This window comes from Rhodoferax sp. GW821-FHT07G04 (assembly GCF_059418585.1).
This window is the reverse complement of record NZ_JBWKQD010000005.1, coordinates 57,447-114,927: the sequence shown is the minus strand read 5'-3', so window position 1 is coordinate 114,927 and position 57,481 is coordinate 57,447. Positions and strand designations below refer to the sequence as shown.

Genomic DNA, 57,481 nt, shown 5'->3' with positions numbered 1-57,481 from the left:
CCCGTGCACCGCGACATCATCCAATGGAACGCCCGCTTCAGCGATGACCGCATTCCCGACCAGGCCCTGGGCGCCGACCGGCTCACTTTGCTGCTGATGCGCTGGGTGATGCGCAGCTGGCAGCGTGTGGTGTTCTTCAACCGCTTTCTGGCGGGAACCTGGGCACCGCGCATCCAGATGGATTTCGTGCCCAGCCTTGCATGCGCCGCCCACTGCGCACTGGTCGCCCGGCGCCCTGCCCAGACCCTGGACGACTACCTCGCCGCTGGGCGGGCGATGCAACGCTTCTGGCTAACCGCCACCCAGTTGGGTTTGCAGTTGCAGCCCGAGATGACGCCGCTGATATTTGCCCGCTATGCCCGCAACGGCGTGCAGTTTTCGGCCGACGCAGACCAGGTGGCGCGTGCACACGTGCTGGACGAAAAGCTTTGCACCCTGCTCGGCGAGGAAGCCAGCCGCGGGGCCGTCTTCATGGCGCGCATAGGCTCCGGACCAGCCGCCGTTGCGCGGTCTACGCGGCGGCCACTGCATTCCCTTCTGATCTCCTAACGGAAGTGCTCCGTTGAAGCGGATGCCCCCGCTTCACGCCAGTCCACTTTCGGCGGCAAAAGTTATCGCGAATTGATCGGGATCAAGCTGCGGTGGATAGTCGCTACCCATACTGCGGACTATTCATCATCCAAGGAACTCGATCATGCGAATGAATTTACCGGTGTACCAACAGGAATTTGCACTACCACCAGGCAAAACCCTGGTCTCCGTGACAGACCTGAAAGGTCGCATCACCTACTGCAACGATGCCTTCGTAGAGGTCAGTGGATACGATTCCGCTGAGCTCTTGGGCCAGCCCCACAACATCATTCGCCATCCGGATATGCCGGCCGAAGCGTTTCGCGACATGTGGGCCACCGTACAGGCCAAGCAGCCTTGGACCGGCCTGGTAAAGAACCGGCGCAAAACTGGAGAGTTCTATTGGGTGCGTGCCAATGCCACACCCATGATGGATGGCAATGAGCTGACCGGCTATTTGTCCGTGCGCACGGCCCCGGCGCGCAATGAGGTAGCCGCGGCGGAGCAGTTGTATACGCGCATGCGCGCCGAGGCGGAATCCAACCGCCTGACCCATGTGCTGCGTCAGGGCAAGCTACTGCGTAGCGACTGGATTGGCAGATTGCAACGGCTGCTGAAACCGGGGGCAGTGACACAGTTGATGCTACTGCTGTCTCTGATGCCATTGGTGCTGTGGGGAGGCCTGGCACTGGACTTGCCGTGGCCGTTGGTGCTTATGCTGACCGTCTGTGCTGGCGCAACGACGCTGGCGGCCATCCATAAACTGACCATACACCCGTTGTCTTCCGTGTTACTGGACGCCAACCAGTTGGCCGCTGGCGATCTGTCACACACGGTTCGAACCGGTGGCTCCGGCATAGCGGGGCAACTCCAGCAAGCAATGACGCAGATGTCCTTGAATCTGCGCACGGTAGTCAGCGATGTGCGCCAGCAGTTGGACCAGTTCAGCGTCGCGGTGCGGGAGATTGCCGAAGGTAACCAAGATCTGTCGGCCCGCACGGAGGCACAAGCCAGCAGCCTGGAACAGACCGCAGCGTCCATGGAGCAAATCCACGGCACCGTGCAGCAGAGTGCACATGCCGCCCAACGGGGTTCGCAAATGGCCTGCGAGACCAGCGAGATCGCGCTGCGCTCCAACGATTCGGTTCAGACGGTGGCTTTGACCATGGAAGCCATTGCCGCGTCATCGGGCCGTATCACCGAAATCATTCACCTGATCGAGGGCATTGCCTTCCAAACCAACATCCTGGCACTCAATGCTGCGGTGGAAGCAGCCAGGGCCGGTGATGCCGGGCGCGGCTTCGCCGTGGTGGCCGGCGAAGTGCGTTCACTGGCCCAGCGCACCACGGCGGCAGCTGGCGAGATCAAGACACTGATTGGCGAATCCACTGCCTGCGTGGCCAATGGCGGCCAGCAGGTGAAAGAGGCCCAGGCACGCATGCACTCTGCGCAAAAGGCGGTAGACAAGGTCACGGCAGTGCTGGACGAAATCAGCCATACCTCGCGCGAGCAGACATTGGGCATATCTCAGATCAACGAGGCCGTCACCCAGATGGACAGCATCACCCAACAGAATGCCGCAATGGTGGAACAGTTGGCCGCCACCGCCAGCGCCCTGAACGAACAGGTTCTGGGTGTAACCAATTCGATGCGTCTGTTCCGCCTGAAGTCAAGCGACCGCACGGTAGCACAGGTGGATGCAGTTGAGTTGCGTCGCACTGGCAAGGCTCTGAACCAGCAAGCGCCCAAGCCAGTAACCAATGCCCCCGCTCGCCTGCGCTTGGCCCACGCAAGATAAGAACAAATAGATGATGGGAGTGCAACATGAAAACCTTGAACAAACTGCTGCCAGACAGCCCTCGCGGGCGTTTCATTCTGTGCAGCACACTGGGATATTTTGTGGTGGCCTTAGCATGGATATTTCTGTCCGACAAACTGTTGTCGAACCTTATCGATGTGCAATCCATGGTGTGGCTGTCCACCGTCAAAGGGACTTTCTTTGTGCTGGCCACCACCGCAATGTTGCGTATTGCGCTACGTGTTGTATCCACACTGCCCAACGCCAACGGAGGGGCCACCCTCACCTCCATTGCGCACTACGATGGGCAGGCCCATCGTCCAGATGCATCAAGCTATCTGCTCGCAGTCGCATTGCCACTGAGCATGCTATTGATGCGCCGGTACATAGCTACCCCAGATCATCCGCTGATCATCTTGCTGGTTCTTCCTATCGTGCTCAGCGCGCTGCTGGGTGGACTGTTGCCCGGCTTGCTGGCCACGGCAACTGCGGCCATTGGCGCTGCTACCATGGAGCCGCTGCCACGTGGTGCATGGGTCATGGACGGGCGCGACACATTGGCCCTATCGTTGCTGGTCCTCAACGGCATTGTTGTCAGTGTCCTGAGTGAGCTGCGTCGCCAGTCCCAAGCGAGAGCGCACAACAATCAGGAACTCCTGGATGCCGTGGTGTCGGGCACTTCCGACGCGGTGTTCGTCAAAGATTTGGAGGGCCGCTACCTGCTAGTCAACGATGCCGGTGCCCATATGGTGCGCAAAGCACCGAGTGACATTGTGGGCAGGGATGACACCCAACTCCTCCCGCCGGCCGCCGCCCAGCAACTGATGGCAGGTGACAGCGCCATCATGCAGCGTGCGGTGACGCAGACCCTTGAAGAGTCTTTGCCGCTTCCGGATGGCAAAGAACATGTCTTCCTGACAACCAAAGGCCCCATCCTGGACAAGCAGGGGCAGGTCACGGGACTGTTCGGAATTTCGCGCGACATCACGGAGCGCAAGAAGGCCGAGGTGGCGCTTCTCGAGGCCGCAACCGTCTTTGATAGCAGCCAAGAGGGCATCCTGGTAACCAACCCACAAAAGCGCATTGTCAAAGTCAACCCCGCTTTTTGCCGAATCACCGGCTACTCAGCCGAGGAGGTGTTGGGCCAACAGCCGCGCATGCTGTCGTCCGGACAACACGATGCGGCCTTTTTCCGCAATATGTGGGCAGCGATCAACATACATGGCTCCTGGCGTGGGGAAATCTGCAACCGCCGCAAAAACGGGGAGCTGTTCTCTGAACTGTTGTCCATCTCCGTGGTCCGCGACTCCGCCGGGTCCGTGCAGCACTATGTGGGCTCTTTCACGGACATCAGCAAGTACAAGGAGCACGAAGAGGAGCTGAACCGCATCGCCCACTACGACCCGCTCACAGCCCTGCCCAATCGACGTCTTCTGGCTGATAGATTGGAACAAGCCCTGCGCAGCTGCGCGCACAGCAAGCGCATGCTGGCAGTGTGCTTTCTTGACTTGGATGGGTTCAAGGGTATCAACGACGAACATGGCCATGCCGCAGGAGACGCTTTGCTGGTAGGCGTAACACAGCATCTGCTGGATGAACTGGGTAGCGAAGATATCCTGGCCCGGCTAGGGGGCGATGAGTTCGTGCTGTTGCTGGCCGACATCGAGTCCCCGGAAGCCTGCAGTCAGGCGCTGGACCGCATTCTGCTGGCGGTGGCCCAGCCAGTGCAACTGGAGCAGGCGGGTGTCAGTGTCAGCGTCACAGCCAGCCTTGGCGTGACGCTGTATCCGCAAGATGATGCAGACGCCGACACTCTGCTGCGCCATGCGGACCAAGCCATGTACGTGGCCAAGGACTCGGGGCGCAACCGCTACCACCTGTTCGATTCCGACAGCGACCGCCGTGCCCAGCAACACAGCAAGATGCTGCAAGTTCTGCACAAAGCCCTCCAATTGCGCGAGTTCGCGCTGTACTACCAGCCGAAGGTTGACTTGCTGACTGGTCAAGTCTTGGGCGCCGAAGCACTCATCCGGTGGCTTCCCCCAGAACAGGGCGTGTTGTCGCCGGCAGCTTTCATGGACCATGTTGGCGGCAGCAGTCTGGAACAACCGCTTGGCCAGTGGGTCATTGAGACTGCAATGGCGCAGGCCGAGGCATGGTATGTCCAAGGTATGGACCTGCGGATCAGTGTCAATATCAGCGCACACCATCTGCTTCACCCGGAATTTTGCGAACAACTACAACTCGCGTTGCAGCGCCACCCGCATCTGCCCCCTGCCAACTTTGAGCTGGAGGTGCTGGAGACTGCTGCGTTGAGCGACATAGAGCAGGCAGTTGCCTTGGTGGCATGCTGCAAGCAGCTCGGTGTGCACTTTTCGTTAGACGATTTCGGCACAGGCTACTCCTCTTTGGCATACCTTCGCCGCTTGCCGGTGGACGAACTGAAGATAGACCAAAGCTTCGTGCGGGATATGCTGACCGATGAGGATGATCGCGGCATCGTACAGGCCGTGGTGCAACTGGCCCAAGCCTTCAAGCGCCAAGTGATTGCAGAGGGCGTGGAAACCAAGGCGCATGGCGCCGCCCTCCTGTCCATTGGCTGCCGCCATGCTCAGGGCTACGGCATCGCCAAGCCCATGCCCGCGACAGATTTCAAGGCTTGGATGACAAGCTGGCATGCTGAGGCGCCATGGCAAGAGGTCGCTGAAGCGGCGTGATCCCTTACTCGACCAATGTGTGCAGTGTGGGGCTAACGGTGGCAGCTTGCTGGCAAAGGCACTGGTGCTTCCCGAACGCCGCTAGCTTCACGCCAAGGTCCCTAGCAAAACGGCCTGCACCACGCGACGCAGCGCCTCTTCCTCCTTAACCCCAATGCTGAGTTGCACGGCCAACGATTCGGCCGCTCTCGCCGTACGGTGTCCCAGCGATGCAAGGCCGTGGAAAACCGGCACCCCCGCATACAGCGCAATCTGCTGCACCAGGCCCGCATCCATGCCTTGGCACTCCAACGCATCGTAGAGCCGGCCGAGCATGCGTGAGGTGGTTTGAACTTCCTGCACTGAACTTGTACTCGACAAACCTGGGCGCAAGCCTGCTACCTGAGCACCCATTTCGGTGGCGGCACGCATGAACAGCGGCCCATCTTCGAGCGCATCGGCATGATCCATATCGCCGAAGTTAGTGAGCAATGCGAGTTTGCGCCCTTTCAGCATATGCGCAATCGTTCCATTCTGCACAGCCTCGCCAACAATTCGCCCGTTGGCCAGGACGCCGTTCAGTTCCTCGGGCGACATGGACTCTCCAGCAGCAGGTGTGCAAAGCGTTGGCAGAAAAAACATGATGGCTCGGCTTCCAGGTCGTGCGAATTGGCGTAAGGGTGAGAGTAGCCAAACCACGGAGGACGCTATTGACCTAGGTCAAAGGCTTTGACGCAACTGCAGACTGATACCCGCCTGACACACATTGTTCACACAGTGTTACCTACCGATGCGCGGTGTTGTTTTTGTGTTTGCGCCTACCGTTCAACATCACGTCCATTGCCACCCCCCGTTTGCAGACCTGGAGATGATCACCATGCTGAACTGCTCGCCCGCCCCCATCGCAACCCGTTCGGCTACCGCCGTGGGCACCCCTCCCCCCAAGGCCACCATGGACTTTGACGGACACACCAGTCAGCACATCGCCGAGGTCCTGAACCTGCTGCGAGAACAATTGGCGCCACAACGGCGCATCGTGCGGGCCGGGGAAGCCCTTTACAAGGCAGGAGATGGTTTTAGCAATCTCTACATACTCAATTCCGGGTTTTGCAAGATCGTCAACCAGACAGCGGACGGGCGCGAGCAGGTGGTCGGGCTCAAGTTCCGCGGTGACTGGATGGGGTTTGATGGCATTGCCAATGGCCGCTTTATCTGCGATGCCATTGCGCTGGACACCGGCGAAGTCTGGGTGATTCGCTACGACGCGTTGCTGGCCGCATGCGCCCGACACAGCACATTGCTGCCCGTGCTGCATGAAGCAATGAGCCGCGAAATCGCCCGCGACCGCGACTCGCTGATGTCAGTCTGCACCCTACCGGCCGACGCCCGCGTCGCAGACTTTCTGCGCTACTGGGCTCACTGCCTAGGGCGTAGCGGCATGCGTACCGATCAATTCACCTTGCGCCTGACACGCGCAGACATCGGCAACTACCTGGGCATGACCATTGAGACGGTGAGCCGCTCGCTGACCCGACTGGCACGCGGCAAGTTGATCCATTTTGCGGAAAAAGGCCGACGCGACATCCATATACCCGAGATCGATGCGCTGACCGAGTTTGTACAAAACTGCGTGACGCCGCCCGCCGAGGCAGTGTTGCACTGAGGCAGCAGTGGCCTTCTATCGCTTAATCCGCCCGGCGATTGGCCAACACGCGGGTCATTGCGCCCGCCAACTCCTCGCGGCCATAGGGCTTGCGCAGCAGTTCCCACTCCTGGGGCGAGTCGCGGTCGGCATCCAGCAACTCGGATGAAAAACCCGACATCAGCAGCACAGCCAGATTCGGAAAGCGTTTTTGCGCCTGCAGCGCGAGCTCGGTTCCGCGCATGCCGGTTCCTAGCGCGATATCACTGAGCAGCAGATCATGACCCGCTTCAGAACCTAGCACCAGCAGGGCCTGCTCGCCGTTGGCCGCCTCGGTCACAGTACAGCCCAAGGCCACGAGAAATGCACGCACCACTTCGCGCACTTCGTGGTCGTCTTCCACCAAAAGCACACGCAGCCCTTTAGGAATATCCACCTCCATCTGATCGGCGACGCCGATCGGACTGGACAGGCCCTGGGGTGCAGGCAAATACAGGGTAACCGTGGTGCCGGCGCCAGTCGCACTATCCATTGTCACGGCGCCATGTGATTGCTTAGCGAAGCCATACACCGTACTCAGGCCCAGACCTGTACCGCGGCCCGCTTCCTTGGTCGTGAAGAAGGGCTCAAAGGCGCGATCACGCACTGCATCGGACATGCCGCAGCCGGTATCCGCAATGGCGATGACAACGAAGTTACGGCTCTCGCTACCTTCCAGTTCACCCCGTATCGCGATGGGAAGCGTCTCGCAGGCTTGTGCCGAGAAGCACAATACGCCCCCCTCGGGCATGGCATCGCGCGCGTTGATCGCAATATTGAGCAGAGCCGCTTCAAGCTGGCCGGGATCTGCCTGCACGGAAGGACAATTTGGCGCCACATCCACGTCGATGCGAATGCGCTGATCCAAGGTCCTACGCAGCATGCCAGCCAATGACCCCAGCAGCGTGCCGACATCAACGGCACTGGGCTGTAGGACCTGACGACGGGAGAATGCCAACAGCTTGGCTGTCAGCTCCGCGCCCCGCTTGCTGGCGCGGGTAGCCGCGGCCACCAGTTGGTGGCCATAGGTATCGCCGGCCAAGGCGGGCAGTTCCTCAAGCACCTGGAGATTACCCTGGATCACTGTGAGTAGGTTGTTGAAATCATGCGCAATGCCACCTGTCAATTGGCCGACACTTTCCAACCGCTGGGAATGATTGAGTGCCTCCTCGGATTCGGCGCGCTGCAAACTACTGGCTAGCAAGTTGGACAGTGACTCCAAAAAATGCATTTCATCACTGTCAAAGCGTTTGTGCTCACGCGAGCGCACCGCCAACACGCCGATGATGCGACCCCGGTCCGACATCGGCACCGCCAGTGCGCTGACTAAGCCTACATCCAGATAGGTGGGCGGCACCGTAAACCGTTGTTCGGTACGATAGTCCGGTACCACAATGGTCTGGCCCTGGGACAGCACGAAGCCGGGGGGCGTATCGGGCCGATTGGCAACATGGCTGCCGACGACTTCACCTGTCAGCATGCCAATGCCACTGGCTACGCGAAATTCCAATCCGTTGGCCTCCAGCAAGAAAACCATGGCAACTTCCATCTGCAAGGCAGCCGTAGCAATGGCAGGAACTTGCTCAAGCAATACCTGCGGGTCGCGCGTGTCCACTGCGAGGCGACCCAATTGGGCGAGGTGTTCGCTGTAGCGCGCCCGCTGCAAAGCCTGCTTGACGCGTGGATAGGCGCCGATATCGCGAATCGCCGCAACCACGAAAGGTAGTCCATGGCTTTGTAGCGGGCTCAGTGCTATCTCAACCATGACTTCGCTGCCATCTTTGCGCCGCGCCACCAAGTCCATCTGCGTGCCCATGGGCCTTTGCCGCGGCGCATTGCCATAAGCTTCCCTGTAAGCGGCGTGCCGCGGGCGAATGCTGTCCGGCACCAGGGCATCTACGGCCATGCCCTGCAACTCGTGCACTTCATAGCCCAGCAGATTGGCCGCTGAAGGATTGGCCAAGGCGATGGACCCGGAGCGGTCTACCAGCAGGAGCGCGTCGGGATAGGCTTGAAACAGAGAACGAAAGACGCTGCTTTCTTCTGCGCCAGAAATGAATGTGCCCGGTATTGCATTGCCGCCTCCTGAGGGTACACCTTCAGCCATGGCTAACCGGCGGAACGAAGATATAGCCAGCCCCACGCACCGATTTGAGGATTTGCGGGTCTTCCGGATCGGCCTCCAGCTTCTTGCGCAGCCGCCCGATCTGTACGTCAATGGTGCGGTCAAACGGGGCGGCTTCTCGGCCACGCGTTTGCTCTAACAGGAAGTCGCGCGACAGCACGCGCCCCGGACTCTTGGCAAAGGCACACAGCAAATCAAATTCACCGGTGGTCAACGACACTTCTTGTCGCTGCGGATTGAGCAGGCGGCGTGCCGCTGTTTCCAACTCCCATCCCGCGAAGCGCAGCGCAGAACTGGCGGCACCAGGGTGTTCCGATTGGTCGGCAGGCGCCATGCGTCGCAGCACGGCCTTGATACGCGCCAGCAGCTCGCGCAAATCAAAGGGCTTGGTCACGTAATCGTCAGCGCCGACCTCAAGGCCCACAACCTTGTCAACGGAATCACCGCGGCCGGTAACGATGACTAGTCCACAGCGCCAATGTTCGCGCAACTGGCGCGCGATGGAAAAACCGTCCTCGCCAGGCAGACCCAGGTCCAGCAGCACCAGCGCTGGGGGATCCGTTCGCATCAAGTCCATCAGCGCGCCTCCATTGTGCAACTGCGTAACGCGATACCCGTGGGATTTCAGATAGTTGGCCAGCAGCAGCGTGATGTCGGCCTCGTCGTCGAGTACCGCAATGTGGCCAGCAGAAGGTATAGGCGAAATAGCCATCAATGTGCTCAATCCTTTGACATGGTGTTGAGTGCAGATGGAGTCTAGCAGAGGCTCTGTTTTGATACAGTCCATTTACAGGCTGTTGCGGGCTGATGCAGGCGGTTGGGGTGCCGTTTTCTTGTCACACCTATCTTGAATGTATGTTCCTTTGCGTCATTCACTTCAGGAGAACGACATGAATGTTTTAACCGCAACAGCCCAACAAAACACCCAGTACGAGCTTTGCTTTCGGTCCATATTCCATACCGGGCATGGCTATGTCTTTCCATGTGATGCAAAGGGACAGGTTGATCTCAATGCATTGAGTGAAACAGCAAGAGTGAACTATCTCTTCGCACGGGGTGTAGTTGGGTGGGAGTTCTTTGTGCCGGCGGTGGAACCCACTCTCCATTGATGCCTACAGAAGACCATCAGACCGGTCTTCCATTTGACTCCGGTCAAATTCCGTTTCAGCATACGCAGGTATAACAACTCCATGAGCGACATGATTGAAGCGGTCCCCGACCCTCAGCACTTCACCAGAGCAGTAACCGAACTCGGCGAGGTGCGCCCAGTGCTGACCACTTGCGCAATCTTCAATGACAAGGGTGTGAAGATCGTCGAAAAAGGCGTGGCTATCAACACCGACATGTATGAGCGACTGATGCAGCACAAGCTGTCCGAGCCCATAGAAAACTCGGTGTCCAGCCTACCCACGGTGAACGGTGAATTTTTGCGGGACACGGCAGACAAGATGCTGCGGGAAGAACCATTTTTCGCACGGATGACAGAGGACCCCAAACTGCGTGCGCTATTGCTGGACGTAATACACAAAATACCTCTGCCTTATCCCATGGCGTTCCAACTGACGCTGGCCTGCGAAGTCCGCCATGAGGTATTCCTGCACTCGGTGCAGGTGGCGCTCATCGCCGCCTGGTTGGCCAAGTCTCCCACAGCGTTGCGCTTCGACGTCGATATGGCTGCCGCCGCCGGCCTGTTGCATGACATCGGCATGCTGCACCTTGACCCGGTGCTGCTGCAATCCAAACTGGGGCTGACGAGTGGCCAGCGCCGGCAGTTGTATTCGCACCCCTTGGTTTCCACGGTACTGCTCAAACGACACCCGGAATACACCAAAGAAATGGTGCGCGCGGTGGCCGAGCACCACGAAAGCTTGAACGGCTCGGGATATCCAAGCAACTTGGTGGGAGACGACATCAGTCCGTTGGGACGCATACTCGCGCTGGCCGAAGTGGTAGCCGCGATGTTCACGCAGGAGCGCCAAGCACCTGAAATGCGGCTATCCGTGTTGCTACGCATGAACAAACACCGATATGACCCGGCGCTGGTAGCAAAAGTGATGAAACTGCTGCGCCCGGAAGGGGATACCTCCAATGCACCGAGCGTGGTGCTGGAAGACCCCATCGCGCGCTTGTCCGATATTGAAGATGCCATTTCCAAATGGCCGATTGGATTGCTCAAATTGCCCGATCTGTCCAAAGCGCGACTCGACGGACTCAACGCTCTGGCGGCACAGGCGGAGCAACTGCAACGCACCATGGCAACCGTTGGCATTGCCCATGACCAGTTGGCGCAGCTCGGGCCGGCAAGCCAGGATGAAGCCTTGAAGATCGAACTCTCCTTGTTGGCGCAGGAAGCTGCCTGGCAGCTCCGCACCATGGCACGCCAAACCCGCAGGCGCTGGCGCGCCGGCCCGGCTGGCGTTTACCCCGAAGAATTGAAGACCTGGCTGGACCGGGTCGACGCCATGGTTGCCGAAGGAGCTCTCACTAATATCACCTCTCCAAATTGACCGATTCCTGCGCATCGCCTACAGTGCGCACAGGCGTTTCGCCACGACCTTATCAAAGCATACGAAACATGAGCAAACTGTCCCTACTCGACCTTGGTTTTTTCATCGCAGAGACCGAGGCCAGCCCCAAACACGTAGCCGGATTGCTGATCTTCAAACGCCCACCCAAGTCCACCCCAGCCTTTGCCAAGAACCTGTACAAGGAATACCTGGCCGCCAGCGATGTCAAGCCCCCGTTCAACCGGGTCATCCAGTTCGCAATGGGCTCGTGGCCCTACTGGCAGCCGGTAGACAAGCTGGACATGTCGCAGCACGTGTTCTTCCACACGCTGCCCAAGGGCGCCAACGACCGCACCGCCCTGTACGCCTTTGTGTCGCAGTTGCACACCCCCATGCTGGACCGCAGCCGCCCGCTGTGGGAGGTGCATGTCATCGACGGCCTGCCCGACGGCAAGTTTGCGCTGTACCAGAAGATGCACCATGCCTATGCCGATGGCGTGACCATGGCGCGCTGGACGGCCGAGTGCTATTCCACATCGCCCACCGACATGGACCAGGTCCCGGTGTGGACCCAGAAGCACGGTGGCCATGGTGGTGGCCGGGGTACCAAGGCCAAGCAAGAGCTGCTGCAGCTGACGTGGAAAGAGGTTACCGGCAACACCCGCCGCTTCCTGGGCATTGGGCGCCTGGCCGCCATGCTGCTGCTGGAAAGCGTCAACCTGACCAAGAACGCCATCGCCCTGCCCTTTGTCTCTAGCGCCAAGACGCCGCTGACCGGTCAGGTCACATCCGGCCGCCAGTTTGCAACTGCGGGCGTCTCCATGGAACGCGTCAACGCCATCCGCACCCGTACCCGCTCCACACTGAACCACATTGCTCTGACCTGCCTGGACGGCGCACTGCGCCGCTACCTGCAGGACCAGGGCGTGGAACTGCGCCGCCCCATCACCATCCAGATGCCGGTCAACCTGCGCAAAGAGGGCGAGAAGACGGCGGGCAACAAGATCGGCATCATCCAGGTGGAGCTGTCGCCGCCCACGGACGACCCCTATGTGCGCCTGCGCAACATCGGCTACAGCCTGCGCAATGTGCGCACCATGGTCGACAGCGTGGCGCCTGAGGCCATCGAGTCCTACACCATCATCACCGGCCTGGTGGCGCAGATTGCCGAAACCCTGAAGCTCAGCAACAAGATGCCCCCCATGGGCAACACGCTGGTGTCCAACGTGCCCGGCCCCAAGGAGCACCTGTACATCAAGGGCGCGCGCATGGAAGAGATGCACCCCATCAGCACGCTGCCGCCCAGCAATCTGCTGAATATCACGCTGTTCAGCTATGCCGGTGACCTGTTCTTCGGCCTGATTGCGACGGACGAGCTGCCCAACCTGGAGCGGCTGGGGGTGTATGTGGAAGAGGCCTTTGCCGAGCTGGAAGCCTCGGTGCGGGATGCGCATATTTGAGGCGAGCGTGGCGACTGGGGATGGAGCCTTGGCCGCCCGAGCGATTGAAACGCTATCTATTCAATAGCTACATAGCCATATTTTGCGAGGGCTAGCGCCCGATTCTCCAAAAGCCACCCAGCAGACTCCCCAAAAAACCAAATGGGGGGCTTTTGACAGCCTTTTTGAACCTTAACCGGTAGCCACGCACCACGGCGCCGCGTTATGCGCCAGCGCCATCCACAGCGCCCAGGCCGAACTGGCGGCCAACGCCAGGCCCGCCAGGCGCACGCCCCATTGGCCACTACCCGGCGCGGCCGGTGCGGCCGGTGCGCCGCGCAAACGCAGCCACAACCAGGGGCCTGCAACCAGCGCCACGCTGGTGCCCAGTGCAAACAAGGCCATGACGGCGGCGCCGGCCAGCACGCCGCCCGCCAGCGCGGCCACCATCAGCGCCGAATACAACAGGCCGCAGGGCATCAGCGCCCACAAGCCGCCCAGCACCAGCGGTGCGCCCTGCCCGCGCCCACCGGCGACGCTGCGGGCGCGGGCCCATACGCCGCGCGCCGCCTGCTCCAGCCACACCGGCTGGCGTGCCCGCACCACCAGCACCATGCCCAGCACCAGGGCCGCCACATGGAACAGCGACCACACCGGGCGCAGTGCGGCGGACTGCACCGTCAACCACCCCAGCCCCTGCAGGGATGCCGCGGCCAAACCGCCCAGAGCCGAGTAACCCGCCACCCGCCCGGCCTGAAACAGCAACAGCGCAGACCGCTTACGGGCGCCGGCCACCTGGCCTATGCCGGCGCAGGCCGCACCGCACATGGCCACGCAATGGGGCCCGCCCACCACGCCCATCAACAATGCCGTCAGTGCCAGAGAAGTCTGCATGCGATGGTGCCTGCCTCGTCTCAGATGATCTTGGAAAAGCGGGCCCGTGTGCGGTCGGCCTGCAGATAGCGGTCAAACACCATGGCCACGGCCCGCACAAAGAACCAGCCCTGAGAGGTGACGGTGATGCCCGTGGCACTGATCTCCACCATGCCCTGCTCCACCAAAAGCTGCAAGTCCTGCAGCTCCTTGGCAAAGTAGCTGCCGAAGTCCAGCAGGTGGGCGGCCTCCACGGCTTCAAAGTCCAGCTCGCCCTGGCACATCAGGGCCATGATGACGGCGCGGCGCACCAGGTCGTCGCGCGTCAGGGCAAGGCCCCGCACCACCGGAAAGCGGCCTTGGTCCAGGAAGTCGCAATACTCCTCCATGGTCTTGGCGTTCTGGCTGTAGGTCGCGCCGATGCGGCCGATGGCCGACACGCCCAGGCCAATCAGGTCGCAATCGGGCTGGGTGCTGTAGCCCTGGAAATTGCGGTGCAGCCGCCCCTGGCGCTTGGCCACGGCCAGCGCGTCGTCGGGCAGCGCAAAGTGGTCCATGCCCACATAGACATAGCCCGCTTGCCGAAAGGCATCCAGCGAGCGCGACAACATGGACAGCTTGGCCCCGCCGCTGGGCAGCTCTACCACGGCAATACGCCGTTGTGGCTTGAAGCGCTCCGGCAGATGGGCATAGGCATACAGGGCGATGCGGTCCGGGCGCAGCGCGTTGACCTGGGCCAGCGTGCGGTCAAACGATTCCGGGCTTTGGCGCGGCAGGCCATAGATCAGGTCCACATTGATGGACTCAAAGCCCCGCGCACGCGCGGCCTCCACCAGCGCAAACACCTGGTCCGCCGGTTGCACGCGGTGCACGGCCTGTTGCACGGCGGGGTCAAAGTCCTGCACGCCAAAACTCAGCCGGTTGAAGCCCAGCTTGGCCAGGGTATCCAGCCGCGCCGCATCCACGGTGCGTGGGTCCACCTCGATCGAATATTCGCCGCCCGGCGCCAACGTGAAGTTGCGCCGCAGCATGGCCATCAGCTCACGCAGTTCGGCATCGTTCAGAAAGGTAGGGCTACCGCCGCCCAGGTGCAGCTGGCTGATGACCTGGCCCACGCCCAGGCGCTGGGTGTGCAGGTCCACCTCGCGGCTCAGGTAGCGCAGGTAGGGGCCTGCACGGTCGTGGTGTTTGGTGATGATCTTGTTGCAAGCGCAGTAGTAGCACAGCGATTCGCAAAACGGAATGTGCACATAGACCGACAGTGGCAGGGGCCGCGCCGCCAAGCCATCGCGCCGCTGGTCCAGCGCGCGGGCATAGTCGTCAGCCGTGAAGGCCTCCACAAAACGGTCGGCGGTGGGGAATGACGTGTAGCGCGGGCCGGGCACGTCATACCTTTTGAGCATCTCGGTGGATACGGTCCCAGCGGATGCGGTCTCGGGGGCAAACGTCGTCATACAAGCAAACTCCTGAACGGTTACACAGGACTGTGCGGCAAATTACGCCAGGGCGGCTTGATGTGCATCAAGGCTTGTGAAAGTCGGGGGTAAGAAAGTCGGGGGTAAACTGGGCACCAACTTGTCCCCTTTGCTGCCCCCTTGCCAGCCATGCTAGAAAGCCGCCCCCCTACCCCACCCACCAGCATCGCCGCCCAGTCCATCAAAGTGGCCTGCTCCAATTGCAACCTGCGCGAGCTGTGCATGCCCATGGGGCTGACAGCGTCTGAGCTGGACCGCATCGACGAAGTGGTGGCCAGCCGGCGCAAGGTCAAGCGCGGCGGCTACCTGTTTCGCAATGGCGAGAAATTTGGCAGCCTCTACGCCATCCGCACCGGCTTTTTCAAGACCTGCGTCGCCACCGAGGACGGCCGAGACCAGGTGACGGGGTTCCAGATGGCCGGTGAGGTCATGGGCCTGGACGGAATCGTCCACGACGTGCACACCTGCGACGCGATTGCGCTGGAAGACGCCGAGGTCTGCGTCATGCCCTTTGACCGCATAGAAGAGCTCTCGCGCGAGGTCAATGCGCTGCAGCACCATGTGCACAAGATCATGAGCCGTGAGATCGTGCGCGAAAACGGCGTCATGCTGCTCTTGGGCAGCATGCGGGCCGAAGAGCGGCTCGCCGCCTTTTTGCTGAACCTGATGCAGCGCCTGCATGCGCGGGGTTTTTCGCAATCCGAACTGGTGCTGCGCATGACCCGCGAAGAGATCGGCAGCTATATGGGCCTGAAGCTGGAGACCGTGAGCCGCACTTTTTCCAAGTTTGTCGAAGACGGCCTGATCGAAGTCAAGCAGCGCCACATCCGCGTGCTCAACAGCGAGGCCCTCCGCGCCCTGGTCAACTCCAGGGACTGCTGAGCCAAACGCGCGCAGTCAGCAGCGGCCCTGCTTGGGGCAGCCGTCGGGCCGGCCGTGTGGTGGCAAGGGGCAACGGTTCACCTCAAACGGTGACATGGCCAGCAGCGTGGTCAAACCGCCCGACAGCGTGGTGATGCCCCAGAACACAAAGAAGGCGGCGGTGTAGATGGCCTGGCGCGACCATTCCACTGGCGCGCCGAACCAATGCACATCTTGCGGGTCCACCATCGCGAAGACCAGCACCTCCAGCACGCCAGCCATCAAAAAGGCCGGCCACACAATCCACATCAGGCGTTGGCGCAGCATGTCGGCCTACCGCGCTGTCTGCACGCCGGTGGCTGCGTGATTACGGGCCTGGGTGGCGGGCGCCAGGCTGGCGGCGCTAGGGCCTCGCAGCCTCTTATTGATCTCCACGCCCTTGCGGTAGTAGTCTTCCTCCACCACCGGGTCTTGGCCCGCGACCGCGATGTAAAAGGTCACAAACGAAGCCACCACCACCAGGGCCGGTCCGGAAATGACCATCCACACGTGGGGGTACCGCCACCAGGCGCGCAGGCGTTCATCGTCAGGTGTCGCTGTCAGATCAATGTGTTGCATAAAGCCTCCTCTACGGCGTAGTTGTGGGCGGGTAAACATCAACGGGGAACGATGAAAACGGACTTCTCGACCACCCGGCCCACCGATGCCGGAGCGGTCACCACAAAACGGATGGCATGCGAACCTGGGCTGGCTGCATCGGGCGGGGCCTGCACCCGCACGGCAACCCAGCGGGCCTGGGTGGACGCCACGTTCACCTGCGCATCCGACACCACGGCCAGCCCCGGCAGGCCTTCCACCGCGATGGCAAATGGCTGCGCGGCCTCGGTCGCGTTCATGATCTGCAGGCGGTAGACGTTCTCGATACGGCCACCCTCCACCATGCGGGCCAACACGCCGCGGTCGCGCACCACATCCACTTTGAACGGCGTGCGCAATGCCAGGCTGACCACCATGGCCACCACCACGGCGCCCAGGATGGCGGTGTACACCATGACCCGCGGGCGCAGCACGCGGCGCACAATCTGACCCTTGGTCCAGTGCTGCTGGATGGCATTTTGCGTGGAGTATTTGATCAGCCCACGGGGATAGCCCATCTTGTCCATGACACCATCGCACACATCGGCGCAGGCGCCGCAACCAATGCATTCGTACTGCAGGCCTTCGCGGATGTCGATGCCCGTGGGGCAGACCTGCACGCACAGGCTGCAGTTCACGCAAGCGCCCAGGTCCAGCGTCAGCAGGTCTGCCTTGCGCGAGCGCGCGCCACGGGGCTCGCCGCGCTCCTGGTCGTAGGTGACAACCAGGGTGTCAGCATCGAACATGGCGCTTTGGAAGCGCGCATAGGGGCACATGTGCAGGCAGACCTGCTCGCGCATGAAGCCGGCATTGCCATAGGTGGCAAAGCCGTAGAACAGCGCCCAGAAGACCTCCCACGAGCCCATGTTGAGTTGCACGAATTCGGCCGCCAGTTCGTGTATGGGCGTGAAGTAGCCCACAAAGGTCAGGCCAGTCCAGCCTGCCAAGGCCAGCCACAGCAAGTGCTTGACGGATTTGCGCAGCAGCCAGTCTGCATTGCGCGGGCCTGCGTCGCGGCGCATGCGGGCCGTGCGATCACCTTCAGTCTTCTTCTCCAGCCACAGAAAGATTTCGGTATAGACGGTCTGGGGGCAGGCATAGCCGCACCACAGACGCCCCGCCACCGCCGTGAACAAGAATAGCGACAGCGCCGAGATGACCAGAATGCCCGTGAGATAAATGAAGTCCTGCGGGTACAGCACCAGGCCGAAGATGTAGAAGCGCCGCGCGCCCAGGTCGAACAACACGGCCTGGCGTTGGCCCCACTCCAGCCACGGCAATCCGTAGAACACCAACTGGGTCAGGCCCACCATGACCCAGCGCCAGTTGGTGAACACGCCGGAGACGCTGCGCGGGTACAGCTTCTGGTGCGCCGCGTACAGCCACACCGTTTCCGCATCGGCGTCCGCGGGCGGGGCGATGGGACTGGTGTCGGAGGACGCGACGATGGGTATGACCCGGCGCGGCGGTGTATCAGTGTCAGCCAAGCTTGTCTCTCTGGGGGTTTACGCCTATTGGGTCTTGTCCTTGCCACTGCTGTTGGAGAGGCCCCAAACATAGGACGCCAAGACCTGGATCTGGGCGGGACTGAGACGCTCGGCCTGGGCCGGCATCTGGTTTTGCTTGCCGTTGTTGACCATGGCCACGATGGCGTTTTCACCGAAGCCGTGCAGCCAGATGTTGTCGGTCAGATTGGGGGATCCCAGGGCCTGGTTGCCTTTGCCGTCCATGCCGTGGCAGGCGGCGCAGACGCCGAACTTTTCCTTGCCCAAGGCCGCACGCACCGAGTCATGCGGGCTCTTGGAGAGGCTCAGCACATAGTTGGCCAGGTTCTTCACATCTTCGGCATTCCCCACAGCAGCGGCCATGGGCGGCATGGTGCCCACGCGCCCTTGCGTGATGGTTTCCTTGATCTTCTCTGGCGTGCCACCGTGCAGCCAATCGCCATCGGTCAGATTGGGGATGCCCTTGGCACCGCGGGCGTCCGAGCCATGGCACTGCGAGCAGTTGTTCATGAACAGGCGTTCGCCAATAGCCTGGGCCTGCGGATCCTGCGCAATGGCTTCCGGTGTCATCGTGGCGAACTTGGCATACAGCGGCGCGATTTCGCGCTCACCCGCTTCCACCTCGGCTTTGAGTTCACCGTTCTGCGTCCACCCCAGCGTGCCGGCATAGCTGCCCAGGCCGGGGTACAGCACCAGGTAGCCCAGCGCAAACACAATGGTGATGACAAACAGCCAAGCCCACCAGCGGGGCAGCGGGTTGTTCATCTCGCGCAGGTCGCCGTCCCACACGTGGCCCGTGGTGTTGTCGTCCGCCGTCATCGCACGGGCCTTGCCGCTGAACCACAGCAACAGCAGGCAGGCCAGGATGCTGACCACCGTAACGCCGGCAATGTAGACGGACCAGAAGTCGCTTGTAAAGTCGCTCATTTTTTTATTCCTTGTGCCTGTGCTCAGTCCTGCTCGAACGGCAGCTTGGCGGCCTGAGAGAAGTCATCGGTGCGCCGCTTGGACCAGGCCCACCACACGATGCCGACAAAGGTCGCGAAGCTGACCACCGTGGCGAGAGACCGCAGGGCATTGATATCGAAGTCCATAGTCAATCACTCCTGGTGTCTATTTCAGCGCGAGACCCAGCACCTGCAGGTAGGCGATGGTGGCGTCCAGCTCGGTTTTGCCCTTGATGTCTTGCGTGGCCGTGGCGATCTGCGCATCGGTGTAGGGCACGCCTACCGTGCGCAGGGCCTTCATGTGGGCGGGCATGCTGTCGGCGTCCACGGGGGTCTTCTCCAGCCAGGGATAGGCCGGCATGTTGGACTCGGGCACCACATCACGCGGGTTGATCAGGTGGGTGCGGTGCCAGTCATCGCTGTACTTGCCGCCCACGCGTGCCAGGTCAGGCCCGGTGCGCTTGCTGCCCCATTGGAAGGGGTGGTCATAGACCGACTCCCCCGCCACCGAGTAATGGCCATAGCGCAGTGTCTCGGCGCGGAAGGGACGGATCATCTGCGAGTGGCAGTTGTAGCAGCCCTCGCGCACATAGATGTCGCGGCCGGCCAGTTGCAAGGCCGTGTAGGGCTGTATGCCGGCAATGGGCTCGGTCGTGGACTTCTGGAAGAACAGCGGAACGATCTCCACCATGCCACCCACCAGCAGCACCAGCAGGATCAGTGCGATCATCAAGAAGTTGTTGGTCTCGATCTTCTCGTGCGAGAAGGGGGAGTTTGTGTTGTCGTAAGCCATGGCAACGTGTCTTTCTCAGGCGTGCGCTAAAACAGTGGGGACCTTGACGCTGTTGGCGCTGCCCACGGTCGCTGTCTTCCAGGTGTTCCACAGCATGACCACCATGCCCGACAGGTACAGCACACCGCCCAGCAGGCGCAGCACATAGAAGGGGTAGGTAGCCTTGACCGATTCGACAAAGGTATAGGTCAGCGTGCCATCGGCATTGACCGCGCGCCACATCAGACCCTGCATGACGCCGGCGATCCACATGGCGGCGATGTAGACCACGATGCCCACCGTGGCGACCCAGAAGTGCAGTTCGATGGCGCGCACACTGAACATCTGCTTGCGGCCGAACAGGCGCGGTATCAGGTAGTACATGGAACCCATGGTCACCAAGCCCACCCAACCCAGGGCGCCGGAGTGCACATGGCCTACGGTCCAGTCGGTGTAGTGGGACAGCGCGTTGACCGTCTTGATGGACATCATCGGGCCTTCAAAGGTGCTCATGCCATAGAAGGACAGCGACACGATCAGGAAACGCAGGATGGGGTCGTCACGCAGCTTGTGCCATGCGCCGCTCAAGGTCATGATGCCGTTGATCATGCCGCCCCAGCTGGGCGCCAGCAGGATCAGCGAGAACACCATGCCCACCGACTGCGTCCACTCCGGCAAAGCGGTGTAGTGCAGGTGGTGGGGGCCGGCCCACATATAGGTGAAGATCAGCGCCCAGAAGTGGACGATGGACAGGCGGTAGCTGTAGACGGGCCGCTCCACCTGCTTGGGGATGAAGTAGTACATCATGCCCAGGAAGCCCGCGGTGAGGAAGAAGCCCACGGCATTGTGGCCGTACCACCATTGCACCATCGCGTCCTGCACGCCGGCGTAGGCCGAGTAGCTCTTCATCCAGCCTGCGGGGATGGCCGCGCTGTTGACCAGATGCAGGATCGCCACGGCCAGGATGAAGGCGCCAAAGAACCAGTTGGCTACGTAGATGTGCTTGACCCGGCGGGTGCCAATGGTGCCGAAGAACACAATAGCAAACGACACCCAGACCAGCGTGATCAGGATGTCGATGGGCCACTCCAATTCAGCGTATTCCTTGCCCTGGGTATAGCCCAGCGGTAGTGAGATCGCCGCCGCCACGATGACGAGCTGCCAGCCCCAGAAGGTAAAGGCAGCCAGCTTGTCGCCAAAGAGCCGCACCTGGCAGGTACGCTGCGCCACGTAGTAGGCCGACGCAAACAAACCGCAGCCGCCAAACGCAAAGATCACCGCATTGGTGTGCAGCGGCCGCAGGCGGCCGTAGCTGAGCCAGGGTATGCCAAAGTTGAGTTCGGGCCAGGTCAGCTGCGCGGCGATGATGACGCCGACCAGCATGCCCACCACACCCCAGACCACGGTCATGATGGCGAACTGGCGTACAACCGTGTCGTTGTAAACCGTCGCTTGTTGATTGGAAAATGCCATAAATACCTCTTTTGATACTGGGACTGAGTCTCGGCGTCTATGGGGTTTGATGTATTGATGCAGGTCAAATGCTGTGCGTTTGCTGGCCGCCTTTTTGTGGTGTGATCAGGTGGGGTATCGGTTTTGCTCCGTGTCCCCCGGCCTTCGGCCTCCTCCTTTACCTGCGCAAAGCCGATACCCCACCTGATCCTGCGAGGCGCTTCATCGCACTTGCGGGAATACCCAATGCATCACAACGTAGCTGTGGGGCTGGGCCGGGCTGTTTTGCGCAGGTAAAGGAGGAGCCCGCGCAGCGGGCGGGGGACACGGAGCAAAACAGCCCGGCCCAGTCCCACTGCGTGCCCAGAAAAAAACCGAAGAAACTAGTCCCGCAGAATCCGCTCGCCCTCTGCCTCGATGTCTTCAAACTGGCCGCGGTCAATCGCCCACCACAGCCCCCCCAGAATGAAGAAGACCAGTGCCACAGACAAGGGAATCAACAAGTACAGGATGTCCATCACGTGGCCTCGGGTGTGTTCGTAATAGAGATGCGAGAAGCGGGTTGTGACGCGGGCGCCAGCCGCAGCGCATTGAACACCACCAGCAGCGAACTGCCCGCCATGCCCAGCCCTGCCAGCCAGGCCGGCAACAGGCCCAGCACCGCCAACGGTACGCAGGCCGCGTTGTAGAGCAGCGCCCACCACAGGTTTTGCCGCACAACGGCCATGGTGCGCCGCGCCAACCGCACGCTGTGCACCACATCCGCCAAGCGCTCACCCAGTACGACAAAGTCCGCCTTGGCCTGCGCCAGCGGAGCAGCCGCTTGGCCGAAGGCAAACGAGACATCCGCCCCAGCCAACACCGGTCCGTCGTTCAGACCATCCCCCACCATGGCCACGCGATGGCCTTGCGCATGCAACTGCTGCAAAGCGCTCAGTTTGTCCTGCGGTGTGCAGGCGCCCTGGGCCCGCGCGATGCCTACCTGTTCGGCTACGCGGGCCACCGATGCGGCACCGTCGCCCGAGAGCATGTGCACGGCAATGCCCATATCCTGCAGCGCATGCACCACGCCTGCCGCATCGGCACGTACATCCTCTTGCAGCACAAAGCTGGCAAGCCAGCCTGCGCCATCGGCCAAATGGACCTGCAAGCCAGATACACAGCGCGCCGGCACACCACAGAACCCGGCCGAACCCAGGCGCAGGGCCACTGGCTGAGCCTCGCTCTGAGGAGCAAGGGCCCAGCCTGCGACACCCTCGCCTGCGCTCTCGGTCACTGCTTCGCACATCCAGGCAAGCGACGGAGCAGATGCGGTTTGGAATGCCGTGACCAGCGCGCGCGATACCGGGTGCAGCGAATGCCGGGCCAACGCGGCGGCCATGGCCAAAGCCTGGTCCACCGAAACGCCAGAGCGGGTTTCCACCGCGGCCAAGGCCATGGCATCGCGGGTCAAGGTGCCGGTCTTATCGAACACCACTGTGTCGATGCGCGCCAGGGCCTCCAAGGCCTGCAGCCGGCGCACCAGCACGCCGCGGCGCGCCAGGTTGCCAGCAGCGGCCAGCATGGCGGCCGGTGTGGCCAGGGACAGGGCACAGGGGCAGGTCACCACCAGTACCGCCACAGCCACCATCAGCGCGTGGCTGGGGTCACGCCCCCACCACCAGGCACACGCCCCGGCAGCAGCCAGCAAGACTGCCAGCAAAAAGGGCTTTGCCAGGCGATCCGCCAGCACCACACCCTGCGGCTTGGTGGCCGCGGCGCTTTCCATCAAGGCCACAATGTGCGCAAAGCGGGTGGCGGTACCCACGCGCTGCACGTGCATCTGCACTGTGGACGTCAGGTTGTGACTGCCCGACCAGACTGCATCGCCTACGCGGCGCGGCAGCGGGCGGGATTCACCGGTCAGCAGCGCCTCGTCCACGCGCGTGTATCCATCGGTCAACAGGCCATCGGCACAAAAGGTCTCGCCCGGATGCACGCGCAGCACATCGCCCACGCACACGCGCCGAGCGGCCACCCGTGCAAACTGGCCGTCCGCACCCTTGCGCTCCACGCTATCGGGCAGGCGGTTCATCAGCGCTTCCAGCGCGCCGGCCGTGCGGTCGCGCAAACGCAGCTCCAGCCAGCGCCCGGTCAGCAGAAAGAACACGAACATGCTCAGCGAGTCGAAATACACCTCACGGCCAAACAGGCCTTGCGGCGCAAACGTGCCCGCCGTGCTGACCGCAAAGGTGATGCCTATGCCCAGGGCAACGGGCAGGTCCATGCTGATGCGGACGTGGGCCAGATCGCGCAGCGCGCTGCGAAAGAACGGACCGCATGAGAACAGCATTACCGGCAAGGCCAGCACCCAGGAGGCCCAGCGCAGCAACTGCTCCATCTCGGCACTCAGGTCACCCGGCAGCGCAACATAGGCCGGGTAGGCATACATCATGATCTGCATCATGCACAGGCCCGCCACCAGCCAGCGCCAAAGGGCCTGGCGCGTCTCGCGCTTGCGGCGCTCACCGGCGAATACGTCATTGGCCGGCACGGCACGGTAGCCACTGGCCTGCACGGCCTGCATCCACTGCGAGGGCAGCACCTGCTGGGCCGACCACACCACCTTGGCCCTGCGGCTGGCTGCACCCACCTCGGCCCGCAGCACACCGGGAACCTGCCGCAAGGCTTGCTCCACGGTCAGCGAACAGGCTGCGCAGTGCATGCCCTCGATCACCACATTGGATTCCCAGCAGGCTGGGCCATCAAGGGTGCTGGGGCGGCTGAAGGCGCTCCATTCTTGCGGGTCGTCCAACAGAACCAACGCGTCCGATGCGTGGCCTGTCGCCTGCGACGGCAGTGGCGGCGCGACCATGCCCACAGACCCGTTGGAAGCGGGGCATGAAGCAGGCACGGCAGGGGGCAGCGCGGCGGTTGAACGCATGGCGCCAGTGTGGGCTGGATCGCCCTCGCCCTGGTTGACCTAGATCAAGCTTTGTGAAGTGCGCTAGCTGGTCGCCCGGACCCGTTGCCATCCAGCCAATAGGCCTGCGTACGCCTGAATACGAAATCGCCACGGCATAAGGCGCTCAAGTAACAGGTATTCTCGCGGGTCATTTCCGCTTCAGCCATGCGGGTCAAAACCACAATACCTATTCCTTTTTTTCCCCTCTGAGAAGCCCTAAATGGCATTGTTACAACTTGTATCTTTTTGTTTAACCACACTGGTCAGCGTATCACTTGTGGCCTGCGGCGGCGGCAGCGGTGCCGGTGGTGGCGACGGTGCCACGTTGCCAATGGCCAAGTCAGAGATTGCGCCTGCGCTCTTGCTGTCGGACGAAGCCCCAAGCGCCCCTCGAGTGGGCATAGGCATTACCGGCCTGAGCTACTACGACCGCAGCTTTGCGATGGCAGACATGGGCATGCAGTCGCAAATGCGCGGGTTGGACTGGTCCTACAACGTGACCACCGATTCCAACGGAAATCCCGGCCAGGACTTCCAGTTGATTTACTCGTCAACCACCCTTGCCGCGGGTACCTACAAGCTCACGTTCAACGGGCGCGCCACGGTCAGCGCGGGTGGGTCCGGAACGGTTCAAAACGCCCAATACGACCCTATCAACAACCTCACGACTGCAGACGTGGTGCACTCCACCAATGCCAGTGGAAACCTCTGGCTGGTGTTCAAAAATACCTTTCGCGGCAAATCATCCGTCACTAGCGATGGGGTCAGTGGCATTCACCTGATGCGGCCGGGTTACGCCTTGAACGGCACCGCGGTTTTCACCCAGGAATTCATTGCCGCCATGCAGCGGTTCAAGACCATCCGCGGCATGGACTTTACGAGCACGAACACCAACGCCCAGCAACGTTGGGACGAACGCACCAAGCCATCCCGGTTTGGCTACACAGACTCCAATGGCCAAAGCTGGGAACTGTTGATCGCCCTGGCCAACGCCGCAGGGCGCGATGTCTGGCTGAACGTGCCAGCCCGTGCGGACGACGATTACATCCGCAAGCTGGCGCAACTGGTGAAATACGGCAGCGATGGCACCCTTCCCTACACCAGCGCCCAAGCAAATCCTGCGTATGCACCGCTGAAAAGCGGTCTCAAGGTGTATGTGGAGTATGGCAACGAAGTCTGGAACTCCGGGGCAGGTTTCCAGTGCTTTGGCTGGGCGTTGCAATTGGCCAAGACCTACATGGCTGACACCACCCACCCTATTGCTTTCGATGGAGCCCAAACGGACCCCTACAACGCGTTGCGCCGCTGGATTGCCTATCGCTCGTCCTTTATCAGCTTGGCATTCAGGGATGTGTTTGGAGACAGCGCCATGATGGCGACAGTTCGCCCGATTCTCGCCAGCCAAGTGGGCAACAGCAACAGCTACCTGTCAACCGGCTTGGCGTGGGCGCAGGCCTTCTACGGCAAGGTGCGTGCCACCGCGCCACTGAATACGGTGGCACGCGTTCCTAGCGACATCTGGTATGGCGGTGGGGGGGCTGCGTATTACGACTCCAGCATCACGCCACGAGACGCGACCACGGCGACGCTGAACAGCTACTTTGCCAATCTGCCGACACCGGACTTTGCCACGAGCTCTACGATTGATTCGATGTGGACCCATGCCTATGGCCTCAAATACGTGGCCTACGAAGGCGGACCGGGGCCGGGCGGAACCGTATCGGGTTCGTCTGCCGGAGCGGCCATCTCCCCCATGTTCAACAATGATCCACGCATGAAGGCCAGCATGCTGCTGGCGCAGGATATCTGGGATCGCGCTGGCGGCGACGAGTTGGTGTATTACATCTACAGCGGGCCCGCTCCCTGGAGTTTTACGAATGATCTGGTACCGCAAGTGGTGTCAGACAACAGCTCGGTCAAGATGCAGGCCATAGCGGCCATCAACGCCAAGACCCGACCAGCGCCTACGCTGGGCAGCCCCGTACCCGGAACGGTGCACCTGAAAGACCCCAGCGCCCAGACCATCGGCGCAGATGCGGCCGCATGGGCGCTGAACAACACCACCTACTTGCTGCGACCCGCATCGGCCAATGCCTACGTGCTGGCGCCAATTCGCACGGCCGCAGCAGGCACCTACCAGATCTCGCTGCACTTGGGCAGCAAGGTCAACAGTGGTGCGGTAACGCTGCATGCCAACGGCATCAACATGGGAGATATTGCCCTGTTCCAAGACCCTGCCAACCCCAGCGCCTCGGGCTCCAAGCTATCCGTTGCCTTGCCCGCTGGCTTGTCGGTGCTACGGCTGGACCTGCCCAAAGGCAGCCAGGATATTTTTGTTGAGGACGTGATCGTGCAGTGAGCGTCAGGGTCATGGGCAGTGCTTTGGGCGACGGGCTATACACTCCGCTGCAATGGCGAGGTATTCATAACACTAGCAACCCATGCGTGCAAAACCCGATCCCCAACTGCTGCAACGCATCCATGCGTTCCTGCTTTCCGACCCGGCCGCCGAGGTGTCGTTTGCCTCGAAGCTGGCAGATGAAAATGGCTGGACGCTGGGCTACGCACTACAGGTGGAGCAGGAGTACCGCCGGTTTCTGTACCTCACCAAAGTGGCTGGGCATGGGGTTTGCCCATCCAAGGATGTCGATACCGCCTGGCATCTGCACCTGACCCAAACCCAGTCCTACCAGCACTTCTGTTCCGAGGTTTTGGGCGATTTTCTGCACCACACAGAATCCAAAGGCGGAGACGCTGAGCTGCTCAAACACAAGCAGATGTACAAGGACACGCTGGCGAGCTACCAGCACTTCTTCTCTGGAAACCCACCTACGCGCATCTGGCCCTCTGCAAAACGGAGATTTGCCCTGGCACACAAAGAGAAAGCAGAGGCATCCTGTAAATGGCCTTTTGCGCTGGAGTACGGTGCCCTGTGGACGATCCCGATCGCGCTGGTTTCCATTGCAACCGGTTCCCTATGGGCCCTGTTGCTGCACTGGCCCATCTTTCCCGCGATGACCGGCCCGTCATTCCTTCAGCTCTACCTTGTGGTACTGCTGGGAAGCGTTGCAGCATTTGAATTGCACCGATGGATTCAAAAGCAGGCTATCGGTGCAGCGGATGTGGTGGACACCTACGAGGCCGCATGGCTATGCGGCGGCAGGCGGCGGGTGTTCAGCACGGCATTGGCGAGTCTGGTCAAACGCGGCATGTTGTTCACGTCGATCAAACGTTCAGGCCCGGGTGCTCTAAACACTTTCTATAAGCGGGTTGGGCAATCGGTAGATATCCATGCGCTAGCGCCGGTTGAACAAATTTGCGTCAGCGCCATGCCCGAGAAAGAATTCAGCCTGAAAACCATGGCGACACTGGTGCGTGGCAACAATGACCTGCAACGCCAAGCCAGCAATGCGGCCAGCGCGATCCAGCACCGCCTGGAAAACGCAGGCTTGATTCACCAAAGCGGTGAAATTGCCGCACCCTTCGGCATACTCATGCTGATGCTGTGCCTACTGCTCAGCGCTGCAGTGGCCCGGTTTGTTCACGGCGTACAAGCGTTTTTGCCGGTTGCCTACCTTGCACTGTTGATCACCATGAACGTCGTGCTTGTCGGTTTCTACCTGCGGACACCGGTTGCCCTCACGGCACGGGGGCGAAAAGCCATTGAGGCCCTGAAGACTACCAATGCATCCCTCAAGCGCAACACGGCGGAGTCATTGCCGCTCTTTGCACTGGGCTTTGCCATCTTCGGTGTCAGCTCGGTCTACGCTGATCCTGGCTTTGATGCCTTCAAAAGAGTTCTGGGAGAGAACAACCGTAGTAGTGGCGCGGGTGGATGCAGTGGCGGCGGTGGATGCGGTGGTGGTGGGTGTGGAGGCTAAGTCAAACTTGGTACTGCGCCCGCAGCACATTCTTCTGCACTTTTCCCATCGCATTGCGCGGCAGTTCCGCCACTACATAGCAGCGTTTGGGTATCTTGAAATTGGCCAGCTGACTCTTGAGCGTGGCCAGTATCTGGGCGGGTTCCAACTGCGCACCTGGCTTGGCAATGACGACGGCCACACCGACCTCGCCGAAGTCCGCGTCCGGCACACCCACGACCGCGCTTTCGGCAACACCGTCCAGACTGTTGATATAGCCTTCGATCTCGGCCGGGTAGACGTTGTAGCCGCCGCTGATGATGAGGTCCTTGCTGCGGCCCACGATGGTCACGTAGCCATCCGCGTCGACCTTGCCCACGTCTCCCGTCTTGAAGAAGCCGTCGGCAGTGAACTCTTCCTTCGTCTTCTCGGGCATTTGCCAGTAGCCGGCAAACACATTGGGGCCCTTGACCTGGATGCCACCAATCTCGCTTGTGGGTAGGTCCTTGCCTGCATCGTCCTGCACCCGCAGTTGCACGCCCGGTAGCGGGAAGCCCACCGTGCCGCCACGGCGCTCGCTTGCGCCAGCGTAGCGCGCATCGGCCGCGTAGGGGTTGGAGGTCAGCATCGCGGTCTCGCTCATGCCGTAGCGCTCGAGGATGGTGTGGCCGGTGCGGGCCTGCCATTCGGTGAAGGTTTCGATCAGCAATGGAGCCGACCCGGCGATGAACAATCGCATATTGCGCACCGCTTGGCGGTCCAACCCCGGTTCGGCCAGTAGGCGCACATACAGCGTGGGCACGCCCATGAAGACGGTCGCTTCGGGCAGTTTTTGCAGCACGCACTTGGGGTCGAACCTGGCCATCCAGATCATCTTGCTGCCATTGAGCAGCGCGCCATGCACGGCGACAAACAGTCCATGCACGTGGAAGATGGGCAACACATGCATCAGCACATCGCCAGGCTGCCAACCCCAATAGTCCTTCAGCACCAGGGCGTTGGAGAGCAGGTTGCCGTGGCTCAGCATGGCGCCCTTGCTGCGGCCGGTGGTGCCGCTGGTGTACAAAATGGCGGCCATAGCGTCAGCGGTGCACTCTGCAACCCTGTGTTGGTCGCTGCAATGCGCGGCACGGTCCAGCAGGGAGCCCGTGCGGTCTTCGCCCAGCGTGAACACGCTTTGCGTGCCTGCCTTGAACGCGATCTTGCTGACCCAGCCATGGTTCTTGGGGCTGCACACTACGACGGCGGGCGCGGCATTGCCAATGAAATATTCGATCTCGGCGCTTTGGTAAGCGGTGTTCAATGGCAGGAACACGTAACCGGCGCGCAGCGTGGCCAGGTAGAGCATCAAGGCCTCGACCGATTTCTCCACCTGCACGGCAATGCGCGAACCGGCGGGCAGCTTCAGCGACTGCAGCAGATTGGCCAGCATGGCCGTGCCGCGGTCCAGGTCGCGCCAGGAGTAGTTCAGGCCGTTGTCGGTCTCAATGGCAACGGTGTCCAGGTCGGCAGGAAAGGCTGCGCGCAGCGCAGCAAAGAGGTTGTGGTTCTTCATGGGTCAATGGTATGCAATAGGTCTTGAGGAGCGCGCAGCGTTCAGGGCATAAACCGGGGTGTGCGCTTCTCGGTGAAGGCCGTGACGCCCTCGCGGTGCTCCGCCGAATCGGCGTAGGCATAGGCATTCGCTATCAAATGGGGAGCGCTATGTCCAATATCGACGAGGGCTAGCACCCGAAACGTCTGTTTGTTCAGGCGCGCGGCCTGGGGTGCAAGCCCTCGCATGCGCTGTATGTGCGCGTCGACCGCATCGCCCAGCGCATCCGCGGCCACCACCTGGTTCAGAAAGCCGCGCTGCTGCATCTGCGCGGCGGACAGCACGGCAGCGGATAGCAGCATCTCGCGCGCCGTCATCTCACCGACGGCGCGGGCGACCAGGGCCGCCTCGCGCGGCGCCATCGGGAAACCCAGCTTGGCAATGGGTGCGCCAAAGCGGGCCGTGTCGCTGGCAATGCGAATGTCGCAGCAACTGGCAATCTCCACGCCGGCGCCCATGCAGTTGCCCTCGATGCGGGCGACGATGGGCACGTCGCAATCCAACATGGCCTGCAGACCGCCCCAGACGTCGTTCTCGTGGAAGTCGCGCAAGCCCTCTTCTTCAAAGCGGAAGCTGGCGTATTCCGAAATATCGCCACCGGCGCAGAAATGGTCAGCCCCGTGGATGACCACGGCGCGCAGGCTGGCATCCTGCTGGATCTGGGTGAACACGGCCCGCAACTCGCGCCACATGGCGCGCGACATGGCATTGAGCTTGCCGGGGTGGCTGATCGTCACGCGGGCAATGCCGTCCGCGCTGGCCAAGCTGATGGAGCCACTCATGGTTTGACCGCCGCAACGCCCATTACCGCGTTGGGCAAGGCGGTGGCAATACCGGGGAACACGCAGATCAGCACCACGGCCAGCAGCATCAGCACCACAAAGGGCAGCACGCCCCAGATGATGTCTTTGAGCGCGATATCGGGCGCGATGTTCTTGATGACGAAGATATTGAGCCCCACCGGCGGGTGGATCAGCCCCGTCTCCATGACGATGGTCATCAGCACGCCGAACCAGATCAGATCGAAGCCCGCGGCCTTCAGTGGCGGCAGGATGATGGGCGCCGTCATCAGGATGATGCTGACCGGTGGCAAGAAGAAGCCCAGCAGGATCACCATGACCAGGATGGCCGCCAGCAATACCCACTTGGACAACTGCATGGCCACGATCCACTCCGCGGTGGACTGGCTGATGTGCAAAAAGCTCATCACATACGAGAACAGCAGCGACATGCCGATGATCATCATCAGCATCGTCGACTCCTTCAGCGTGGCCGTGAGAATGGGTGCCACGTCACGCGGCCGCCAAACACCGTAGATGACCGCGATCAAGGCCAGCGCCAGCAGCGCGCCCAAGCCCGCCGTCTCGCTGGGCGTGGCAAAGCCGCCGTACAGCGCCACCATGACACCCACCAGCAACAGCACAAAGGGCACGACGCGCGGCAGCATCTCAAACTTCTGCCGTGTGCTGAAGGTCTCATGCTCCAGCAGGGCCGATGCCGCGCCGGTACGCTGGAATTCGGCATGGGCCAGCTTGTACTCCTTGCGGTAGCGCAGCACGGCATAACCCGAGAACAGTGCGACCAGCAACACGCCCGGGAAGATGCCCGCCAGGAACAGCCTTCCTAGCGACTGCTCGGCCGCCACCGCGTACAAGATCATCGTGACCGAGGGTGGCAGCAAGATACCCAGCGTGCCGCCCGCTGCGATGATGCCGGCCGCAAAGCCCGGCGAGTAGCCGCGCTTTCGCATCTCGGGTATGCCGGCGCTGCCGATGGCCGAGCAAGTGGCAGGGCTGGAGCCTGCCATGGCGGCGAACAGCGCACAGGCAAACACATTGGCAATGCCCAGGCCGCCAGGTATGCGACCCATCCACACATGCATGGCGGCGTACAGGTCTTGCCCTGCCCGCGACCGGCCTATGGCCGCCCCTTTGAGGATGAACAGCGGGATCGACAGCAGCGTGATGCTGGCCATCTCTTCGTAGACGTTTTGCGTAACGGTGTTGAGCGCCGACGCCGGCATGAACAAATACATGAACAGCACCGCCACGCTGCCCAGCGCAAACGATATCGGCGCGCCGGAAAACATGAACAGCAGCGTGACAGCGCCGAACAACAAGCCCATGGTCAACATGCTCATCGAGAAACTCCCGATTTGGGCTTGCGCAGGCCATTGAGCCGCGCGGCGAACTGCACCAGCAGTTGCAGGCTCAGCAAACTCATACCTAGGGCCATCAGGCCATAGGGTATCGACAGCGGGGGCGCCCACGATGACGACGTGGTCTGCTGCTCTACCCAGGCCTCGTGGAAGAGCGTCCACGATTTCCACGAGAAGAAAGTGCAAAACGCGCAGCAGAGCAAATCGACAGCCACCAATCGCCAGCGGTTCACCGCATCCGGCAGCAGCGTGGCCACGGCTTCAATGCCGACATGACCTCGCAGCGCCTGCACATGGGCTGCGCATAAAAACGTGGCGCCCACCAGGCAGAACACCGCAGCCTCGTCTTGCCAGTCAGTAGAAGCCTGCATCACATAGCGCGACACCACGCTATAGGTCAGCACCAGCGACGCAACCAGCAAGGCCAGCATGCCCAGGAAGACCATGGCCTTGTTAACCCACACCAGCAGCTGCGCCAGCGGCCGCAGAAAGCCCGGCGTATCCGGATCTATGGCGGCGGCGGTGGGGCCGCCACCCAGAGCAGCATCGCTCACAGCAATTTCTGCGCAGCCTTGAGCAGCGCGGCGCAGGATTCGTTCTTGTCGTTGAAGTCTTTCCACGCGGTCTCGCGGGCGATGACCTGCCACTTCTTCAGCGTGGCCTCGTCCATGTCGTAGACCTTGGCGCCGGCCTTGGCGTAGATTTCGGCGGCTGCCTTGTCATCGGCCTTGGCGGCATCACGCGCAAAGACTTCCAGCTCGCCACCGACGGCCATCACAACGTCCTGCTGCGCCTTGGGCAGCTTGGCGAACACCTCCCTGGACATCATCAGCGGCTCGAACATGAACCAGTAGGTCTTGTCACGGCCGGACGTCAAGTGCTTGGCGATCTCTTCGAGCTTGAAGGAGATGAAGCTGGTGCTGGACGTCATCGCCGCGTCCATGGCGCCGGTCTGCATGGCGGCATAAATTTCATTGGACGGCAGCGTGATGACCGAGGCACCGGCCTGCTTCAACATCATGTCCATCTCGCGGCTGCCGCCGCGCACCTTCAGGCCCTTGGCATCGTCAGGCGTCAGCAGCGGGCGCGTGCGGCTGGCCACGCCACCAGCCTGCCAGATCCAGCTGACAATGACGATGCCCTTGTCATCCATGACCTTGGTCAACAGCTTGCCAACGTCAGCCGTCTTCCAGGCCGCGCCCTGCTCGTAGCTGGGCACCAGGGCCGGCATCAGGCCAATATTGGTCTCGGCCACTTCACCGCCGGCATAGGACAGGGGCACCAGGCTCATGTCCAGCGCGCCCTTGCGCATGGAGGAGAACTGGGCATTGGTCTTCATCAAGGACGAGCCGGGGTAGACCGCGGCCTTGAGCGCGCCAGCCGTGCGCTTTTCCACCTCGACCGCGAACTTGCGGCACAAGCGATCACGAAAATCACCCTCGGTCAGCGTGCCACCGGGAAACTGGTGGGAGATTTTGAGCCCCCCGCCGGCCTGTGCCCACACACCATCGGCCATGCCGGCCAGAGCACCGGCGCCCAGCGCCTGTGCAAAACCACGTCGTGTCAAAGCCATGTCTGTCTCCTGTTGATTTGCTTATAAAAATAGCTGCTGCACCGAACCCGAAACCGGTATCTTGCCCTGCGCCAATTGGACCCGGTGCTTGTCCAGGCGCTTGAGGTCGTAGAGGTAGTTCACCATCAAGCCGTAGGACTGCTTGATGCCCTTGGCGGAAGGGTCGCCCGCCCAGTTGAGCCGCTCCACGCGCGCGCCGTTGCCCAGGTGGAAGCGGGCCACGGGGTCCACGGGCTTGCCGTCCACCTGGGCCTGGCCGAGGTAGTGGGCGGCGCAGCGCATAAGCATCTGGCGCACGAGTGACTTGTCGGGCAACTGCAGGCTGGACTCCGCAGCCGCCAGCAAGTGCGTGGCGGCTGGCGGCTCGGCACCCAAGGCGCGGCCCAGCGCAGCCCGCTCCTTGTCGTCCAGCGCGGCCAGCATGGCGGTGGCGTTCTTGCTAAGCCAAGACCGGAAGCCGGGAATCGGCGACAGCGTGGCAAAGGTCTTGAGCTTGGGGAACTCGTCTTTCAGCGACTCCACGACCCGCTTGATCAGCGAATCACCAAAACTCACACCGCGCAGGCCGGTCTGCGTGTTGCTGATGGAGTAGAAGATGGCGGTCGTGGCCTTGCTCACATCCGCATCGGCGGCCAGTTCGTCCAGCAGCGGGGTGATGTTGCTGGCCATGGCATCCACCAAGGCCACTTCGACAAAGATCAGCGGCACGCCGGGCAGCCGGGGGTGGAAGAAGCCATAGCAGCGGCGGTCGCTGTCCAAGCGGTTCTTCATGTCGGCCCAGCTCTTGATGTCGTGCACGGCCTCGTACTGGATCAGCTTCTCGATCAGCGAGGCGGGTGAATCCCAACTGATGCGGCGCAGGTCCAGGAAACCCACGTCAAACCAGGTGGAGAACATGTACTCCATCTCAACATCCAGCGCCATCAGCCGCTTGTCTTGCTTCAGTGCGCTCTGCATTTCAGCCCGCATGTCCACCAGGAACTGGATGCCACCGGGGTGAACGCTGAAGCGCTGCAGCAGGCGCCGGCGCGGCGACACGGTGGCGCGGCGGTAGTTGACCTCGGCCACGGCCTCATCGGGCGTGCCCACGGCCGCTGCGAACTGGGCCTGCGCTGCCTTGACCTTGACCGGGTCGGCCACGAACTGCTCGCTCATCAGCAGCCACAGGTCGCGCCGGCGCGGTGCGGTGGCGCCCGCATACCAGGCGGCCACGGCAGCGGCGCGGCGGCCGCCTTCGACCTCGCTGACGCGGGGGTCGATCATGGCCTGCAGCTCTTGCAGGCTGCGGCGCAGCATGCGGGGCGACAGGGCTTCACCCTTGTGGCGCAGCGTGGCCTTCAGCCGCTCGTGTGTGGAGCGTGAGCGCACAGCGCCCTCGCTTGCGGGTTTGCTCGCAACCGCTACCGATTTAGTAGCAGCCTGTGCAGATTCCGTGAGGGCTGTAGCATGGTTTGACTCAGTGCCTCCGGTTGGAAGCAGCTTGGAGACACTGCGGCTCAGCCACTCGGGGGTGTTCATGCCAGCAACCTGCTTTTCTGCTCGCGCGCCAGTATGCGCAGGGCCTCACGCTGGCGCGTCAGGTGGGTGCGCATGGCAGCATCGGCGCCTTCGCTGTCGCGCGAGCGCAGGGCGGCGTAGATCGCCAGGTGTTCTTCCAGGCTTTGCTCCAACCGACCCGGTGCATGCAATTGCTGCAGGCGGGCCAGCTTGAGGATCTTGCGCAGATCGGCAATGGCCTGGGCCAGCCAGCGGTTGTTGGCCAGCGTGATGATGGCCTCGTGGATGGTGAAATTGGTCGCGTAGTAGTCGTTGATGCGCTTGGCCTGGGCGTGCTCGGCCAGGCGGGCATGCAGGGTATCCAGCGCGGCGATGTCGGCGTCGCTGGCATTGCGCGCGGCCTCGAAAGCGCAACGCCCTTCCAACAGGGCGATCACCGGGAATATCTCGTCCAGGTCCTGCTCGGTGACCTGGTTGACGAAACTGCCGCGGCGCGGCTCGTGCCGCACCAGGCCTTCGGCGGCCAGCACTTTGAGCGCCTCGCGCAGCGGCGTACGGGAGATTTTGAGGCTTTCACACAGAGCAGCCTCGTCGATAAAGCTGCCCGGCTCCAGCGTGCCGGCAAATATCTGGTCCCGCAGCATGACCGCTACTTCTTGGTGCAGGGAGTTGTGAACCAGGCGCATGGCGGTGGCAATCGGTGTCTTGCAGGTTGTGGTAGTTATCGGTGATTTTCAATAATTATCGATAATTATTTAGCCAAGCATTCGCTTTGGCAAGGCCATGACCCCCCGGACAAACCCGGGGGCTGCTGCATTTATTTGGATGTTGTGGAGCGGCCCCGCGCCCAAAACCAGAAGCCTATGCCACCCAGAATCATGGGCACGCACAGCCACTGGCCCATGCTCATGCCCAGCGACAGCAGGCCCAGGTGCGCATCGGGTTCGCGGAAAAATTCGGCAATGAAGCGGAACACGCCATAACCAAACAGGAACGCGGCAGCCACCTGCCCTTGCTTGCGCTCCTTGCGGGCGTAGAGCCACAGCAGCACGAAGAGCAGCAGGCCTTCCATCAAAAACTGGTAGACCTGCGAGGGATGGCGCGGCAGATCGCCTGCGCCGGGGGTGTGAAAGACCATGCCCCAAGGCAATGACGGATCGGCCAGCCGGCCCCACAGTTCGCCATTGATGAAGTTGCCGACACGCCCCGCCGCCAAGCCAGTGGGCACGCAGGGTGCCACAAAGTCGGCCACCTGCCAGAAAGGTTTGTTGCGCGACGCGGCAAACCACACCATGGCCACAATGACACCCAGCATGCCGCCGTGGAAGCTCATACCCCCCTGCCAGACATACAACACCTCCAAGGGGTGGGACAGGTAGTAGGCCGGCTTGTAAAACAGGCAATAGCCAATGCGCCCGCCCAGCACCACGCCCATGACGCCCATGAACAAGATGTCTTCCACATCGCGGTAAGACCAGGCACCCGCCCCTTGGATGGAGGCGAAGGGCTGGTGACGCAGCCGCAGGCGGCCCAGCAGCATGAACAGCGCGAAGGCGGCGAGGTAGGTCAGACCGTACCAATGGATGGCGATAGGACCCAATTGCAGGGCCACGGGGTTGATTTGGGGGTGGGTCAGCATGGCCGGTATTTTGCACGCAAGCCCGGGGGGCTTTTGTGTGGCGGCCGACTTAACCCCGGGGCGCGAACTCCAGGAAGCGTTCCAGCACCGGACTGGTGTGCAGCCAGACCAGACTGGTCTCGCAGTGGGGCACCGGACCTTGCACCGAACGGTATACCACACCGGGGCGCTGGAACTGCCGCACACTGGCCGGCACCCAGGCCAAGCCCAGGCCGGCAGAGACCAGGTTGACGATGGTCTGCATCTGTATCGCCTCTTGCGCCACCAACGGCAGGCGCTCTGCGGCGTGGTACATGCCGAAGATGGCGTCGTACAGGGATGGCACGATGCGCCGCGGGAAGGTCACCAGCGGCTCTTGCCAGATGTCACCCAGATTGAGTTCAGAGCGTTGCGCCAAAGGGTGTTGTTCGGGCAAGGCTAAGACCAGCGGCTCGCTGGCCACTGTCAGGCGTTGCAACTGCGGCGGTGCAAACCCCGGCGCGTGCAGCATGAAGCCGGCATCCAGCTCCGCACGTTCCAGCAGCGGCAGTTGCACATCGCCCGTACTCTCCAGTAACTCCAGCTTGACGCCAGGGCACTCCTTGCGAAAAGCCATGCTCCACTGCGGCAACAGCGAGTAACCCGCCGTGGACACGAAAGCCAGGCGCAAACGCCCGGCCTCCCCCACCCCCGTGGCACGGGCCAACGCGGTCAGGTCGCGGGCACGCTGCAGCAGGTCACGGGCCAAAGGCAACAGCGTGAGCCCGGCGGCCGTCAATTGCACGCTGCGCTTGGTACGGTCGAACAGACGCACGCCCAGCGTCTGCTCCAACTGGGCAATGGCCTGGGTCAGCGGCGGCTGGGTCATGTGCAAACGCTGTGCGGCACGGCCAAAGTGCAGCTCTTCGGCCAGCATCGCGAACTGGCGCCACAAGCGCAGCTCTACAAAAGGTAATTCGGTTTGCGAAAGACTCATATGTTCCACATATTAATTGATGCTTAAAAATATATTGGAAGCTTTTTGTCCTGCGAGGCATACTTTGCAGACTTCACCCCATTCCTCACACAGAAGAGCACACCATGGACACCAAACCCGTCATCCTCAACCCCCGCAGCAAGAACATCACCGAGGGCAAGAGCCGCGCGCCCAACCGCTCCATGTACTACGGCATGGGCTACGAGGAAGGTGACTTCAAGAAGCCCATGGTGGGTGTCGCCAACGGCCACAGCACCATCACCCCCTGCAACAGTGGCCTGCAAAAACTGGCGGATGCAGCGATTGCAGGCATTGAAGAAGCCGGCGGCAACGCACAGGTGTTTGGCACCCCCACTATCTCGGACGGCATGGCCATGGGCACCGAGGGCATGAAGTATTCGCTGGTGTCCCGTGAAGTGATCAGCGACTGCATCGAGACCTGCGTACAAGGCCAATGGATGGACGGTGTGGTTGTAGTTGGCGGCTGCGACAAGAACATGCCCGGTGGCCTGATGGGCATGCTGCGCGCCAATGTGCCTGCCATCTATGTGTACGGCGGCACCATCCTGCCCGGTCATTACAAAGGTCAAGACCTGAACATCGTCAGCGTGTTCGAAGCCGTGGGCCAAAACGCCGCTGGCAATATGAGCGACGAAGACCTGCTGCAGATCGAAAAACGCGCTATCCCCGGCACTGGCTCCTGCGGCGGCATGTACACGGCCAACACCATGTCGTCCGCGTTCGAGGCACTGGGCATCTCCCTACCCTACTCGTCGACGATGGCCAATCCGCACGATGAAAAAATGAACTCCGCCAAGGAATCGGCCAAGGTGCTGATCGAAGCCATCAAGAAAGACCTGAAGCCGCGCGACATCGTGACGCGCAAGTCCATCGAAAACGCCGTCGCCGTCATCATGGCTACGGGCGGCTCCACGAACGCCGTGCTGCACTTCCTGGCCATTGCCCATGCGGCGGGCGTGGAATGGACCATTGACGACTTCGAGCGCGTGCGCGTCAAGACGCCGGTGCTGTGCGACCTGAAACCCTCGGGCAAATACTTGGCTGTGGACCTGCACCGCGCCGGAGGCATCCCCCAAGTGATGAAGACACTGCTGGCCGCCGGCCTGCTGCATGGCGACTGCATCACCATCTCGGGCCAAACGGTCGCCGAAGTGCTGAAGGACATTCCCGATGTGCCGCGCGCCGACCAGGACGTGATCCGCCCCATTGACAAGCCCATGTACGCCCAGGGCCATTTGGCCATCCTGAAGGGCAACCTGAGCCCCGAAGGTGCTGTCGCCAAGATCACCGGCCTGAAGAACCCGGTGATGACCGGCCCGGCCCGCTGCTTTGACGACGAACAATCCGCACTGGCGGCCATCCTGGCCGGCAAGATCAAGGCCGGCGACGTGATGGTGCTGCGCTACCTGGGCCCCAAAGGCGGCCCCGGCATGCCCGAGATGCTGGCCCCCACCGGCGCACTCATTGGCGCCGGCCTGGGCGAAAGCGTGGGCTTGATCACCGATGGCCGCTTCTCCGGCGGCACCTGGGGCATGGTGGTGGGCCACGTGGCGCCCGAGGCCGCAGCGGGCGGCACGATTGCCTTTGTGCAAGAAGGGGACTCCATCACCATCGACGCGCACCAACTCAAATTGGAATTGAATGTGGCGGAAGCCGAAATCGCCAAGCGCCGTGCCGCATGGACAGCACCCAAGCCCCGCTACACGCGCGGCGTGCAGGCCAAGTTTGCGTTCAACGCATCAACGGCCAGCAAGGGTGCGGTGTTGGATAACTACTGATTCGGGATTGTTGGCACGGCCCCTCAAAAAGCCTCTGCTCCAGACAGGCAAAAGCGCTGCTTAGTCAGCGCTTTTTTCTTTTCTTGGCACTGAGCAAGCCCATGGCCTCGCGGTTGCGCTCAATGCGATCCTGCTTCTTCCGGTCCTCCAGCTCCATGGCCTTGCGTTTGGTGTAGCCCGAGGCATCGGCCCAGGTCCACCATACAACGGCTACCGCAAATGGTGACATGACGGCCCACCAGCTCCACAGCGCGACCGGGCCGATTTCCAGATACTTCAGGGCCATCAGAATGGCGCCTAAACCCACGAGATACATGACAGTCTCCTCTTTCACCCGATAGCAGCGCATCCAACACACGCAACTGTGCCACCATGGGCCTTGCTTCATACGCTTTCCACTGTAACCCAAGCCTCTCCAGCCGTGGCCTGCATACATGGCCCAGGTGTAAAAAAAGCCCGCGGTTACGGGCTTTTTTTGAAGGTCGCTGTGCAAGCGCTCAATAGGCTTGGCCTAACTGATCCAGAATCGCCGGATTCTCCAGCGTAGACGTATCCTGCGTGATGGCCTCGCCCTTGGCCAGCGAACGCAGCAAGCGGCGCATGATCTTGCCGGAGCGGGTCTTGGGCAGGTTCTCGCCAAAGCGGATGTCCTTGGGTTTGGCAATGGGTCCGATTTCCTTGGCCACCCAATCGCGCAGTTCCTTGGCGATGGCCTTGGCCTCATCGCCCGTGGGGCGGGCACGCTTCAGCACTACAAAGGCGCAGATCGCCTCGCCGGTCAGGTCGTCCGGGCGGCCCACAACGGCGGCCTCGGCCACCAGGTCGCTCTTGGCCACCAGGGCCGACTCAATTTCCATCGTGCCCATGCGGTGGCCGGACACGTTGAGCACGTCATCGATACGGCCTGTGATGCGGAAGTAGCCGCGGTCGGCACTGCGTACCGCACCATCGCCGGCCAGGTACAACTTGCCACCCATCTCCTCGGGGAAGTAGGCTTTCTTGAACCGGTCCGGGTCGTTCCAGATGGTGCGGATCATCGACGGCCATGGGCGCTTGACGACCAGGATGCCGCCCGTGCCATTGGGGATGGGGTTGCCCACCTCGTCCACGATGGCGGCCATGATGCCGGGCAACGGCAGCGTGCAGCTACCGGGCACCAGCGGCGTGGCGCCGGGCAGCGGGGTCATCATGTGGCCACCGGTTTCGGTTTGCCAGAAGGTGTCGACGATGGGGCAGTTCTCGTGGCCCACGTTCTTGTAGTACCACATCCAGGCTTCGGGGTTGATGGGCTCGCCCACCGAGCCGAGGATGCGCAGGCTGGATAGGTTGGATCGGTCCGGGTGCACCGAGGCATCGCCCTCAGCGGCCTTGATCAGCGAGCGGATCGCGGTGGGTGCGGTGTAGAAGATCGTGCATTGGTGGCGCTCAATCATCTGCCAGAAGCGGCCAGCGTTCGGGAAGGTGGGAATGCCTTCAAAAATGATCTGGGTTGCGCCGGCGGCCAAGGGGCCATAGGCCACATAGGTGTGGCCGGTGATCCAGCCGATGTCGGCTGTGCACCAGAACACATCGCTGGGCTTCAGGTCGAAGGTCCAGTCCATCGTCAGCTTGGCCCACAGCAGGTAGCCGCCCGTGGAGTGCTGCACACCCTTGGGCTTGCCGGTGGAACCCGAGGTGTAGAGGATGAACAGCGGGTGCTCCGCGTCCACGGGCACCGGCGCGCATTCGGTGCTCTTGCCGGCCAGGGCCTCGTCAAAGGTCTTGTCGCGACCGGCCACCATATTGCAGGCGGTCTTGGTGCGCTGGAAGACGTAGACATTCTTGATGGTGTCGCAGCCGCCTAGCCCCAAGCCTTCGTCCACGATGGCCTTCAACGGCAGTTCCTTGCCGCCGCGCATCTGGTAGTTGGCGGTGATGACGGCCACGGCGCCGGCGTCGATGATGCGTTCTTGCAAGGCCTTGGCGGAGAAGCCGCCGAACACCACGCTGTGCGTGGCGCCAATGCGGGCACAGGCCTGCATCGCAATCACACCTTCCAGCGTCATGGGCATATAGACCAGCACGCGGTCACCCTTCTGGATGCCGTCGGCCTTCAGCGCGTTGGCAAACTGGCTCACACGGGCCAGCAACTCTTTGTAGGTGGTCTTGGTGACGGTGCCGTCATCGGCTTCGAAGATGACGGCGGTCTTGTTCTCGGTGGGGGTGCCAATGTGTTTGTCCAGACAGTTGGCGCTGGCATTGAGTTCGCCATCGTCAAACCACTTATAGAACGGTGCGTTGGACTCGTCCAGCGTGCGCGTAAAGGGCTTGTTCCACACCACGTTCTCGCGGGCCAGACGGGCCCAGAAACCTTCGAAGTCTTTGTCGGCTTCGGCACACAGGGCGTTGTAGCCATCCATACCCGAGACGCGGGCATTCTTGACCATGCTGTCACTGGGCATGAAGACCCGGTTTTCAATCAGCATGGATTCGATGGCGGACGAAGGGGTGCTCATGGGGTTTGTCTCCTCGGGTGTCGATACGAATTGGCGTGTATGTTGTTGGACTGCACTTACAGGTCACTGACTTTACACAACAAAGCCCTTTTGCCGCAGGCGTGAGTTACAAGCTGACAACTTCCGCTTGGGGCGGCCTTTTACAATGCGGGGATGCAAGACGCTCCGACGCCCAAACCCTCTTCCAACCGGTCCCTGACCCCATTGTCCCGCGCAATCTTTTCCAGCCGCTGGCTGCAATTGCCGCTGTACCTGGGTTTGATTGCCGCGCAGATGGTTTATGTCGGGCACTTTTTGGTGGAATTGTTCCATTTGATTGAAGCCGCGTTTGGTAATCAGCATGCGCTGGAGCAACTGGTCAAAAGCGTGGGCTATAAGGACTCCGTCGAGATCACCGGGCTCAACGAGACCATCATCATGCTGGTGGTGCTGGCCCTGATCGACGTGGTGATGATTTCCAACCTGTTGATCATGGTTATCGTCGGCGGATTTGAAACCTTTGTGTCACGTATGAACCTGGACAGTCACCCCGACCAGCCCGAGTGGCTGAGCCATGTGAACGCCTCGGTGCTCAAGGTCAAGCTGGCCACCGCCATCATTGGCATCAGCTCCATCCACCTGCTCAAGACCTTTATCAACGCCGCCAATTACGACGAGAAAGTGCTGATGTGGCAGACGCTGATCCACATCACCTTCCTGCTGTCCGCGATGGCGATTGCCTTCACCGACCGGCTGATGCACCCAGCCACGAATCACCACTAGTCTTCTTCAAACCATCGCTGGAACCCCACCATGAGCACCACGACAACAACCATCCGCCAGGCCGACTTGATCGAGTCCGTCTCCGCCGCGCTGCAGTACATCAGCTACTACCACCCCACCGACTACATTGCCCACCTGGCGCGTGCCTATGAACGCGAACAAAGCCCTGCGGCCAAGGACGCCATCGCGCAGATCCTGACCAACAGCAAGATGAGCGCCACCGGCCACCGCCCCATCTGCCAGGACACCGGCATCGTCAATGTGTTCCTCAAGGTCGGTATGGATGTGCGCTGGGAAGGCTTTACCGGCAGCCTGGACGATGCCATCAACGAAGGCGTGCGCCAGGGCTACAACCACCCCGACAACACGCTGCGCGCCAGCGTCGTGGCCGACCCCGAATTTCTGCGCAAGAACACCAAGGACAACACGCCAGCCGTCATCTTCACCGAGATCGTGCCCGGCAATACCGTGGATGTGACCGTGGCCGCCAAGGGTGGCGGCTCCGAGAACAAGAGCAAGATGTACATGCTGAACCCCGGCGACAGCGTGGTCGACTGGGTGCTCAAGACCGTGCCCACGATGGGCGCCGGCTGGTGCCCGCCCGGCATGCTGGGCATCGGCATTGGCGGCACTGCAGAGAAAGCCGTGTTGATGGCCAAGGAAAGCCTGATGGACGACCTGGACATGTACGAACTGCAGGCCAAAGCGGCCAGCGGAGCCGAACTCTCCAGCGTCGAAAAATTGCGCCTGGAGCTGTTTGAGAAAGTCAACGCGCTGGGCATTGGTGCCCAAGGCCTGGGTGGCCTGACCACGGTGCTGGACGTCAAAATCAAGATGTACCCCACCCACGCCGCCAGCAAGCCGATCGCGATGATCCCCAACTGCGCCGCCACCCGCCACGCGCACTTTGTACTGGATGGCTCCGGCCCTGTGTACCTGGATCCGCCCAGCCTGGACCTGTGGCCCAATGTCAACTGGACGCCCGACACCCAAAAGAGCAAGCGCGTGGACCTGAATACGCTGACACCGGCCGAAGTGGCCAGTTGGACACCCGGCCAGACCCTGCTCTTGAACGGCAAGATGCTGACCGGCCGCGACGCCGCGCACAAGCGCATCCAGCAGATGCTGGCCAAGGGAGAAAAGCTGCCGGTGGACTTCACCAACCGCGTCATCTACTACGTGGGTCCCGTTGACCCCATCAAGGGCGAGGCCGTAGGCCCAGCCGGCCCCACCACGGCCACGCGCATGGACGGCTTCACCGAGATGATGCTGGCGCAAACCGGATTGATCTCCATGGTCGGCAAGGCCGAGCGCGGCCCGGTCGCCATCGAGGCGATCAAGAAGCACAAGAGCGCCTACCTGATGGCCGTGGGCGGCGCGGCCTACCTGGTGTCCAAGGCGATCAAGGCAGCCAAGGTGGTGGGCTTTGCCGATCTGGGCATGGAAGCCATCTACGAGTTCGACGTGGTCGACATGCCCGTGACCGTGGCCGTGGATTCCGGCGGCACCAGCGCCCACATCACTGGCCCGGCCGAGTGGCAAAAGAAGATCGCCACCGGCGAATTCAAGGCCATTCCAGTGACATCGGCCTGAGCCTGCCAGCATTGACAACAGGCGCAGACATCCCGCACACCGACAGCGCCCCCGCGGATCGGCGCGGTGACGCCATTGGCGTGTTCGACAGCGGCGTCGGCGGCTTGAGCGTGTTGCGGGCGCTGCGCGCCGAGCTGCCCCATGAGCGCTTTGTCTACGTGGCCGACAGTGGCCACGCGCCCTATGGTGAGCGGGACGATGCCCACGTTATCCGCCGCGCCTACGCCGTCACCCGCTACCTGGTCGAGCAACACCGTATCAAGGCCCTGGTCGTGGCCTGCAACACCGCCACGGCGGCGGCCATCAAGGCTTTGCGACAGGACTTTGCCGACCTGTCCATTGTGGGCATAGAGCCCGCCCTCAAGCCGGCGGCCAAGCTGAGTCAGACCAAACACATCGGCGTGCTGGCGACCCGCGGCACGCTGGGCAGCGAAAAATTCCGAACACTGCTGGCATCGCTGGAAGGCCAGGCGCGCTTTGTGCTGCAAGCCTGCGATGGCCTGGCCGATGCCATCGAGCGCGACGATGCTACGAAAATTGAAGCGCTATGTGCAGACTTCACGAGGGCTATGGGCCCATTTGACACAGAGCGTGGTGGCGTGGACACCCTCGTCCTGGGCTGCACCCACTACCCCTTTGCGACCGAGGTGCTGCACACGTTGGTGGGGGCGTCGGTCCAGCTATTGGAAGGCGGCCTTCCCGTGGCCCGGCAAACCCGCCGCCTGCTGGCAGAAGCGAATTGCCTCGCGGAATCACTAGCACTCGCTGGCGACGCGGCGCCAAACGTGGCCTACTTCACCACCGGCCAGCCCCAGGCCCTGCAAACTGCGGTGCAGCGTTGGCTGCAATGGCAGGTCGGCGAAGTGCAGGCCCTGAACCTCGCCTAAAGCGCTGCGTTTACGTGGGCGTCAAATATACCCAAAGCAGGTATATTGGAGATGACTAAAAGGAAAAATAGCCGCTAGCCCTCGCCAAATATGCGTGAGTAGCTAGCAAATGTATAGCGCGCATGGCTACAATGGGACGCACGGCGTAGGCTGGCCAGCCAGGAGGGACTCGAACCCCCTACCCCGAACTTAGAAGGTTCGTGCTCTATCCGGATGAGCTACTGGCTGTCAAGCGACCGAATTTTACCTATGTTTGCTGCGCCCGCACGGCCCACAGAGCAGGCCCAAGGCCATTGGCTAAAATCGCCCCCTTCCCCCTCCACCCAGGAACACCCCCCATGCACCATGGCAGCACTGCTTGCTCCCTCTTCATCCTGCTCACTTGCTGCCAGTTTTCAACCAACGCCTTCGCCGAAGAAAAACCCCTGTGGGAGGCCGGCCTGGGCGTAACCGTCCTGCAGCTGCCAGCCTACCGCGGCTCCTCGGAGATGCGCAACGACGTGCTGCCCATTCCCTATCTGGTCTACCGGGGTGAGCATCTGAAGGCGGATAAGGACGGCGTGCGCGGTGTGCTGTTTGACTCGGACCGGTTTGAGGTCAACCTCAGCCTGGCCGCATCGCCACCGGTGGACAGCAACACCATCAAGGCCCGCCAGGGGATGCACAACCTGAATTCCAGCGTAGAGCTGGGTCCGTCGGTGGACGTCAAGCTGTGGCAGTCCAGCGAGCACGGCGCCAAGCTCAAGCTGTTTCTGCCCCTGCGCGCCGCCATGACGGTGGAGAGCGATCCCAAGTCCATTGGCTGGCAGTTCACGCCGCGCCTGAACCTTGACGTGGCCAACCCCTTTGGCCAGACTGGGTGGAACTTTGCCGTGGTGGGCGGCCCTGTGTTTGGCAGCCGCGACCAGCACGACTACTTCTATGGCGTGGCGCCCCAATACGCCACGGCCACGCGGCCCGCCTTTGAGGCCAAAGCCGGCTATGCCGGCATGCAGTTCTTGTCCGCCGTCTGGAAGCGCTATCCGTCTTTCTGGGTTGGTGGCTTTGCACGCTACGACGACTTGAGCGGCGCCGTGTTTGAAAACAGCCCACTGGTGACGCAGAAGAGCGGGTTCTCGGGTGGCATTGCCATTTCCTGGGTGCTGGGCCAATCCAGTCGACGGGTGCTTGTCGACTAGGCGAAATCGAAAATACGGGCCCGGACGTTTACACTTTGAACATGATACAAACAGCAAGCTTCGTAGAGGAAACGAGTTTTGGTAATTGGTTTCTGAAAACCAAGGTCTGGAAACGCAGCGTATTGGTCCGTGCCCTGGACGATTTGCAAAGGTTGCTCTTGCCCCAGCGGCTACCGGCACACCCCCGCATCATCGATGTGGGCTGCGGTTTTGGCCACTCCTTTGATGAGCTGGCGCAGCGCTTCACCCCCTCCACCATCGTGGGCTTGGACGCCGATCCGGGCCTGCAGACACGCGCTGGCGACATGGCCCGCAACTGCGCGTGTGCCGTGGAATTGCGGGAGTCCAATGCAGCCCGTACCGGTTTGGCGGACGGCGAGTTTGATGTGGTGTTTTGCCACCAAACCTTCCACCACATCGTGGAGCAAGAAGCGGCCATGGCGGAGTTCTACCGCATTCTGAAGCCGGGTGGCGTGCTGCTGTTTGCAGAGTCCACCAAATACTATATTCACTCGCCGCAGATTCGCTTGCTGTTCCGCCACCCTATGGAGGTGCAGAAGACCGCCGACGAATACATCGCCATCGTGCGGTCGGCCGGATTCCAGGTGCCCGACGAGAAGATATCCCTGCCCTATCTGTGGTGGAGCCGGCCCGATATCGGCTTCTTCGAATGGCTGGGCTTCAAAGTGCCCACACAGCGCAACGAAACCCTGGTCAACCTGGTGGCCGTCAAGCCCGGAGCGGCTACTCCTGCCGCTCCTGCACACTGAGTGGAAAGCAGCCGCGCCGGCTGTCTCCATCCTTGAAGCCCCAGCGCACGGCAAGCGGCGTGGCCAGCGCTGTCTTGTCGCACACATACAACCGCTTTTGCGCACGCGCGTGGGCCGCGCGCTCCAGCGAATCACGGTCGGCATAGAACGGCGTATCGGACAGCGGCAAGCCTACGGCTGCACTCTCCTCCTGCAAAATCTGCAAGTACTCGACCATGCGGTCGGCGGTAAACAAGTTCGTGTCGTGGAAAGCGATGACAACCGGCAGCACGCCGTCCGCCTCGGGTAGCAGCCCGGCGGCGCGAACCTGTGCCACCCGCTCCAGACTGCGGCGCAAATGGGAGCGGCTGCGCAGGCTGAAGATCCAGCCGTAGATCTTGCCATCGTTGGCACTGGCATCCGCTTGCAGCATCTCCATACCAGCCTGCTCATACGCGGCCAGCGTGGCGTCGGTGTACACCCAATCGGGCGGCCGTACAAAGCGGACCGGGCCCGGGCATTGTTGGGTGATCGCCAGATTGCCTTGGACGATGGACTCGGCCAGCTCGTCCGGCGCCAGGCGCGGATGGGGCACATGGCCCCGCGGCGTACCCGAATGCAGGCCCAGCACATGGCCGTTGGCGCAGGTATCGTGCATCAGTTGCCGGCCCGCATCGCTGTCACCATGCTGCTTGTGGACCGACTGCACAAAGAACAGCGCCTTGATGCCCGGCATGACCGGGTTCTGCGCCAATGCCCGCTGCACTTTGACGGTGCTGGAAGGGGCGACAATGTCTGGGCCATCGTCAAACGTCAGCAGGAAACGCACCGGCGCCACAGGCTGTGCGCCCAGGCCTCCACTGAACAGCAACAGGCCCAACGACCAGGCCGGCAATGCGCGGGCAGAACCCAGCATTCGGAGAAATTTCAAACTAGCCATCCATTTCCACATACTGATGCCACAGAGCAGCGCCCACCTCCCAGTGCGCGGGCCAGCGGCTGTGCAATGCAGCCAAACCGTTCGCCGCCACGGATAGCACCAGCCCCTGTTGTACAAACCGCCAAGTCGCGCCGTTGGCCGATGCCATGTCAGACGAGCGCGTTTGGATGGCACGCAGTGCAGCCATGTCAAAAGACAAGCCCTTTTGTTTGAGCCGCGCTTCCTTGCGGGTCCACAACTGGTTGAAGGCCAGCATGACCTCGTCCCCCTGCATGCCGCCCAAAGCGAGTTGCTCCTCTTCGCTACACACCCACTGCGCGATATCGGCGGTCGAACGCCGGGGGTTCGTCCGCTCCAGGTCAATTCCCACGGCTTCACCCCCCACAGCACAGGCCACATAGTCACCGCTGTGGGAGATCGAGAGGTACGCAGGGCCGCCCAACACCTGCGGCTTGCTGTCGGGGTCCGCACTGATGTGCCAATCGGCCGGTGTGCCACCCAGCGCCTCGCACAGCATCGTCTTGGCAAGCCAGCGACCCGCGAGGAACTGCTTGCGCCGTCCTGGGCTGGCTATGGCTTGGGCACGCAGGCTTTCATGCGCTGGTGAGACCTGCCCATGCGACTGCCAGTCGGCCAGCAACACATCGCATACCTGGACCGCAAACCGGGGACCCACTCCGAAAATTACTTCTCGACCGTGGCGTAGGTGCCTTTGAGTGCTACACCCGCCATCAGGCCACCGGCGTGGCATTCCACCGTGGTGTCGCTGGTGGTTTCGTTCTTTTTGTAATAGCTGGTGATGCCAATGACAGCATTTGCGCCCTTTTCCTTGGCGGTGTTTTGCAGGCTGATCAGCGCGCTCAAAATCACCCACTTGCAACTGACATCATCGCTCTTGCCAAAGGCGTTGGTCTTGGGATTGGTAACGTCTTCATTGAACTTTTTGACCACCTTGGGAGTCGACTGGCCCGCCAGGAAGAATTGCACACTGCCATCCAGCTTGGTCTTGGCTTCGGGCATGTCCAGCACATCGGCCAGGCGGATATTGACGGCGGTATCGCGGGCATGGGCTGGGGCCAGCACGGTCGTGGCGGCCAGTGCCAGGGCGATCAGCATTCTTTTTTTCATGAAAACTCCTTAAGGGTGGTGGGATGCACAGGTACAGGCCTGTGCACGGGGAATCAGTCTTTCCAGCGCCGCAGGACCAGCGAGGTATTGATGCCACCGAAGGCAAAGTTGTTGGTCATCACGGTATCGGTCTGCAATGTGCGCCCGTCACCGGTGATGTAATCCAAGGCGGCACACTTGGGGTCTACCTGCTCCAGGTTCAGCGTAGGAGCAAACCAGCCACTGCGCATCATTTCTATCGTCATCCAGGTTTCCAGCGCGCCGCAGGCCCCCAGGGTGTGACCCATATAGCTCTTCAACGAGGAAATGGGCATGCGCTCGCCAAACACACTGTGGGTGGCGTGGGACTCGGCCACATCCCCGTGGTCGGTGGCGGTTCCGTGGGCATTGACGTAGGCAATGGCCGAAGGCGGCAAGCCCGCATCGTCCAGTGCCAGGCGCATGGCCTGTGCCATGGTTTCGGCATTGGGTTGGGTCACATGGCGACCGTCGCTATTGGTGCCATAGCCGATGATTTCCGCGTGAATGGCGGCCCCACGGGCCAAGGCATGCTCCAACGACTCCAGCACCAGGGTGCAAGCGCCCTCGCCCAGCACGAGGCCATCGCGGTTGGCGTCGAAGGGACGTGGCGTCAGCTCAGGGGATGCGTTATGTTTTACGCTGGTCGCAAATAGCGTGTCAAACACCGCAGCCTCGGTGGCATCCAGTTCCTCGGCGCCGCCGGCCAGCATGGCGACCTGCTTGCCGCTTTGGATCATCTCGTAGGCGTAGCCAATGCCCTGGCTGCCCGATGTGCAGGCGCTGGAGGTTGGCACGATGCGCCCCGTCAGCCCCAAGAACACGCCGATATTGACCGCCGCCGTGTGCGACATCATCTTGATGTAGGTGGTGGCGTTGATGCCCTCGGTGGACTTGTTGATGATCATCCGGCCGAAGTCGCCCATGGACTTGGGTGTGCCCGAAGACGAACCGTAGGAGACACCCACCCGCCCGCTCTTGAGCACCGGGTCATGCAGCAGGCCCGCGTCTTCCAGCGCCAGTTCGCTGGCCCGTACCCCCATCAGGGCCACGCGGCCCATGCTGCGCGTGGACTTGCGGTTGTACTTTTCGGGAGGCAAGTCAAACGGTTGTGCAAGCGCACCCACGCGGGTGTTCAACCCCTCGTAGTCTTCCCACTCCTGCATCACCTGAACCGCATTTTTCTTGGCCTTCAGGCGCGTATGGACGGTTGCCCAGTCGTGGCCCAAGGGGCTGATGGCACCCATGCCGGTTACTACAACACGTGTCATCCGACCATTCCCCCGTTCACAGAAATCACTTGCCGCGTAATGTAGGCAGCATCTTCACTCAATAAAAAACTCACCGCCGCTGCCACTTCGCCTGGCTGGCCCACGCGTTTGGCGGGGATCATCTTCAGCGCCTCTTCCAGCACATGCGCGTCTACCATCTCGGTTTCAATCAGCCCTGGAGCGACGCAATTCACGGTGATGGCACGGCTGGCCAGCTCAACCGCCAACGCTTTGGTAGCGCCGATGATGCCGGCCTTGGCCGCACTGTAATTGACCTGCCCACGGTTGCCCATGATGCCCGACACCGATGACAAGGTCACGATCCGCCCCGGCTTGCGCCTGCGCACCAGAGGCATGGTCAATGGATTCAGGACGTTGTAAAAACTGTCCAGATTGGTGTGCACCACGGCATCCCAGTCTTCGGGTGGCATCGCTGGAAAGGCATTGTCGCGGGCGATGCCTGCATTGCAGACCACGCCGTAGTAGCAGCCATGGGCCTCCACATCTTCCAACAAGATGCGGGATGCTGCGGCACGGTCGGCAACATCAAACTGCAGCACGCGCACGCCGCGGCCCAAGCCGCGAATCTGCTCGGCCACCGCCTGCGCCTGCTCCAGCCCGCTGCGGCAATGCAACACGATGTCGTAACCATCGCGTGCCAAGCGCAAGGCGATGGCCTTGCCTATACCCCGGCTGGACCCGGTTACCAAAACGGTCTTGTCACTCACGCACATCCCCCATCAAAAATGCATTGGCATCGGCCGGCTCAAACACGGTCAGGCTGGCGCTGGCAACGGTCTGCCCGTCCAGCTGGATCTGGCAGTCAAATTGCCCCAGGCCATTGTCAGCCTGAAACTGCCGGTGCACCTCCACACGCAAGGTTTCCCCCAGCGCAAAGCGGGGGCGTTCGCAGGTGTAGCGCCGGCTGCCCAGCAAAAAACCGATCTTGGGCACTTCACCGCGCAGGCGCGCGCGCCAACCGGCCCAAGCCGCCACGGCCTGGGCCATGTATTCAATGCCAACCCAGCCATCGACACCGCCGTTGGCAAAAAACAGGCCGTCTTCGCGTATCGTGACCTCGCAGGACAAGCCTTCCGCCTCTCCGTCGATCGCACGGTCCAGCAGGCACATCTTGCCAGCATGGGGCACGATGGCCGTGATCGGGTAGTTCACTGGCACGCGGGCAGTGCTGGGCGTGTTTGCGGGCATGTGTCCGGTTGTGTGCATGGTGGAATCGCGATCAGGCCTGCGCAAGCACCAGGCTTGCGTTGCTCCCGCCAAAGGCAAACGAATTGCTGAGCAGGTATTGGGGAGCACGGCCCAGGGTCTGGCCAGGTTGCACGATCTGGAGCGGGGACAGCTCAGGGTCCAGCTCGCCATCCCACCAGTGCGGGGGCAGCAGGCCTTGCGGGTTGTCACACAGTGTCAGCCAGCACAATGCCGCCTCCAAGGCGCCTGCACCACCCAATGTGTGGCCAGTCAGGGGCTTGGTCGAACTGACCGGGGTGGTGGGTGAAAACACCTGTCCCACGGCCAGAGACTCCACGCTGTCGTTTTGCCGCGTAGCCGTGCCGTGCAGGTTGACATAGTCCACGGCCGATGGCGGAATCTGCGCGCGCTCCAAAGCCCCGCGCATGGCTGCCAGTGCACCAGTCCCCTGGGGAGACGGGGCCGAGATGTGGTACGCGTCGGACGACTCGCCCCAACCCGCCAAACGAACGGCACCGGGCTCTCGTGTCATCAGAAACAACGCCCCCCCTTCACCGACATTGATTCCGCTACGGTTGCGGCTCAGAGGGTTGCATCGCACAGGGCTGATGGCCTCCAGTGCCGAAAACCCGGCCACCGTGAAATGGCTCAGGGCATCCATGCCACCGGCGATGACCGCATCGGCCATGCCCGCATTCAGCAGGCGCGCCGCACTGGCCAAGGCCTTGGCGCTGGACGAACAGGCGGTGGAAACACCGACCACCGGCCCGTACAAACCCAACTCGGCGTTGAGCGCCATCACCGGCGAGCCCATTTCCTGCAGGCTGAAATGAAAATCTGACGGAAGGGTTTGCTGCGCCGCATATTGGGCGATGGCAACCTCCGCCTCGCCAATACCGGCAGTGCTGGTGCCCACCACAACCGCAACCCGGTGCGCACCGTAGCGTGCAATGGCTGCGTCGACGGCCCCACGGATTTGTTGCAAAGCGGTTAGCAGCAGAGCATTGTTGCGGCTGCGCAAGCTATAGGGCAATCCGTCAACAGAATGCAAGGCCTGCGTCACGGCACCCAGAAACAAGGTCTGGCCAGGAACAATGGATGCATTGGCTGCTACGCCACTGACCCGGTCTGCGAACAGGCCTGCGCGCACGCAGGCCTTGTCGGCCCCGAGGGCACACACCACACCGACTTCATTTAAATAAACTGATGACTGCACCATGAAAGTCAGTTCCCCGCCTCTTGCGCGGATTCTATCGTCAGGCTATAGCCCTCCAACCGGTTCTCCATCCGGCTGCGCCCGCCCCATCGGGCGGCAGAATCGTAGTGGATCAGCAAAACAAGGGTCGTACCGTGGCTGAGCGTCCGCTCGTTGTTCTGCTCCTCCAATTGCCAGCCGGCGGGCAACACCTGGCGCAATGCCTCCAGTGGTGCATACATCCACTGCACATCACGCAGCACATAAGCCGCGTCCACCTCTGCTGGCAGTAGCGGGTGACGCTCGCTCTTCAGCGCAACGCCATCCCAGCTCAAGGTCAGCACGCGCTGCCCCAGCGCAAATGCGGCCAAGCGCACCTGCTCAGCGTCGATTTCCAACAATGTGTCCAAGCTGCGCGTTGCAACGGGTCGCCCATCCGGTGCGCGCTCAACGGTCAGGCGTTGCGCAACACTCACCGTAACGCCCATTTCCGCTGGTGCCAAGCGGGGCTGCGGCAGTTGCACGGATGGCGCAACCGGAGCAGCACATGCGCCGACGAGCAGCACTATAAGAAACCCGGTCAGGCTGCGCACACCTGCTCCAATACCTTCAAACGGTGTGGCTGGGCAACATAGGGGTTACGCGTATCCCAGGCATAGCCGGCGAGAATCGCACTGATCATTTTGCGAACCTCGCTGGATTGCCGCTCATAGAAGATGATGCTTTGAAAACCTCCGGCATACCAGCTCTCTACAAAGGCACGGAAAGCATCCACGCCGGCTTTGAGCGGTTCCGCGTAATCGGTCTGCCAATCGACCGCCTCGCCACGGAATACCCGCTCCAGGGCCGCCGCTGCCAGGCTGGCCGACTTGACCGCAATGGTTACCCCGCTGGAGAACACCGGATCCAGAAACTCCCCCGCATTGCCCAGTAGCGCGTAGCCCTTTCCGTGCAGCGACTTCACATTGGCCGCGTAGCCCACCAAACTGCGCGCAGGCGTATCCCACATCGCATGGCTAAGCAAGTCTGCAAGCGTGGGCGTCTGCGCAACAATGGCTTGCAGCCGTTCGGTTTCCGTACCCGAAAATTGGTCCAGAAATTCACGGGCAGCGACCACCCCCAAAGAGCAGCGGCCATTGGAAAAAGGAATGGTCCAAAACCACACATCCACGTGCTCAGGATGAATGGTGATCAATATCTTGTTTCTATCGAAACTGCCTGCGGAAATATGGTCTTCGATGTGCGTGAAGTAGGCTCCCCGCACTGGGAAAGCCGAAGGCGTCTCCAGATCCAGGAGGCGCGGCAAGACACGGCCGAAGCCACTGGCGTCCAACAGAAATTGAGCGCTGACCTGGTAAGTCACTCCATCGGGCGTGACGACTTGGACCACAGGTCTCTCTGCGCTGACATCAACCGTGACCACTTGGTGGCGGAAGCGGACTTCGGCGCCAGCCTTCTCGGCCGCACGGATCAGCACATGGTCAAAGTCCGCTCTCTGCACCTGGTAGGTCGTGCCCCAGCCAGCCGAAAACTTGTCTCTGAAGTCGAAGGACGTCTCTTGGTCCCCACGTACAAATGCGGCACCGTTCTTGTATTGGAAGCCAGCCTCTACAACGTCCTGCAAAAAGCCTGCTGCCGCAATGTATTCCATGCTTTGCGGCAGCAGGCTTTCGCCAATGGAGAAGCGGGGAAATTGCTCTTTCTCGACGACCAAAACACGCCGCCCTTGCTGTCGCAGCAAGCCCGCTGCTACGGAGCCGGACGGGCCGGCGCCTATGATCAAAACATCAACGGATTCAGTCTGCATGGTAGGAATTCCTCCCGGGATTTGTCTTTTTTGGAGTTGGCAGGAACAAGGGCGTCAGCACCCAACTGAGGGCTATGCCCAAGAGCATGGTCAGACCGAAGGCACGCAACGCCGGGGTCGCAGACAAAGCCAGCAGGCCAAAGGCCAGCAGGGTACTGGCCGCTGCCAATGTGACCGACAAAAAGGGGCGAATCGCATCACGGTCGGGCTGCTCCAGCATAAAAATCCCGTAGTCCACGCCCATGCCCAGTATCAGCAACAAGGCCAGGACATTGAATAATTGCAGCGGCTGGCCCAATAGCGCCAGTGCGGAGAGCGTCAGGGCACTGGCCAGCGCAGTCGGGATCAAGGCGCGCCAAGCCCTTGCGCCAAAGCGCCAGGCCAATGCTGCAAACACCAGGCTATAGCTGATGGCGATGACACCCCCCATGCGGTACCGGTACCGTGCCATGACGCCAGAGACTTGCGCAACGGAGTCAATCCACCGCACACCAACCAATGACGAGGCAATTCGGGCAGCAGCATCCAACTTGTCTGGCGTATCGATGCCCCGCAGCCACACGATGCTGGCGTAGCCATCTGCAAAGCGCCCCAGCCATTGCTGGCGAAAGGGCTCCGATGCAGGGTTGGCCAACCACTGGTCCAACAGCAGGGGCTCCGTGGCAGAAGGGGCCGGAGCTGCGGGCTTGGCTTCGCCCAGGGCCGCCATGGCCAAAGCCGCAACGCCGCCCTCACCGTGCACGACGCGCTGGATGGTTGCGGCATCCTCGGCCTGCCGATGGGCCGATGGCACCCAGTCGGTAATGGCTTGGTAAGTGGACAGACCTCCGGAGGACTGCAGACTATCTAGCCGAGCCTTCAGGGTCTCCTCGCGCACCAGCACTTCTTCAGGGTTGGTACCTTGCACCAAATAGAACTGTCCCGGGCTTGGCAACTGCAGCAGCTTTCCAATGCGCATTTGCCGTGCAATCAAATCTGGAGGAGCGCTTTGCAGCAGGCGGATGTCGTCATTGACCCGCACCACTGAACCTCCCGCAACCAGCAGGGTTGCAGCGCCCAACGTAAATACCAATGTCAAACGGTTGCGCCCCAACACCGGCCAAAGCGCCCTGCGACTACCAATCCACTGCGCCAGGCGCGTGGTGCCCATGGTCCCGCCATCCAAAAACGGGAACCACCACAAGACGGTAACAAAGGCAGCCAATAGCCCCACTGCAGAAAACACCGCAATCTGGCGCAGACCTGGAAACGGTGTCAAGGCCAGTAAAGCGTAGCCAATCGCTGTGGTCAGCATCGCAAGCCACATTACCGGAGCCTGTTCGCGCAGCATAGACCAGCGATCCGCCGGGGCGCGACCCAGGCGGTTGCTGAAGTAATTAGTGCCATAGTTTTCCGCCACGCCCACCAGGCTGGCGCCAAACACCAGGGTGATCAAATGCAGGCGTTCAAACACCAAGGCGCACACCGAAATCGCGGCCAGCAAGCCAATCGCGATCGACAAGGTGACCAGAATGCGCGGGCGGATTGCACTGAAAGCAAACAGGGTCAGCAACACGATGCCCACCAAGGAGCCGAGACCAATCGTGTGCATTTCGTGCTGTCCCTGGGCCGCCGCCGCCGCGGCATACAAAGGCACGCCAATGGCAAGGACTTCCGCCGATGGCACCGCAAGCTTCGCCTGCTGTTCAGCATGCGCCAGCACGGGGATCAAGGCATCCTGTGCCGCCATGGAAAACGCCGAGCCCTTCTGTTCCACACTCAGAAAGGCATAGTGGTGGTCACCATCTACAAGGGACAAACGGCCATCCGTCACACGAACCCGGCTCTCGCCGGCGCGGGCGGCTAACCAGCCCCCAAACAGGTTCAAGGGGTCCTCGCGCCATTCGCCCACACGTGGCATCCCCATGGGGCGGTACAAGGCTTCCACGGAGCGACGTGCCAATTGCTCTGGGGGCTGCGTCTGCAGCATTTGGCGCTGCTGATCGGTCAGCAATTGTGCGCGCCAAGGTTTAAAAAAATCCACCATTTGCGCGGCCAGTGCGTCGTCCACACGATACCGCACTGACGCCACCGCAGGGGCACCGGACAGGGCCTCCGCATAGGCATCGGCTGCCTGACGGGCACCGGACCAGTCTGTTCCGCCCACGAGAACCACGATGCGCCTGGACGCGGCATCGGTAAGCTGGCGCGTGACGTTTTGCAGCGTCAGGTCGCGCTCATCGCTGGGCAGCATGGCGAGCACGTCGGTATCGAGTTGCAGCCGCGCGCCGGTCCATAGCCAGGCGTTGTGGCCCAGTATCGCCAGCACCAGCGCCAACCACAGACAGGCCAGCCAACGGGCACGCGCCAAAGACTGTGGGTTATCAGTCAAACCGCGCGACCTCTTCGGCGCTCAGTTTGGGCGGCTCAGGGGTTTGCTTGAAGAATTGGATAACGGTACGGTCACCATTGGCTTCATCCATTGCAATCCGCCGCACGTAGGAATCCCCACTGAGCTCCACGCGCGTCAAAACTTTGGCGAATGCCGACTGTTTGGGCAGCAGAAGCAAGGACCAGGACTTGGCATCCACTGTGCCCTCGACCTTGAACTGCTGGGCCAATGCCGCGATATCGCCATTGAGCAAGGAAAACATCAGCCCATTGATGACACGTACCGTGGGCTCCGTGCTGGCCGATACGCGAAAGGCCAACTCGCCTCCCTGTGTTGCCACGATTTCATTGGGGGTGAGCTTGAGCACGCCGGCAAATGGCTCACGGGTGCGCCAGACCACGCCACGTTCGCGGGCGACCAGGAAGTCGCCCTTGGAAAGCAAGGCTTTCTTGAAGCCCGCCACTTGCTTGCTCTGCTCGAACTCGCCGCGTAGAACCGCGGGCTGCCCCAGGCGGGCACGTA

Annotated in this window: 52 protein-coding genes and 1 tRNA gene (2 of these 53 only partly in view); 16 read left to right on the top strand and 37 right to left on the bottom strand. The window is 61.7% G+C overall.

Translation table 11 applies throughout. From position 1 onward, the window contains the following. The 3 genes from AC07OO_RS21650 to AC07OO_RS21640 all read left to right on the top strand — a co-directional run. Positions 1 to 549, top strand: partial view of a nitroreductase family protein gene (locus AC07OO_RS21650; protein ID WP_495084221.1) — the 3' portion only. Its footprint begins 555 nt before the window's first position; 549 of the gene's 1,104 nt are visible here — the last part of the coding sequence; its start codon lies off the left edge, out of view; the stop codon is at positions 547 to 549. A 145-nt stretch (positions 550 to 694) separates the two neighbouring features. After that, a complete protein-coding gene (locus tag AC07OO_RS21645) occupies positions 695 to 2,368 on the top strand; it encodes a methyl-accepting chemotaxis protein (protein ID WP_495084220.1) in 1,674 nt (557 codons plus the stop codon). A 26-nt stretch (positions 2,369 to 2,394) separates the two neighbouring features. Further along, positions 2,395 to 5,085, top strand: coding sequence for a putative bifunctional diguanylate cyclase/phosphodiesterase (locus AC07OO_RS21640; protein ID WP_495084219.1), 2,691 nt, complete (start codon positions 2,395 to 2,397; stop codon positions 5,083 to 5,085). 87 nt (positions 5,086 to 5,172) lie between these two features. On the opposite strand, the gene AC07OO_RS21635 is transcribed toward AC07OO_RS21640, so the two are convergent. Then, positions 5,173 to 5,661, bottom strand: a complete 489-nt coding sequence (locus AC07OO_RS21635) for a Rossmann-fold NAD(P)-binding domain-containing protein (protein ID WP_495084218.1) — start codon at positions 5,659 to 5,661, stop codon at positions 5,173 to 5,175. Between the two features lie 280 nt (positions 5,662 to 5,941). On the opposite strand from AC07OO_RS21635, the gene AC07OO_RS21630 reads away from it, so the two are divergent. Then, on the top strand, positions 5,942 to 6,727 hold the full coding sequence (locus tag AC07OO_RS21630) for a Crp/Fnr family transcriptional regulator (RefSeq protein WP_495084217.1): 786 nt from the start codon (positions 5,942 to 5,944) through the stop codon (positions 6,725 to 6,727). 22 nt (positions 6,728 to 6,749) lie between these two features. Here the strand turns inward: AC07OO_RS21630 and AC07OO_RS21625 are convergent, their stop codons facing one another. Then, entirely contained in the window at positions 6,750 to 8,852 is a 2,103-nt protein-coding gene (locus tag AC07OO_RS21625) for a PAS domain S-box protein (RefSeq protein ID WP_495084453.1), read from the bottom strand. Continuing rightward, on the bottom strand, positions 8,845 to 9,582 hold the full coding sequence (locus AC07OO_RS21620) for a response regulator (protein ID WP_495084216.1): 738 nt from the start codon (positions 9,580 to 9,582) through the stop codon (positions 8,845 to 8,847). The genes AC07OO_RS21625 and AC07OO_RS21620 overlap by 8 nt, the downstream gene beginning before the upstream one ends. Before the next feature lie 178 nt (positions 9,583 to 9,760). On the opposite strand from AC07OO_RS21620, the gene AC07OO_RS21615 reads away from it, so the two are divergent. The 3 genes from AC07OO_RS21615 to AC07OO_RS21605 all read left to right on the top strand — a co-directional run bounded on the left by AC07OO_RS21615 (position 9,761) and on the right by AC07OO_RS21605 (position 12,837). Then, positions 9,761 to 9,979, top strand: a complete 219-nt coding sequence (locus tag AC07OO_RS21615; RefSeq protein ID WP_495084215.1) for a hypothetical protein — start codon at positions 9,761 to 9,763, stop codon at positions 9,977 to 9,979. Between the two features lie 81 nt (positions 9,980 to 10,060). Next, on the top strand, positions 10,061 to 11,377 hold the full coding sequence (locus AC07OO_RS21610; protein ID WP_495084214.1) for an HD-GYP domain-containing protein: 1,317 nt from the start codon (positions 10,061 to 10,063) through the stop codon (positions 11,375 to 11,377). A gap of 68 nt (positions 11,378 to 11,445) precedes the next feature. Then, the gene (locus tag AC07OO_RS21605) at positions 11,446 to 12,837 is read left to right on the top strand and encodes a wax ester/triacylglycerol synthase family O-acyltransferase (RefSeq protein WP_495084213.1); all 1,392 of its coding nucleotides are present in this window, start codon (positions 11,446 to 11,448) and stop codon (positions 12,835 to 12,837) included. Between the two features lie 171 nt (positions 12,838 to 13,008). On the opposite strand, the gene AC07OO_RS21600 is transcribed toward AC07OO_RS21605, so the two are convergent. Further along, a complete protein-coding gene (locus tag AC07OO_RS21600; protein WP_495084212.1) occupies positions 13,009 to 13,710 on the bottom strand; it encodes a sulfite exporter TauE/SafE family protein in 702 nt (233 codons plus the stop codon). 20 nt (positions 13,711 to 13,730) lie between these two features. Beyond that, positions 13,731 to 15,143 carry an oxygen-independent coproporphyrinogen III oxidase gene (gene hemN / locus AC07OO_RS21595; RefSeq protein ID WP_495084211.1) on the bottom strand — a complete coding sequence of 471 codons (1,413 nt, stop codon included), beginning with the start codon at positions 15,141 to 15,143 and terminating at the stop codon, positions 13,731 to 13,733. Between the two features lie 150 nt (positions 15,144 to 15,293). Here hemN and fnr point away from each other — a divergent pair, with 150 nt between their 5' ends. After that, positions 15,294 to 16,046, top strand: a complete 753-nt coding sequence (gene fnr / locus AC07OO_RS21590; RefSeq protein ID WP_495084210.1) for a fumarate/nitrate reduction transcriptional regulator Fnr — start codon at positions 15,294 to 15,296, stop codon at positions 16,044 to 16,046. Between the two features lie 15 nt (positions 16,047 to 16,061). On the opposite strand, the gene AC07OO_RS21585 is transcribed toward fnr, so the two are convergent. The 9 genes from AC07OO_RS21585 to AC07OO_RS21545 all read right to left on the bottom strand — a co-directional run bounded on the left by AC07OO_RS21585 (position 16,062) and on the right by AC07OO_RS21545 (position 24,191). Continuing rightward, positions 16,062 to 16,352, bottom strand: coding sequence for a hypothetical protein (locus tag AC07OO_RS21585; RefSeq protein ID WP_495084209.1), 291 nt, complete (start codon positions 16,350 to 16,352; stop codon positions 16,062 to 16,064). 6 nt (positions 16,353 to 16,358) lie between these two features. Further along, positions 16,359 to 16,643, bottom strand: a complete 285-nt coding sequence (locus AC07OO_RS21580) for a FixH family protein (protein ID WP_495084208.1) — start codon at positions 16,641 to 16,643, stop codon at positions 16,359 to 16,361. A gap of 38 nt (positions 16,644 to 16,681) precedes the next feature. Beyond that, complete coding sequence (gene ccoG / locus AC07OO_RS21575) at positions 16,682 to 18,148, bottom strand: cytochrome c oxidase accessory protein CcoG (RefSeq protein ID WP_495084207.1); 1,467 nt, start codon at positions 18,146 to 18,148, stop codon at positions 16,682 to 16,684. 24 nt (positions 18,149 to 18,172) lie between these two features. Continuing rightward, entirely contained in the window at positions 18,173 to 19,093 is a 921-nt protein-coding gene (gene ccoP / locus AC07OO_RS21570; RefSeq protein ID WP_495084206.1) for a cytochrome-c oxidase, cbb3-type subunit III, read from the bottom strand. Positions 19,094 to 19,116: 23 nt separating this feature from the next. Continuing rightward, positions 19,117 to 19,260, bottom strand: coding sequence for a cbb3-type cytochrome oxidase subunit 3 (locus AC07OO_RS21565; RefSeq protein WP_495084205.1), 144 nt, complete (start codon positions 19,258 to 19,260; stop codon positions 19,117 to 19,119). Positions 19,261 to 19,279: 19 nt separating this feature from the next. Beyond that, on the bottom strand, positions 19,280 to 19,906 hold the full coding sequence (gene ccoO / locus AC07OO_RS21560) for a cytochrome-c oxidase, cbb3-type subunit II (RefSeq protein ID WP_495084204.1): 627 nt from the start codon (positions 19,904 to 19,906) through the stop codon (positions 19,280 to 19,282). Between the two features lie 15 nt (positions 19,907 to 19,921). Continuing rightward, positions 19,922 to 21,358, bottom strand: a complete 1,437-nt coding sequence (gene ccoN / locus AC07OO_RS21555) for a cytochrome-c oxidase, cbb3-type subunit I (RefSeq protein WP_495084203.1) — start codon at positions 21,356 to 21,358, stop codon at positions 19,922 to 19,924. Between the two features lie 362 nt (positions 21,359 to 21,720). Beyond that, entirely contained in the window at positions 21,721 to 21,855 is a 135-nt protein-coding gene (gene ccoS, locus AC07OO_RS21550; protein WP_495084202.1) for a cbb3-type cytochrome oxidase assembly protein CcoS, read from the bottom strand. Continuing rightward, the gene (locus AC07OO_RS21545) at positions 21,855 to 24,191 is read right to left on the bottom strand and encodes a heavy metal translocating P-type ATPase (protein WP_495084452.1); all 2,337 of its coding nucleotides are present in this window, start codon (positions 24,189 to 24,191) and stop codon (positions 21,855 to 21,857) included. Before AC07OO_RS21545 ends, ccoS begins: the two co-directional genes overlap by 1 nt. Before the next feature lie 310 nt (positions 24,192 to 24,501). Between AC07OO_RS21545 and AC07OO_RS21540 the strand changes: the two genes are divergently transcribed. Then, on the top strand, positions 24,502 to 26,640 hold the full coding sequence (locus AC07OO_RS21540) for a hypothetical protein (RefSeq protein ID WP_495084201.1): 2,139 nt from the start codon (positions 24,502 to 24,504) through the stop codon (positions 26,638 to 26,640). 82 nt (positions 26,641 to 26,722) lie between these two features. Further along, on the top strand, positions 26,723 to 28,162 hold the full coding sequence (locus AC07OO_RS21535; RefSeq protein WP_495084200.1) for a TIGR04222 domain-containing membrane protein: 1,440 nt from the start codon (positions 26,723 to 26,725) through the stop codon (positions 28,160 to 28,162). Between the two features lies 1 nt (position 28,163). Here the strand turns inward: AC07OO_RS21535 and AC07OO_RS21530 are convergent, their stop codons facing one another. The 9 genes from AC07OO_RS21530 to AC07OO_RS21490 form a co-directional block, all read right to left on the bottom strand. Further along, positions 28,164 to 29,696, bottom strand: coding sequence for a malonate--CoA ligase (locus AC07OO_RS21530; RefSeq protein ID WP_495084199.1), 1,533 nt, complete (start codon positions 29,694 to 29,696; stop codon positions 28,164 to 28,166). Positions 29,697 to 29,737: 41 nt separating this feature from the next. Next, positions 29,738 to 30,517, bottom strand: a complete 780-nt coding sequence (locus tag AC07OO_RS21525; RefSeq protein WP_495084198.1) for an enoyl-CoA hydratase/isomerase family protein — start codon at positions 30,515 to 30,517, stop codon at positions 29,738 to 29,740. Further along, positions 30,514 to 31,875: a TRAP transporter large permease gene (locus AC07OO_RS21520; RefSeq protein ID WP_495084197.1), complete on the bottom strand. Its 1,362-nt coding sequence runs from the start codon at positions 31,873 to 31,875 to the stop codon at positions 30,514 to 30,516. The genes AC07OO_RS21525 and AC07OO_RS21520 overlap by 4 nt, the downstream gene beginning before the upstream one ends. Next, positions 31,872 to 32,447, bottom strand: a complete 576-nt coding sequence (locus AC07OO_RS21515; RefSeq protein ID WP_495084196.1) for a TRAP transporter small permease — start codon at positions 32,445 to 32,447, stop codon at positions 31,872 to 31,874. The genes AC07OO_RS21520 and AC07OO_RS21515 overlap by 4 nt, the downstream gene beginning before the upstream one ends. Continuing rightward, positions 32,444 to 33,466, bottom strand: a complete 1,023-nt coding sequence (gene dctP, locus AC07OO_RS21510; RefSeq protein ID WP_495084195.1) for a TRAP transporter substrate-binding protein DctP — start codon at positions 33,464 to 33,466, stop codon at positions 32,444 to 32,446. The genes AC07OO_RS21515 and dctP overlap by 4 nt, the downstream gene beginning before the upstream one ends. A gap of 21 nt (positions 33,467 to 33,487) precedes the next feature. Then, positions 33,488 to 34,984: a malonyl-CoA decarboxylase domain-containing protein gene (locus AC07OO_RS21505; protein WP_495084194.1), complete on the bottom strand. Its 1,497-nt coding sequence runs from the start codon at positions 34,982 to 34,984 to the stop codon at positions 33,488 to 33,490. Continuing rightward, positions 34,981 to 35,649, bottom strand: coding sequence for a GntR family transcriptional regulator (locus AC07OO_RS21500; RefSeq protein ID WP_495084193.1), 669 nt, complete (start codon positions 35,647 to 35,649; stop codon positions 34,981 to 34,983). Before AC07OO_RS21500 ends, AC07OO_RS21505 begins: the two co-directional genes overlap by 4 nt. 131 nt (positions 35,650 to 35,780) lie before the next feature. Continuing rightward, positions 35,781 to 36,602: a prolipoprotein diacylglyceryl transferase gene (gene lgt, locus AC07OO_RS21495; protein ID WP_495084192.1), complete on the bottom strand. Its 822-nt coding sequence runs from the start codon at positions 36,600 to 36,602 to the stop codon at positions 35,781 to 35,783. Positions 36,603 to 36,651: 49 nt separating this feature from the next. Then, entirely contained in the window at positions 36,652 to 37,557 is a 906-nt protein-coding gene (locus AC07OO_RS21490; protein WP_495084191.1) for a LysR family transcriptional regulator, read from the bottom strand. Between the two features lie 104 nt (positions 37,558 to 37,661). Here AC07OO_RS21490 and ilvD point away from each other — a divergent pair, with 104 nt between their 5' ends. Next, on the top strand, positions 37,662 to 39,356 hold the full coding sequence (gene ilvD / locus AC07OO_RS21485; RefSeq protein ID WP_495084190.1) for a dihydroxy-acid dehydratase: 1,695 nt from the start codon (positions 37,662 to 37,664) through the stop codon (positions 39,354 to 39,356). A gap of 64 nt (positions 39,357 to 39,420) precedes the next feature. On the opposite strand, the gene AC07OO_RS21480 is transcribed toward ilvD, so the two are convergent. Beyond that, positions 39,421 to 39,672, bottom strand: coding sequence for a TIGR04438 family Trp-rich protein (locus tag AC07OO_RS21480; protein ID WP_495084189.1), 252 nt, complete (start codon positions 39,670 to 39,672; stop codon positions 39,421 to 39,423). Positions 39,673 to 39,853: 181 nt separating this feature from the next. Next, on the bottom strand, positions 39,854 to 41,851 hold the full coding sequence (gene acs, locus AC07OO_RS21475) for an acetate--CoA ligase (RefSeq protein ID WP_495084188.1): 1,998 nt from the start codon (positions 41,849 to 41,851) through the stop codon (positions 39,854 to 39,856). A gap of 153 nt (positions 41,852 to 42,004) precedes the next feature. Between acs and AC07OO_RS21470 the strand changes: the two genes are divergently transcribed. Genes AC07OO_RS21470 through murI form a run of 3 tightly spaced genes read left to right on the top strand, consistent with a single transcriptional unit; the run spans position 42,005 to position 45,093 of the window. Further along, complete coding sequence (locus AC07OO_RS21470) at positions 42,005 to 42,613, top strand: TIGR00645 family protein (RefSeq protein WP_495084187.1); 609 nt, start codon at positions 42,005 to 42,007, stop codon at positions 42,611 to 42,613. Positions 42,614 to 42,643: 30 nt separating this feature from the next. Next, positions 42,644 to 44,206 (top strand): fumarate hydratase, encoded by a 1,563-nt coding sequence (locus AC07OO_RS21465; RefSeq protein WP_495084186.1) that lies wholly within the window; start codon positions 42,644 to 42,646, stop codon positions 44,204 to 44,206. 29 nt (positions 44,207 to 44,235) lie between these two features. Next, positions 44,236 to 45,093 (top strand): glutamate racemase, encoded by an 858-nt coding sequence (gene murI, locus AC07OO_RS21460; protein ID WP_495084451.1) that lies wholly within the window; start codon positions 44,236 to 44,238, stop codon positions 45,091 to 45,093. Positions 45,094 to 45,244: 151 nt separating this feature from the next. On the opposite strand, the gene AC07OO_RS21455 is transcribed toward murI, so the two are convergent. Further along, positions 45,245 to 45,321: transfer RNA gene (locus AC07OO_RS21455), tRNA-Arg, on the bottom strand. 110 nt (positions 45,322 to 45,431) lie between these two features. Here AC07OO_RS21455 and AC07OO_RS21450 point away from each other — a divergent pair. Then, complete coding sequence (locus AC07OO_RS21450) at positions 45,432 to 46,271, top strand: MipA/OmpV family protein (protein ID WP_495084185.1); 840 nt, start codon at positions 45,432 to 45,434, stop codon at positions 46,269 to 46,271. Between the two features lie 41 nt (positions 46,272 to 46,312). After that, positions 46,313 to 47,041 carry a class I SAM-dependent methyltransferase gene (locus tag AC07OO_RS21445; RefSeq protein WP_495084184.1) on the top strand — a complete coding sequence of 243 codons (729 nt, stop codon included), beginning with the start codon at positions 46,313 to 46,315 and terminating at the stop codon, positions 47,039 to 47,041. Here the strand turns inward: AC07OO_RS21445 and AC07OO_RS21440 are convergent. The 11 genes from AC07OO_RS21440 to AC07OO_RS21390 form a co-directional block, all read right to left on the bottom strand. Then, a complete protein-coding gene (locus AC07OO_RS21440) occupies positions 47,016 to 47,951 on the bottom strand; it encodes a polysaccharide deacetylase family protein (protein WP_495084183.1) in 936 nt (311 codons plus the stop codon). The two genes, AC07OO_RS21445 and AC07OO_RS21440, sit on opposite strands and share 26 nt — an antisense overlap. Before the next feature lies 1 nt (position 47,952). After that, entirely contained in the window at positions 47,953 to 48,636 is a 684-nt protein-coding gene (locus AC07OO_RS21435) for a 4'-phosphopantetheinyl transferase family protein (protein ID WP_495084182.1), read from the bottom strand. 8 nt (positions 48,637 to 48,644) lie between these two features. After that, positions 48,645 to 49,088 (bottom strand): excinuclease ATPase subunit, encoded by a 444-nt coding sequence (locus AC07OO_RS21430; protein ID WP_495084181.1) that lies wholly within the window; start codon positions 49,086 to 49,088, stop codon positions 48,645 to 48,647. Between the two features lie 53 nt (positions 49,089 to 49,141). Then, complete coding sequence (locus tag AC07OO_RS21425) at positions 49,142 to 50,377, bottom strand: beta-ketoacyl-ACP synthase (RefSeq protein ID WP_495084180.1); 1,236 nt, start codon at positions 50,375 to 50,377, stop codon at positions 49,142 to 49,144. Continuing rightward, positions 50,374 to 51,111 carry a 3-oxoacyl-ACP reductase FabG gene (fabG, locus tag AC07OO_RS21420; protein WP_495084179.1) on the bottom strand — a complete coding sequence of 246 codons (738 nt, stop codon included), beginning with the start codon at positions 51,109 to 51,111 and terminating at the stop codon, positions 50,374 to 50,376. Before fabG ends, AC07OO_RS21425 begins: the two co-directional genes overlap by 4 nt. Beyond that, on the bottom strand, positions 51,098 to 51,604 hold the full coding sequence (locus tag AC07OO_RS21415; RefSeq protein WP_495084178.1) for a hotdog family protein: 507 nt from the start codon (positions 51,602 to 51,604) through the stop codon (positions 51,098 to 51,100). The genes fabG and AC07OO_RS21415 overlap by 14 nt, the downstream gene beginning before the upstream one ends. Positions 51,605 to 51,617: 13 nt before the next feature. Beyond that, entirely contained in the window at positions 51,618 to 52,805 is a 1,188-nt protein-coding gene (locus AC07OO_RS21410) for a beta-ketoacyl-ACP synthase (protein ID WP_495084177.1), read from the bottom strand. 5 nt (positions 52,806 to 52,810) lie between these two features. Then, positions 52,811 to 53,284 (bottom strand): DUF3261 domain-containing protein, encoded by a 474-nt coding sequence (locus AC07OO_RS21405; RefSeq protein ID WP_495084176.1) that lies wholly within the window; start codon positions 53,282 to 53,284, stop codon positions 52,811 to 52,813. Positions 53,285 to 53,361: 77 nt separating this feature from the next. Continuing rightward, positions 53,362 to 54,588, bottom strand: a complete 1,227-nt coding sequence (locus tag AC07OO_RS21400; protein ID WP_495084175.1) for an NAD(P)/FAD-dependent oxidoreductase — start codon at positions 54,586 to 54,588, stop codon at positions 53,362 to 53,364. Next, on the bottom strand, positions 54,578 to 56,959 hold the full coding sequence (locus tag AC07OO_RS21395) for an MMPL family transporter (protein WP_495084174.1): 2,382 nt from the start codon (positions 56,957 to 56,959) through the stop codon (positions 54,578 to 54,580). Before AC07OO_RS21395 ends, AC07OO_RS21400 begins: the two co-directional genes overlap by 11 nt. Next, on the bottom strand, positions 56,952 to 57,481 hold the 3' portion of the coding sequence (locus AC07OO_RS21390) for an outer membrane lipoprotein carrier protein LolA (RefSeq protein WP_495084173.1). 10 nt of this gene lie beyond the right edge of the window; 530 of the gene's 540 nt are visible here — the last part of the coding sequence; its start codon lies beyond the right edge, outside the window; the stop codon is at positions 56,952 to 56,954. Before AC07OO_RS21390 ends, AC07OO_RS21395 begins: the two co-directional genes overlap by 8 nt.

Bases quoted from the DNA above. Each gene is read 5' to 3' on its own strand.
- hemN (WP_495084211.1), bottom strand. From the start codon at position 15,143: ATGACGACGTTTGCCCCCGAGACCGCATCCGCTGGGACCGTATCCACC.
- AC07OO_RS21525 (WP_495084198.1), bottom strand. From the start codon at position 30,517: ATGAGTGGCTCCATCAGCTTGGCCAGCGCGGACGGCATTGCCCGCGTG.
- AC07OO_RS21480 (WP_495084189.1), bottom strand. From the start codon at position 39,672: ATGTATCTCGTGGGTTTAGGCGCCATTCTGATGGCCCTGAAGTATCTG.
- AC07OO_RS21520 (WP_495084197.1), bottom strand. From the start codon at position 31,875: ATGAGCATGTTGACCATGGGCTTGTTGTTCGGCGCTGTCACGCTGCTG.
- AC07OO_RS21490 (WP_495084191.1), bottom strand. From the start codon at position 37,557: ATGAGTCTTTCGCAAACCGAATTACCTTTTGTAGAGCTGCGCTTGTGG.
- AC07OO_RS21540 (WP_495084201.1), top strand. From the start codon at position 24,502: ATGGCATTGTTACAACTTGTATCTTTTTGTTTAACCACACTGGTCAGC.
- AC07OO_RS21620 (WP_495084216.1), bottom strand. From the start codon at position 9,582: ATGGCTATTTCGCCTATACCTTCTGCTGGCCACATTGCGGTACTCGAC.
- fabG (WP_495084179.1), bottom strand. From the start codon at position 51,111: ATGTGCGTGAGTGACAAGACCGTTTTGGTAACCGGGTCCAGCCGGGGT.
- AC07OO_RS21625 (WP_495084453.1), bottom strand. From the start codon at position 8,852: ATGGCTGAAGGTGTACCCTCAGGAGGCGGCAATGCAATACCGGGCACA.
- AC07OO_RS21615 (WP_495084215.1), top strand. From the start codon at position 9,761: ATGAATGTTTTAACCGCAACAGCCCAACAAAACACCCAGTACGAGCTT.
- AC07OO_RS21600 (WP_495084212.1), bottom strand. From the start codon at position 13,710: ATGCAGACTTCTCTGGCACTGACGGCATTGTTGATGGGCGTGGTGGGC.
- ccoN (WP_495084203.1), bottom strand. From the start codon at position 21,358: ATGGCATTTTCCAATCAACAAGCGACGGTTTACAACGACACGGTTGTA.
- AC07OO_RS21640 (WP_495084219.1), top strand. From the start codon at position 2,395: ATGAAAACCTTGAACAAACTGCTGCCAGACAGCCCTCGCGGGCGTTTC.
- AC07OO_RS21535 (WP_495084200.1), top strand. From the start codon at position 26,723: ATGCGTGCAAAACCCGATCCCCAACTGCTGCAACGCATCCATGCGTTC.
- AC07OO_RS21585 (WP_495084209.1), bottom strand. From the start codon at position 16,352: ATGCTGCGCCAACGCCTGATGTGGATTGTGTGGCCGGCCTTTTTGATG.
- AC07OO_RS21505 (WP_495084194.1), bottom strand. From the start codon at position 34,984: ATGAACACCCCCGAGTGGCTGAGCCGCAGTGTCTCCAAGCTGCTTCCA.
- AC07OO_RS21530 (WP_495084199.1), bottom strand. From the start codon at position 29,696: ATGAAGAACCACAACCTCTTTGCTGCGCTGCGCGCAGCCTTTCCTGCC.
- AC07OO_RS21450 (WP_495084185.1), top strand. From the start codon at position 45,432: ATGCACCATGGCAGCACTGCTTGCTCCCTCTTCATCCTGCTCACTTGC.
- ccoO (WP_495084204.1), bottom strand. From the start codon at position 19,906: ATGGCTTACGACAACACAAACTCCCCCTTCTCGCACGAGAAGATCGAG.
- AC07OO_RS21580 (WP_495084208.1), bottom strand. From the start codon at position 16,643: ATGCAACACATTGATCTGACAGCGACACCTGACGATGAACGCCTGCGC.
- lgt (WP_495084192.1), bottom strand. From the start codon at position 36,602: ATGCTGACCCACCCCCAAATCAACCCCGTGGCCCTGCAATTGGGTCCT.
- AC07OO_RS21635 (WP_495084218.1), bottom strand. From the start codon at position 5,661: ATGTCGCCCGAGGAACTGAACGGCGTCCTGGCCAACGGGCGAATTGTT.
- AC07OO_RS21410 (WP_495084177.1), bottom strand. From the start codon at position 52,805: ATGGTGCAGTCATCAGTTTATTTAAATGAAGTCGGTGTGGTGTGTGCC.
- AC07OO_RS21610 (WP_495084214.1), top strand. From the start codon at position 10,061: ATGAGCGACATGATTGAAGCGGTCCCCGACCCTCAGCACTTCACCAGA.
- AC07OO_RS21645 (WP_495084220.1), top strand. From the start codon at position 695: ATGCGAATGAATTTACCGGTGTACCAACAGGAATTTGCACTACCACCA.
- AC07OO_RS21545 (WP_495084452.1), bottom strand. From the start codon at position 24,191: ATGGTCGCGCCGCCACTGCCGTCGCAGGCGACAGGCCACGCATCGGAC.
- AC07OO_RS21400 (WP_495084175.1), bottom strand. From the start codon at position 54,588: ATGCAGACTGAATCCGTTGATGTTTTGATCATAGGCGCCGGCCCGTCC.
- fnr (WP_495084210.1), top strand. From the start codon at position 15,294: ATGCTAGAAAGCCGCCCCCCTACCCCACCCACCAGCATCGCCGCCCAG.
- AC07OO_RS21425 (WP_495084180.1), bottom strand. From the start codon at position 50,377: ATGACACGTGTTGTAGTAACCGGCATGGGTGCCATCAGCCCCTTGGGC.
- AC07OO_RS21470 (WP_495084187.1), top strand. From the start codon at position 42,005: ATGCAAGACGCTCCGACGCCCAAACCCTCTTCCAACCGGTCCCTGACC.
- AC07OO_RS21630 (WP_495084217.1), top strand. From the start codon at position 5,942: ATGCTGAACTGCTCGCCCGCCCCCATCGCAACCCGTTCGGCTACCGCC.
- dctP (WP_495084195.1), bottom strand. From the start codon at position 33,466: ATGGCTTTGACACGACGTGGTTTTGCACAGGCGCTGGGCGCCGGTGCT.
- acs (WP_495084188.1), bottom strand. From the start codon at position 41,851: ATGAGCACCCCTTCGTCCGCCATCGAATCCATGCTGATTGAAAACCGG.
- AC07OO_RS21445 (WP_495084184.1), top strand. From the start codon at position 46,313: ATGATACAAACAGCAAGCTTCGTAGAGGAAACGAGTTTTGGTAATTGG.
- ccoS (WP_495084202.1), bottom strand. From the start codon at position 21,855: ATGGACATCCTGTACTTGTTGATTCCCTTGTCTGTGGCACTGGTCTTC.
- ilvD (WP_495084190.1), top strand. From the start codon at position 37,662: ATGGACACCAAACCCGTCATCCTCAACCCCCGCAGCAAGAACATCACC.
- AC07OO_RS21430 (WP_495084181.1), bottom strand. From the start codon at position 49,088: ATGAAAAAAAGAATGCTGATCGCCCTGGCACTGGCCGCCACGACCGTG.
- AC07OO_RS21500 (WP_495084193.1), bottom strand. From the start codon at position 35,649: ATGCGCCTGGTTCACAACTCCCTGCACCAAGAAGTAGCGGTCATGCTG.
- AC07OO_RS21465 (WP_495084186.1), top strand. From the start codon at position 42,644: ATGAGCACCACGACAACAACCATCCGCCAGGCCGACTTGATCGAGTCC.
- AC07OO_RS21415 (WP_495084178.1), bottom strand. From the start codon at position 51,604: ATGCACACAACCGGACACATGCCCGCAAACACGCCCAGCACTGCCCGC.
- AC07OO_RS21605 (WP_495084213.1), top strand. From the start codon at position 11,446: ATGAGCAAACTGTCCCTACTCGACCTTGGTTTTTTCATCGCAGAGACC.
- ccoP (WP_495084206.1), bottom strand. From the start codon at position 19,093: ATGAGCGACTTTACAAGCGACTTCTGGTCCGTCTACATTGCCGGCGTT.
- AC07OO_RS21565 (WP_495084205.1), bottom strand. From the start codon at position 19,260: ATGGACTTCGATATCAATGCCCTGCGGTCTCTCGCCACGGTGGTCAGC.